Consider the following 55,658-nt stretch of genomic DNA (forward strand, 5'->3'; position numbering starts at 1 on the left):
GCCGCTTGCAGGGCTGTCAGATCGTTGCCATCCAGGTCAGTGAGGATGACGTGGAGCTGGGGGGCCAGGTTGCCTGCGGTGAGGAAACGTCGGAAGGCCGTTGCCGTGGTGGCAAAGCCACCGGGAACCCTCACCCCCTCCGCTGACAGTTCGCGGATCATCTCCCCAAGGGAGGCGTTCTTGCCACCCACCTCAGCGATGGCCTCGATTCCCACCTGCGCCAAGGGAACCACCAGCCGCTCAGCCGCGGTGATGGTCATCGCTGGGGGCCTGCTTGGCTGAGGCGTAAGGCGGCTGTGGGAGGTGCGGCTGGTCCCAGGTCGAGGCGACTACCCGCGCCCTGGGGCCGCACGCTGGCTCCCTGGCGGCGGAGTTGCAGGGCCTGGCAGAGAGGTTGGGGCTGGGCGGTGTTTCTGAACCAGGCCAGGTTCCAGCCCGGCTGGCCCTGGCTGCTCACCGAGGCCAGGGCCGTGATCACGCCGGTGTCGTAGCCGGCCGTTTCCACCACCCCCGGTGCGTAACCCCACCGTTGGGTAAAGGCGCGGGCAAAGGCCGCCCAACCCTCCCCGCGGCTGAGGGGATCGACGCCCATCTGCCGCTGGGCGAGGGCGTTGGGCACGGGAAATGGCCAGGCGAGCACCAGATCTGGCGGCCAGGGGGTGCCTTGGATGGCTCTGGCTAGGCGACTGCCGGGTTGGGTGAACACGGCCAGGCTCTTGGGGGCGTACCAATCCACATCGCGCACCAGCTGGTCCATGGCGGCCTTGTCGTTGCCATCCACCGGACTGGCTCCATCGCCGAACCCCACCAGCTGACCCTGCCCCGTGCCCAGGCTGGCGATGAAGCGATCGGCCATGGCCTTGGCTTCGGCACCGGCGTCGCGTACCACGAGCACCTTGCCCACGTTCTGGTCCACCAGACCCTTGGCTAGGCGATCACTGATCTGGTTGCGGGCAGGCCCCACTGGCCAGAGGCGATCGGCTCCCGGCTGCTGTGGCAGACCCTCGAGGGAGATGCCGCGCTGGAGGGGGAGCAACACGTTCAGGCGCTGCTGTTCTGCCAACCGGCCGTAGGCCTTCAGGGGCGCTGCCGGTGGTGCGATCACCAGCTGGGAGCGAGGGCCGTACCCCAGGCTCGCCTGTGGATTTCCGCCAGGAGGGAGCCAGCCGAGTTGCAGCGAGGGGGGGCGAATGCCGCAGGCACGGCTCTGATCCATGGCTAGGCCATAGCCGCGCCGTAGTCCATCGCCCAGGCCCGCCAAGACCCCCTCGCTGGGCAGCAGGAGGCGCACAGCACTGGGTTGGGGACTGCTCGCCGCCAGGGCCTGGCTGCCCAGCACCACGGCCGCCAGCCCCCCCATGGTCATCAGCCGTTGGCTCGAGTGCCGCCCGCTGAGCGATCTGTTGCCCAGCCCGGTGCTGGGGTCGCGTCGGGCTTGCACAGCGGCTGTGGCCTTCCCTTTCCCGGTGGTCATGATCAACACCGTCCAGCCGAAGAAAGCTAGGGCTAAATCCCTGACTAGGCTCCTGTTTTCACCCGTTGGTCGTATGCAGTCCCGATTTGACGCATGGCGCCGCCAAATGGGCTGCAGGTTGGGTCGGCGGGCGTTTTCGCTCTTGACGGGAGCAGGCCTGTGCGGGGCTGCTGTGCTGGGTTCAGCCCCTGCTTTCTCCATTCCTGAGGCCGCCGCGATCAAGAAACTCGAGGTGATTCCCGTCTTTGTGATCACCGATGAGAAAGGTGTTCCCTTGCCGATACCCAAGGACAAGACGCTGATCCTTCCCCTTTACCTAGAGAGTGCCACGGCCCAGAACGAGCTGGCGGGACTTCAGAAAAACAACCCCAAGATCAAGGCTGGGGTGGTGGGCATTCCTCTCAACGTGATGAATGAAAAGGTTGAGGAGCTCAATAAGCAGCTCAAGGACAAGACCATGACGCTGGTGGCTCCAGTGATGGTGAATCCTGTGGATCGCCAGGAAGCCACCAAGCTACTCAAGGCCCAGGGCCTCACGGATCAACAGATCAATGAAGGCATGAGTGTGCCAGTGTTCTTCACCAAGCCCTTTCTCACTGTTCAGACCCCCGAGGGCCCCCGAGGGGTGTTTTTCCTGAGCTACGCCGATCTGCAACGTGGGCTGGCCAAGGTGCCCAACCGTGAGCAGCTCAAACCCCAAGTGGCCGATCTCTCCGCAGTGATGCGGGAGATCATCAAAGCCAAGGACGACAACTATGTCATTTTCCCCACCCCCGACTATTTCCGACTGGTGCAGGAAGCGCAGTCCAAGGGGGGAGCCCCAGCCGCTAAGTAACGGCTAGCTAAGGGGTGGTTCGATCAGGATCGCCCTTGGCCGTTACCTGGGTCTGTCTGGTCCGGTGGCGGCTCTGGCAGGAATTGGGCGAGCAGCCCTCCGGCCATGAGCGAGAGCCCCAGGGTGAGGGCAAGGTTGCGGTTGGCCTCAGCCTCTCCCCAGGCGGATGCCGCCAGAAAGGCGGCACCCAGCAGCAGGCAAGGCACCAGCACAATCCCCTTGGCAGCGCGGTTGATGCCCATCAAGCCATCGGATCAGCCGGTGCAGTTTGGCAGGGATGTGGCCAACCCCGCGGCCACCAAGCCCGTGGACATGTCGGTGCGGATGCTGCCATCCCCACTGTCCAGCCGCTCCACCCTCGCGACCAGGGTGCCGTTGTTGGACCCACTGGGCCGCAGATTCACCCGTGCCCGTCGGGGCAGCTGCTGACGCAGCCAGGCCGTGGCCGCTGCATTGCCCTCGCCGGGAATGGCGATGCAGGCCAGCTCAACGGTGTAGGTGCGGTTGTGGTCACCGATCTGGAGCAGCCTGCCGCTGCGCACCTGCAGCACTTCGGCCGCTTCGGCTACCCCAGCCCAGGAGAGCACCAAGACCACCAGGCAGGTCAGCAGCAGCTTCAGAGCTTCGCTCCGCAGTTGGGGCAGTAGAGGCTCGAACTGGCGGTGGTGTGGCTGCAGGCGCTGCATTGGCGGGTGGCATCGATGGCGAGCTCGGGATGGCTGGGCAGGCCCACCATCTGGGCATTGCTGGCACCGGGCGGCACCATCGGATAGCAGTTTTCGTTGCGGCGCACCTTCACCTCCACGAACACTGGACCGGGATGGGCCAGGGCCTCACTGAGCTGCTGCCGGAGGTTGGCGCGCTCGCTGATTTGGATGCCCCGGACGCCAAAGGCCTCAGCCAAGGCAGGGAAATCAGGCATGCCGCCCATCATTTCCGAGGCAGAGTAGCGCTCGTCGTAGAAGCTCTCCTGCCACTGGCGCACCATGCCTTGCCAGCCGTTGTTCAGCACCACCACCTTCACGGGCAGGTTGTACTGGCTGAGGGTGCCCAGTTCCTGAATGTTCATCAGGATGCTGGCGTCGCCCGCCACGCAGATCACCTGCTCGTGGGGGAAGGCCGTCTGCACACCCATGGCCGCCGGCATGCCGAAACCCATGGTGCCCAGACCCGCTGAGCTCACCCAGCGACGCGGTCCGTTGTGCAGGAATTGGGCCGCCCACATCTGGTGCTGCCCCACATCTGTTGTGTAGAAGGCATTGGGTGCCAGGTCCTGCAGGGCCACCACCACCTCCTGCGGGGCGATTTCGCCTTCAGGGGCTGGCACAACCAGGGGGTAGTGCTGCTTCCAACTGTCAATCCGTTCCAGCCAGGCGTCGGTGCGCCCCATGCTGCTGTCCCCCTGGGAGGCGGCCAGCAGCATGGTGAGGGCGCGCTGCACATCGCCCACCACGGGCACGTCAGGCACACGGGTTTTGCCCACTTCCGCGGCGTCGATGTCGATGTGGATCACCTGGGCCCGCGGGGCGAAGCCATCCAGGCGTCCTGTCACGCGGTCGTCGAAACGGGCACCGGCGGCGATCAGAAGATCGCATTCCGTCACGGCAAAATTGGCGTAGGCGGTGCCGTGCATGCCCAGCATCCCCACAGAGAGGGGGTGCTTCTCATCGAAGGCCCCCTTACCCATCAGGGTGGTGGTGACTGGCAGCCGGAAGCGCTCGGCCAGTTCTTTCACAGCCTCGTGGGCCCCACAGCTGATGGCACCACCGCCCACATAGAGCAGCGGGCGCCGCGCCTGGCGAATCAGGTCCAGGGCGTCGGCGATGGCCGCATCGGTGGGCGCAGGGGGGAGTGTGTAGCCGGCGGGGATGGCGCTGCCGGGCTCCACCGGGGTGTAGTCGAACTGCTCGACGCCCACATCCTTGGGCACGTCGATCAGTACCGGACCGGGCCGACCGGTGGAGGCAATCAGGAAGGCCTCGGCCACGATCCGGCCGATGTCCCGGGGGTCACGTACCACCCAGGAGTGCTTCACGATCGGCAGGGTGATGCCGAAAATGTCGGTTTCCTGGAAGGCGTCGGTGCCGATGGAGGCCCGGGGCACTTGCCCGGTGATCACCACCATCGGCACCGAATCCATCTGGGCGGTGGCGATGCCAGTCACCAGGTTGGTGGCGCCGGGGCCAGAGGTGCCGAAACACACGCCCACCTTGCCGGTGGCACGGGCGTAGGCATCGGCGGCATGGGTGCCCCCCTGTTCGTGACGCACCAGGATGTGCTTGAGCCAGCCGCGGGCCTCCGCCTTGTGCAGCTCGTCGTAGATGGGCAGGATGGCCCCGCCGGGATAGCCAAAGATGTGCTCCACCCCATGGCGATGCAGGGCATCCATGAGGGCATAGCCGCCATTCACCCGGGCGGGATAGGAGGGAACGGCGGCGGTAGCCGCTGGAGAAACGGACGTAACGGTCACGATTTCAGCAGACACCGCTCGACAACATGAGCCAACCCTAAGGTCTGGTCTGGGCTTTGGGTTGAGGATTTCCACTTTCCAAACGCTGCCAGCCCAACGGAGGGAGTCCAACGCAGCCAGGCCAGCTCAGCGCCTGCTGCGGGCGTTGGCCATCGCCCGCAGGATCGTGCCCGGGTTGAGCCAGCGCCCCTGGTAGCGAATGCCCCAGTGCAGGTGGGGGCCCGTGGTGCGCCCACTCATGCCCACATGGCCAATCAACTGGCCGCCCCGCAGGGGTTGGCCAGGCCGGAGGGTCACAGCTCCACTGCGGTACACCCCACCCTGCACGGAGCCGGCCAGATGGCAATAGATGTGCTCGTAGGCGCCCGACTGAATCACCAGCCCCAGCCCGCAGGCCCCATCGCTGATCACCTCCCGCACGGCGCCATGCCACCAGTTGCGGATCGGCGACCCCAGCGGCGCAGCGATGTCGAGGCCGTGGTGGGGCTCCATGCTCCCGCTGGGGCCCCTGCGGCTGCCGAAGTGGCTCGTGTACCCCGCGAAGCTGGCCACGGGAAACACCCCCTGGCGCCAGCGAACTTCAGCCCGGGCCGCCATGACCGAGCCGGCAACGCTGATGCTCAAGGCAGTGCCCAGGCCAACCAGGCGTTGGGCTCTAGAGCAGACCGATGGCATGAAGCGGACCGCGACCGCTGATCAGCTCCAGCAGGAAAGCGGAGAAACCGAGCATCGCCAAGCGGCCGTTCCACACCTCGGAGCTGTTGTTCCAACCCCAGGCCCACTTGTCCTGGGGGTAGAGCTTCACCTTGGTGGGCAAGGCCGCCGCCTGATCCAGATTCACCTCCGGACCTTCCAGGGCGTGTTGCACCAGGTTCGCCAATCCGGCGATGAAGGCCGGGCTTGTATCCAGGGCTGGCACCCGGCGGAAATTGGTGATGCCGGCTTCCGTGGCGATCTCGCGGTATTCGATGTCGATTTCCTCGAGGGTTTCGATGTGCTCGCTCACAAAGCTGATCGGCACAACCACCAGGTCTTTCACGCCCTGCTCACCCAGCTCATGGAGGGCATCATCGGTGTAGGGCTTGAGCCACTCCACCGGCCCCACCCGGCTCTGGTACGCGAGGGTGAACGGGTTGCTGTGGCCAAGGTCGGCCTCCAGCTTCTGCATGATCAGCCGGGCACAGGCCTCGATCTCCTCCTGATAGGGATCGCCGGCCTCTTCCACGTAGCTCTTGGGCACCCCGTGGGCACTGAAGAACACGTGGGCGCTGCTGGGCTCGGGACAGGCCTGGATCTCCCTAGCAATCAGTTCGGCCATGGCGCCCACGTAGCCGGGGTCGTCGTAGTAACTGCGGATGCAGCGGATTGGCAGCTGGGAGAAGGCGGGATCCGCCTGGCGCAGGCGCTGCAGCTCGCGGAAGCTGGAGCCGCTGGTGCTGATCGAGAAGTGGGGGTAGAGCGGCAGCACGACCACCTGGTCGATGCCATCGGCCTTGATGTCGGCCACGGCCGACTCCGTGAAGGGGTGCCAGTAGCGCATGGCCACGTAGCTGGTGGCCTCGATGCCCCGCTGCCGCAGGCTGCTCTGCAGTTCACGGGCCTGCTGCTCGGTGATGCGCCGCAGGGGTGAGCCGCCACCGATCGACTTATAGGCCGCCTGCGACTTGCCCGCCCGCAGCGAACTGATCAGCCAGGCCAAGGGCTTCTGCAACGCTGGATTGGGGAGCCGGATGATCTCCGGATCGGCAAACAGGTTGTAGAGGAAGGGGCCGACGTCCTGAATGCGTTCCGGACCGCCGAGGTTGAGCAACAGCACGCCGACCTTGGCGCCGCCCGTGGACATGCCCTGAAACCAGGTAAGGAATGGGGCTGAGCGTAACGCTGACGCCAGGACCCTGGCTGTTCCCTGCTGTAGTCGATAAGGTCGGCGCCTGTTCACCGCTGTGGCGGCTGCAGCTCCGGCATGGCCACACCTGACCCTGCGGCTGGGGAGCATCCCCTAGACGGGGAGATTCGCCGGCACAATGCCGCCCTGGCCAGCAGCGGTGTGGCGCTCCGGCTTGAACGGCGTGGTGAGCGCCTGGGGTTGCGGGGACCGCTGCCCTGTCGCCGCGGTGGCAGCAGCCATCCCGTGCAGCGCCTCAGCCTCGGGCTCCCCGCCGATCCGGCGGGCCTGGATCAGGCCCGCCTGCAGCTCAAGCGGGTGTTGCAGCAGTTGCAGCAGCAGCGCTTCAGCTGGGGAGCGTGGGGCGCTGCTCCGGTCCGAGGGGCTGGTGCTGCAGTGTCTTCCCAGGGGCGGGCGGTTGCCCTGGCGGTGGAGGCCTTTGAGCAGGCCTTCGCTCGCGATCCGCGTCGCCGCCGCAACCCGTCCGGCAGCCGCACCACCTGGACCAGCGCCTACCGCCCCTACCTGCGGCGTCTGCAGGCGGTGGCGGAAAGCGAGGGCCAGGGCCTGGAGGTGGCGCTGTTGGAAGCCGTGCTGGAGAGCTATCCCCTGGCCTCCCGCGCCCGCCAGCAGTGCGGCACAGCCCTGGCGGCCCTGGCCAAGGGGGAGGGGCTGGTGCTCCCCGCCGACTGGGGTGAGCGGGCCGGTGGTTACGGGCTGCATGCGGCCCAGTTCCGCCAGCTCCCAAGCGACCTGCAGATCCTGCAGGTGCTCGAGCACATCCCCAATCCCGGCTGGCGCCTCGCCTACGGGCTGATGGCCACCTATGGCCTGCGCAATCACGAGGTGTTCTTCACCGACTTGTCAGCCCTGGCTCCCGGCGGGGACCGGGTGATTCGGGTGTTGCCCACCAGCAAGACCGGCGAGCACCAGGTGTGGCCCTTCCAGCCGGATTGGGTGGAGCGCTTTGGCTTGCCCCGACTGGGTGAGGCCCGGGAGCTCTTGCCCCCTGTATGCACAGACCTGCGCCACACCACCCTGCAGCAGGTGGGCCGCCGGGTGGCCGAGCAGTTCCGTCGTTACGGGCTGCCCCTCACCCCCTACGACCTGCGCCACGCCTGGGCAGTGCGCACGATTCACATCGGCCTGCCCGACACGGTGGCAGCGCGGATGATGGGCCACTCGGTGGCGATCCACACCCGCACCTATCACCACTGGATCACCCGTCGTGACCAGCAGCAGGCCGTGGATGCGGCGCTCTCGCGCCATCGCCAGCTGGCGGCCTGAGCGCGGCAGAGTGGCAGCACTGCTGGATCGCTTCGCCCGTGCCGGAGACTGAACTCGATCTGGTGGCTGCCGAGCTGGGGCCCGGCGGCGACCTTGCTCCAGAGGCCGATCAGGAGGGTTACCGCCGCCGCATGGCGCGCCGCAAGGAGGTGCAGCAACAGCGGGTGGGTGAGCGGAACCTGGAGAAGGGCCTGGTGATGGTGTTCACCGGCGATGGCAAGGGCAAGACCACCGCGGCTCTGGGCCTGGTGCTGCGCACCCTTGGCCATGGTGAGCAGGTGGCGGTGGTGCAGTTCATCAAGGGGGGTTGGCAGCCCGGAGAGGCCAAGGCTCTGGAACTGTTCGGGGAGGCCCTGCACTGGCACGCCCTGGGGGAGGGCTTCACCTGGGAAACCCAGGACCGCGATCGGGATCGCCTGCTGGTGCAGCAGGCCTGGGAGAGGTCGTTGCAGTATTTGGGAGATGGCACCCGCAAGCTCGTGGTGCTCGATGAGGTGAACGTGGCCCTCAAGCTGGGCTACCTGGCGGTGGAGCAGGTGTTGGAAGGCCTCGCGCTCCGCCCCGAACTCACCCACGTGGCCCTCACGGGCCGCGGCGCCCCTGCGGCTCTGCTGGAGCAGGCCGACCTGGTGACCGAGATGAAGCTGGTGCGCCACCCCTTCCGGGAGCAGGGCGTGAAGGCCCAGCGGGGCATTGAGTTCTAGACCCCTTAAATGCATCGCGATCACCGTTCCAGCCCTGCTGGTGATGGCGATTGTTCGCGTGTTCATCCAGCCATGACAACCTTCCTTGTAACCGGCGCCAACCGCGGCATTGGGCTGGAGTATTGCCGCCAGCTGCACAGCCGCGGCGACCAGGTGATCGCCGTGTGTCGCTCGGTGTCGCCCGAGCTGGAGGCGCTGGGCGTGCGCATCGAGGCCGGGATAGACCTCAGCCGTGACAACAGCCCTGCCCAGCTGGTGGAGCGGCTGGACGGGCTGCCGCTGGATGGCCTGATCCTCAACGCCGGCATCCTGGAAGCCACGAGCCTGGAGGATCTGGATCCGGAGAGCCTGCGCCGCCAGTTTGAGGTGAATGCCCTGGCGCCATTGCGGCTCACCCGGGCCCTGCTGGATCAGCTGCGGCCGGGCTCGAAGCTGGTGCTGATGACCAGCCGCATGGGCTCGATCGACGACAACAGCTCCGGCGGCTCCTACGGCTATCGGATGTCGAAGGTGGCGCTGAACATGGCGGGCCAATCCCTGGCGATCGACCTGCGGCCCCGCGGTATTGCCGTGGCGATCCTCCACCCCGGCCTGGTGCGCACCCGCATGATCAACTTCAACCCCCAGGGCATCAGCCCGGAGCAGGCGGTGCACGGCCTGCTGGAGCGGATCGATGCCCTCACGCTGGAGACCTCCGGCACGTTCTGGCATGCCAACGGTGAGGTGCTGCCCTGGTAGGGCTCGCGCCAAATCACAGCTAGAGCGGGGTTGGCCGGGAGGACGCGGGGCCATGGCGCACTGGCTTTGGGTGACTGATGCGGCCTGGCGGTCAGCGTGCAAGGCCGTTGCTACGCTCCGGCAAATCAAGGCCTGCCATGGGGTACAAGCGCGCGCTGCTCAAGCTCAGTGGTGAAGCCCTGATGGGCAACCAGGGCTACGGCATTGACCCAGCCATCGTGAATGCCATCGCCGCCGATGTGGCCCAGGTGGTGGCCGATGGCACCCAGCTGGCGATCGTGGTGGGCGGCGGAAACATCTTCCGCGGCCTTAAGGGCTCCGCCGCGGGCATGGATCGCGCTACCGCTGACTACGTGGGCATGCTGGCCACGGTGATGAATGCCATCACCCTCCAGGACGGTCTGGAACGCGCTGGCATCCCCACCCGAGTGCAAAGCGCCATCTCGATGCAGGAGGTGGCCGAGCCCTACATCCGCCGCAAGGCGATCCGCCACATGGAAAAGGGTCGGGTGGTGATCTTTGCTGCCGGTACCGGCAACCCCTTCTTCACCACGGACACCACTGCCGCCCTGCGGGCCGCCGAGATCGGCGCCGATGTGGTGTTCAAGGCCACCAAGGTGGATGGGGTGTACGACAAGGACCCCAACAAGCACCCCGATGCCGTGCGCTACGAGAGCCTCTCGTTCCTGGAGGTGCTCAGCGGCGAGCTCGAGGTGATGGACAGCACCGCCATCGCCCTTTGCAAGGACAACGCCATCCCGATCGTGGTGTTTGATCTCTTCGGTGCCGGCAACATCGGCCGGGCCGTGCGCGGTGAACCCATCGGCACCCGCATCATTCCCGCAGCCTGATCTCGCCTCCCCTCGCAATCTTTGTCATGGATCTCGACGCCAGCATGCGCAAATCGGTGGAATCCACCCAGCGCACCTTCAACACCATCCGTACCGGGCGGGCCAACGCCACCCTGCTCGACAAGATCAGCGTGGAGTACTACGGCGCTGAAACGCCACTCAAATCGCTGGCCACCATCTCCACCCCTGATTCCTCGACCATCCAGCTTCAGCCGTTCGATGGAGGCTCCCTGGGCCTGATCGAGAAGGCCATCTCGATGAGCGATCTGGGCCTCACCTGCAACAACGATGGCCGGCTGATCCGCATCAACATCCCGCCTCTCACCGAAGACCGCCGCAAGGATCTGTGCAAGTTAGCCGCCAAATATGCCGAGGAAGGCAAGGTGGCCCTGCGCAACATTCGCCGCGACGCCATCGACAAGGTGAAGAAGCAGGAGAAAGACGGCGAGCTCTCTGAAGATCAGAGCCGCGATGAGCAGGACAAGGTGCAGAAACTCACCGACAAGTTCATCGCCGAGATTGAGAAGAACCTGGCGGACAAAGAAGCCGACATCCTCAAGGTGTGAGCAGCACTGCGGGGTTGAGCGCCGATGTGATCGTGGTGGGCGCCGGCGCCGCCGGTGCTGCCGCTGCCTTCCATTTGGCCGCTCGGGGGCGGCGCGTGCTGCTGCTAGAGGCCCAGGCCATGCCCCGCCCCAAGCCCTGCGGCGGCGGCATGGCCGCCTCGGTGCAGCGCTGGTTCCCCTTTGATCTCATCCCGGCGGTGGATCAGGTGATCGAGCAGGTGCGCTTCACCTGGTGCCTGGAGGATGCCGTCACCGCGGTGTTGCCCGGCGATTCACCGTTCTGGATCGTGCGCCGATCGCGGCTGGATGCCTACCTGACCGACCAGGCGGTGGCGGCGGGCGCTGAACTGGAGGATGGCTCTGCCGTGGAGACGATTGAGCGCGACGGCCTCCACTGGCGGGTGGTGAGTGGTGGCACCGTCTACTCCTCCCGAGGCTTGGTGCTGGCCGATGGCTCCAACTCCCGCTTCTCGGTGCCCCTGGGGCTCGGACCTGCCAGGCCCCGCTTCGCCGCCGCGGTGTCCGTTGAAGTGGAGGCAGAGGTGCACGAGCCCAGCACGGCACGCTTCGAATTCGGCCTGGTGCGCCACGGCTTCTGCTGGGCCTTTCCCCGCCAGGGCGGCTACAGCATCGGCGTGGGCACCTTCATCGGCCGTGAGGCGGCGGATGCGGATGCCGTGCTCGCGCAGGTGCTACCCAGCCTCGGCCTCAGCCCCCAGGCCGGCGAACGTTGCCTTTCCCCCCTGCGGGTATGGGATCGCCACCATCCCCTGCACGTGCCAGGTGCGGTGGTGGTGGGTGATGCAGCATCCCTATGCGATCCCTTCCTGGCGGAGGGCCTGCGGCCTGCCCTCCTCAGTGGTGTACGGGCAGCCGAAGCCATGGACCATTTCCTCAGCGGAGAGGATGCGGCTCTTCAGGGCTACAGCGCCACGATGCGGGCCGAGTGGGGGGAGTCGATGGCCTGGGGACGACGGATTGCCCAGGTGTTCTATCGGTTGCCAAAGGTGGGCTATCAGCTGGGCATCAAACGCCCCACGGCACCCCAGCGCATTGCCCAGATTCTCTCCGGAGAGATGGGCTACGGGGACATCGCCCAGCGGGTGATCAAGCGGCTGATGTTCCAGCGAGGTTAGAGGTTCTTCGTGCAGTCCTTGAGCTGGCGCAGCCGCTGGTCGATAGAACCCAGCAGCTCAATGGCGAACATCGGCGATTCCTGCACGGCAAACAGAAACTTCTCGCGGTTCATCACCAGCACCCTGCAGGGGCTCACGGCCTTGGCGTTGCCGTAGCGGCGGTGTTCGGAGGTCACCAGGGCACCGGCACCAAACACGTCGCCCGCCTGGATCTGCTCGTGGGCGGCCTCACCGTTCCAGCTCAGTTCCACGGTGCCCTCGAGCACGCCGAACATGCACGCACCAGTTTCACCGGATCGGAAGATCAGGTCTCCCGCCGCGAAGTTCAGCACCTCCCCTTGGCTGGCAAGGGCGCGCATGGTGTCGAGGGCGTTCAACGGGACCACCGGCAGAGCAAGCACCAGTGTGGGGCAGCAGGGTTAAGGGAGGGTCAACAACCACTCAGTGCCAGGGCTGCCCCCAGGCCGCCGCGCACGTCCGCCGGCAGTAGCCGCCCATCGTGATCGGTGTCGAGGGCATCGAACACGGCATCACTGCCGAGCCACTCCTCCCGGGTGATACAGCCATCGCCATCGAGGTCGTTGAGCAGGAAGATCTCCTGGGCCGCATGCTGGAAGGCATTGGCACCCTCCAGCTCACCCAGGCGGTGAGCCAGCTGGGCCTCCAGGGTTTCGATCGCCTTGCTGAAGCCGCGGATGCCCTCATCAAGCTTTTCCGTAGCCATTGGATCGCTGGCCATCATGGCGGCGAACCCCGCCTGATCCAGGTGAATCTGCTCCTCCGTGGGGGCGGGGTCGAAGGGGTTCAGCTTGCGCTGCAGGTCTCCCTGGGTCTGGCGCAGTTGGTCCAGCAGAGCGGGGGAGATGGTGAGCAGATCACAGCCGGCCAGCTCAATGATTTCGTCGATGTTGCGGAAGCTCGCTCCCATCACCTCGGTCTTGTAGCCGTAGGTCTTGAAGTAGTTGAAGATCTGGCTCACCGACACAACGCCAGGGTCTTCAGGGCCGGGATAGCTGTCGCGACCGGTGCTCTTTTTGTACCAGTCGAGGATGCGCCCCACAAAGGGGGAGATCAGGGTGACACCGGCTTCGGCGGCGGCAACGGCCTGGGCAAAGCTGAACAGCAGGGTGAGGTTGCAGTGGATGCCCTCCTTCTCCAGCACTTCGGCCGCGCGCATCCCCTCCCAGGTGGCGGCGATCTTGATCAACACGCGCTCGCGGTTGATGCCGGCCTGTCGGTAGAGGCCGATCAGCTTGCGCGCCTTGGTGATGGTGGCTTCGGTATCAAAGCTGAGCCGAGCATCCACCTCGGTGGACACTCGACCAGGAACGATCTTGAGGATTTCCTTGCCGAAGGTGACGCAGATCTCATCGAGGGCCTCGCGCACCACCTCTTCGGCGGGAGCTGTGGCTCCACACACCTCGCGCGACTCCCGCAGGGAGATGTCGATCAGGTTCTGATAGGCCGGAATCTGGGCGGCCGCCAGGATCAGGGACGGGTTCGTCGTGGCGTCGCGAGGCGTGAACTGCTTGATGGCATCGATGTCGCCGGTATCCGCGACCACGACGGTCATGGCGGCGAGTTGATCGAGCAGATTGGCCACACAAAGCCCCGCAGATGGTTTCAAGCTAGCCAGCCTGTCTACTGCGAGAACCGGTTGTCATGAAGCGGTCACCGGCTTGCTCGGTGGGATTTTTTCGATCACCAGCAGGGCTTCGATGATCTGCTTGGCCACCGGCACGGCAACGGTGGAGCCGTAGGCATTTCCACCCTTGGGTTCGTCGACCACCACCAGCACCACATAGCGGGGGGCATCGATGGGCAGGTGTGCCACGAAGCTGGTGATCCGTGCCCCGGGGATGTAGACGCCGTTCTCAGCCTTTTGGGCCGTGCCGGTTTTCCCGCCGATGCGATAGCCGGGGATCTTGGTGCCTTTACCGCTGCCCTTGTCCACCACGGTCTCCATCCAGTTCAACACGGTCTGGGCGATCTCCGGCCGGATCAGCTGAACGCCCGATGCTGGCGGAGGTGCGGCGAGATCGTCGCCCGAGCGCAGGCCCCGGGTGATGTGCGGGCTCACCAGGCGCCCGCCATTGGCGAGCATGGCGTGCAGCTGAATCAGCTTGAGGGGCGTGAGGGAGAAGCCCTGACCAAAGGCCGCCGTGGCGGGTTCAATCGGCTGGGTCACGAAGGCGTCCTTGCTCTTGAGTTCGCCGGCCACCGCACCGGGCAGATCGGTATCGGGAATGTCGTCGATTCCGAAGGTGCGCAGCCATTGCCAGAACTTCGCTGGCTTCACCCGTTGCATGGCCTGCACCATGGCCACGTTGCTGGACACCTGCAGCACCGTGGGGAAGTCGATCAGGCCGTTGCCCTTGCGGTCGTGGTTGAAGATCGGCCAGCCGCCGATGGTGAGCTGGCCGGTGTCATTCACCTTGCCGGCTGGATCAATGGCGTTCTCCTGAAGGGCAATCGCCAGGTTGATTGGCTTGAAGGTGGACCCCGGCTCGTAGAGGTCCTGCACGGACCACTCCCGGAACAGCCCGGGTTTGAAGTTCCAGAACCGGTTGGGGTCGTAGGTGGGGGTGGAGGCCAGGGCCACCATCTCCCCGTTGCGCACGTCCATCACCAGGGCCACGCCACGCTTGGCCTTCCACTGCTTCACCTGCTTAGAGAGGGCCAGCTGGGCCACCTGCTGCAACCGGGCATCCAGCGTCAGCTGCAGGCGCAGATCGTCGCCGTAGAGCACGCCGGCCTTGAGGCCATCAGGCAGGGGCGTGCCATCGGCACCGCGGCGGAGGGAGCGGCTCGCTTCATGGCGCTTGAGATCACTGTCTCGGCTCTGTTCCAGCCCCGCCTGGGGTGCCCGCTCCAGGTTGAGGAAGCCCACCACATTGGCGAACAGTCCACCTTGCGGATACACCCGCTGGGGATAGGGCTCCAGATCCAGGCCGCTGATACCCAGATTGCGCACCCTCTGGGCCGTTTCCGGATCCAGATCGGTGGCCACCTTCACGCCTGATTTGCGGCCCTCCATGGTCTTCACCAGGTGGGCCATGGGCAGGGCCAGCACCGCAGAAAGCTTGCGGCTCACATCGAGGGGGCTGCGCAGTTTGCCGATGTCGTCACCTGGGAAGGCGAAGTAGCGGGGGTGGGCCCAGAGGGTGAAGCGCTCCTCGTCGAGGGCCACCAGACGACCCTGGCGATCCACGATCGTGCGGCGCTTGCCGATGGGGGTGGTGGTCTGGGTCTGGATGGCCCGGGCACGGCTCAGCAGCTCGTTGCCCTGCACCACCTGCACCCAGGCCAGCCGCACCGCCAATCCAGCCAGGCCTGCGGCCAGCAGGCCGAACACCATCCACAGCCGGCCCGAAGGCACCGGCGTGAGCTCCACAATCCGACGCTGACGCGGCATTCCAGATTTGGCGGGTCCCATCGGCCGCTGGCGCAGGGCCTCTGTGACCATCTCAGTATCCCGCCAAGATCTGGCGGGTGTTCACGCCGGCCAGCAGAGAGGTGATGGGGGCAGGGACCACGGGCTTGGGGGCTTCTAGGTACACCAGCTTCTCGCTACTGGTGGGCACCAGCAGCCCGGGCTTCTTGGCGATCCCCAGGTGATGTTGCTCAAGCACGGCCGCGGATTCCTGCAGGCGGTGCTCCAGCCGCTGGGCGGCCTCGAGTTTCTGGAAGTTCTGGGTCCACTGGCCCTGCCAGTGGAGCGTGAGGCCACAGAGGCCAAGCACGGCCACACCAAGGCCGGCCAGGGAACCATCGGCCACCCGGTGCAGGTTGCCCAGCACGGGCGATTGGCGCTCCACCCTGCGGGCCGAGAGGGAGCCCTGAATCAGCGCGAGGGGGCGTTGACGCGACCCGCGGTTGCCCTCGGTAGCACCGGAGGAGGGCTTCTGTGCGGGAACGGCAACCACGGCCAGGGACGCTGAACTGCGCAAGTGAACCATGGGGATAGGCCTCCAGCAAGGGAGCCGGATGCTCAGCTGCCCAATAGCACGAGATTGCTGAAGGTGAGCGCATTCCAGAGGGCGTGCATCAGCACCGAGGCCCCAAGGCGGCCACTGCTGAGGCGTAGCCAGCCCAGGCCGAGGCCCAGCACAAACAGGGGCGGCAGTTCTCCCAGGCTGAGATGGGCGATGGCGAACACCGCAGCACTGATCACCACGCCCCAGCCACTGCCCAGTTCCCGGGCGGCCACGGGCAATAGCACCCCACGGAAGATGGTTTCTTCAAAGAGGGGAGCTAACACCACGGCCGTGAAGGCGAAGCAGGCCAGGGCGGGCAGATTGCGGCTGTTTAACACCAACTCCAGCAGCGGATTGCTGCCGCCGGGATCCCCCCAGATCTGTCCCTGCAGCCAGCCCACCAGGCTCACCAGGGGCAGCACCATCAGGAAGGTTTTGAAGGCGCGGCGGAAGCTTGTGCCAAGGGGCTGGAGGCGGAACTGGAGCCAGCCCCCCTGCGGCGCTGGCACCTGGCCCCGCAGCATCAGCCACAGGATCATCAGGGGGCCGGCCATGAGGGCCAGGTAGAGTCCCACAACCGACAATCCCTGCCGCAGGGCTGGGGCCAGGGCCAGATTGCCCAGCCCAGCCTCCAGCAGGGGGGCCACGAGCAGCGGTGTGAGCAGCTCGCCCACCACCACAAACCCCCCGGCTACCAGCAGCACCACATCCAGGGCCGAGAGGTTAGGCCCCATCAAGAGCGCCATGGCGCCACTGCCGCGGCGCCAGCGCAACCACAGTTCTCGGCCCAACAGAGAAACCCCCACCAGGAGGGTCAGTACCGGCAGCACCGTCACCGCCACCAGCTGGATGGTGGCTCGGCTGGCAGCCTGTTGATCGCCGCAGCTGCTGCCGCTGCCCACCAAGCTCGCACAGCTCCACTGCTGCAGTAAGGGCCCCTGGTGAAGCTCCTCACTCAGTCGTCGGGCCTCGCTGGGTTGGAGGGGCTGTTCCTGGAGCAGAGCAGCGGCGATTGCCTGTTCGGGCCCCCCACCGCCAGCCACCTGCCGCAGCAGGCTGCGGGCCGCCCTTGGCTGTTGCCGTAAGTCCAACAGGGCTTGCTCCAGCAGCAGGTTGGCCGGGGGCGGGGTGCCCTGCTCTTCCAGGCTGGTGCGCTGCCGCTCCAGCTCCTGCTCCAGGGCGTTGAGCGGCTCAGCCCCCGCGAGCAGGGACCGGATGGACGGCGGCAGTTGCGGCGCCGCCAGCACCGCCAGTTCCAGTTGGCGACGGTTGAGGTCATGGCCCACGGAAGGGCGATCCAGGCTGGTGACGAGGCCGTTGAGCCACAGCAGCAGGCTGATGGCCAGGCTCACCAGAGCTACGGCCACCTTCCAGCCGGGTGGCCGATCGCTGCTCTCGGGTCGTCCGCCGCCTGCCGTCACCGCATCGATGCTGGGTTGGAGTGGATTCTCCTTGGCCGCTGAGCCGAGTGAGGGCCCAGGAGCGTTCCCATACGATCCTTCTATCTGTGTTGTGCGCCCGTGTCCCTCCGGATCCTGCTGGTTCGCCACGGCCTGAGCAGCTTCAATCTCGAGCACCGCATTCAGGGTCGCGACGACCTCTCCTCCCTCACCGATGAGGGCGTAAGGCAGGCCCTGGCCACCGGTGAAGCTCTGCGGGATCTCCCGATTACGGCGGCCTACAGCTCTCCGCTGCGCCGCGCCAAGGACACCGCTTCAGCCCTGTTGGCGGCCCAGGGCGGCGGGCTCACCGCCCAACTGGACGACGATCTGCTGGAGGTGGATCTGGCCCCCTGGAGTGGTCTGCTGGGCACCGAGGTGCGCGAGCGTTTTCCCCAGGAGCACCGCCTCTGGCGCCAGCATCCTGAGCAGCTGATCCTGCAGCGCTCCGATGGCGGTAGCTATGCCCCCATCCAGGAGCTGATGGAGCAGGCGGGCCGTTTCGTAAACAAGCTGCTGAAGAGCCACGACCCTGCCTCCAGCCAGCCGCAGACCGTTCTGGTGGTGGGGCATAACGCCATCCTGCGCTGCCTGCTGCTCACCCTGCTGGGTTTGCCAGCCAGCGGATTCCGGCGCCTGCGCGTGGAGAACGCCTCCCTCTCGGTGCTGAACCTCACCACGGGCGACGCCGGTGGCATGGCGGTGCAGATCGAATCGCTCAACGGCACCAGTCACCTCCACTCCGCGGTGTGCGCCAGCACCCTGCCCGCCAAGGCCCACGGCCCCCGGCTGCTGTTGGTGCGCCATGGCGAAACCGACTGGAACCGCCAGGGCCGCTTCCAGGGTCAGATCGACATCCCCCTCAACGAAAACGGGCGGGCCCAGGCCGCCGCTGCCGGTGCATTCCTCAAGGCGGTGCACGTCGACCGGGCCTACACCAGTTCCATGGCACGGCCCCGCCAGACGGCGGAGGGCATCCTGCAGCACCATCCCGGGGTGCCCCTCACCAGCGTGCCCCACCTGGTGGAGATTGGTCACGGGGAGTGGGAAGGACGGCTGGAGGAAGAGATCTCCGCCACCTGGCCAGAATTGCTGGCCGATTGGAAACGGGCACCGGAGACGGTGCAGATGCCTGCGGGCGAAACCATTCACGACGTGTGGGATCGCTCGCTCAAGGGCTGGCACACCATCGCCGCCAGCCTGCATCCCGATGAAACTGCCCTGGTGGTGGCCCACGATGCGGTGAACAAGACCATCCTCTGTGCCCTATTGGGGCTCAGTCCGGCGGACATCTGGGCGGTAAAGCAGGGGAATGGCGGTGTCACCGTGATTGATTACCCCCACGGCCCCGATGAGCCTCCCGTGGTGGTCTGCCTGAACCAGACGGCCCATCTTGGGGGCGTGCTCGACCGCACCGCCGCCGGCGCCCTCTGACCCCCTGCCCGCCATGCGCAGCCGTTTTCTCCAGGGTGTTCAGCTGCTGGCGGGCCCCGGCCAGGCCCCCCGCCGGGCCGATGTGTTGCTGGAGAACGGCACAATCGCGGCCCTTGATGCGGCGGCGACTGAGCGCGCCGGCGGCCTGGGGCTAACGCCGATTCAGGCCGGAAACTGGTTGCTGGCGCCTGCGCTGGTGGACCCCCATTCCGAGCTGGAGGATCCCCACAGCGGTGGTGCCGAAACCCTGGCCTCGCTGGAGCGTTCCGCCCTCGCGGCCGGGTATGGCACCGTGGCCCTGCTGCCGCGAGCCCGCACTTGGCGTGATCGCCCGGAATGTCTGCACCTTGCGGGGGCCTTGGGGCTGCGCTTGCTGCTCTGGGGCAGCTTCAGTCGCGCCGGACGTGGTGAGGAGCTGGCCCCCCATGCTGACCAGTTGGCCGCGGGAGCCGTGGGGCTGGCCGAGGGGCCGGAGCTTCCGCCCCTGACCCTCCTGGAGCGGGGGCTGCAGCTGGGTGAGATGGGCGCCGCTCCCGTGCTGATTGCAGCGCGCGACGCCAGCCTCAGCCAGCAGGGCTTTGTGCGGGCGGGGGTGGAGGCCCTGCGGGCGGGCTGGCCCATGGATCCGCCCCTCAGTGAAAGCCTGCCGCTGCAAAGCCTGCTCAGCCTGGCGCGGCTGTTCCCGCAGCGACGGCTGCAGTTGATGAATGTCTCCACAGCCCAGGGTCTGGCCGAACTTGGCCAGTGGGCAGGCCCCCAACGCCCCCAGGCCACGGTGTGTTGGTGGCATCTGCTGGTGGATAGCGGCAGCCTCGATCCCCTGGCAGAAGGCTGGCGGGTGGTGCCGCCGCTGGGCACCCCGGCCGACCGCGAGGCCCTGATCGCCGGCCTGGCCTCTGGACTGATCACGGCTGTGGCGGTGCACCATGTGGCGCTCGATCCGGAGGAGCAGTTGCTGCCCCTGGATCAACGCAAGCCTGGGGTGGCAGGCCACCGTTTTGTGTTGCCAAGCCTCTGGGCTGAACTGGTGCAGCGCCGGGGCTGGAGCGTGGAACAGCTGTGGCAGGCCCTCTGTTTCGGCCCGGCTGAGCTGCTGGGCCTCCATGCCCCCAGCCTCGCCTCCGGTAGTGGTGATTGGATCCTGTTTGACCCCCAGCAGGAGTGGCATCCCTCCCAGGACCCCCACGCTCCGCTGGCGGCTAATCAGCCCTTGGCAAGCCAGCCGCTCCGGGGCCAAGTGCTGGCCACAGGCCTCAGGGCTGGCCTGTGGCGCGGGGCGGACTGACGCTGGTCAGAGGGTCGGCGCTGCCCAACGGCCCAGCGGTGTTGAGGGGCCAGAAGCGCCAGAAGGCCCGGCCGATCACTTCGCTCTCTGGCAGGAAGGGGCCTCCGGGCCAGAAGCGGCCATCCCAGCTGTTGGCCCGGTTGTCCCCCAGGGTGAGCACGTGGCGGGGCGGCACCACGGCATTGAGGCTGCGGCAAGGCCCCATGCCCTGGTTGTCCACGGGGCAGTAGTTGGTGACATAGGGCTCGTTCAGCTTCTGCCCGTTCACGCTCACTTCGCCACGGGGGTTCACCACCACGCGATCACCGCCCACGGCCACCACCCGTTTGATATAGGCGTCGCAGGCCGGCTCCTGCAGGCCTGGCAGCCCATTGATCAGCGGCAGGTTCACCACGAGGCAGCGCAATGGCCCGGCCTGGTGGTTCACTTTCAGCACCGGATCGAAGTGATGGGGGGCGTGGAACACCACGATTTCACCCCGCTGGGGAGGGCGGCTGCGGTAGGTGAGCTTCTCCACCAGCAGGCGGTCCTGCAGCTGCAGCCCTGGCAGCATCGAGCCCGAGGGGATGAAGCGCGCCTCCAGCAGCAGTTGGCGGATGCCCAGGGCCACGGCGAGGGTGATCACCACCCCCCGCCAGAACACCCACGGACTTTCCGGCGGAGTTGATGACTGATCGTTCTCGCTCAAGGGTTGCCGGTCCGGCCTTGGGTTCAGTTGGGGCAGATTAGGGCTGCTTGTGGCGCCCTCCATGGTTCGACCCCGCTGGTTCGCCTCCCAGAGGGCCCAGGCGGGCAGTGGATGGCGCCATTGGGACCGGTTCGTGGCGGTGTGGGCCGGCGTGAACCTGGTGTGGGTGGCCTTTGACCTCACCTACCTGCCCCTGCGCACCTTCTGGCTGCAGCGCAATCTCACCCCGCTCCCCTCGGTGCCCCTGGTGATTCCCCTCACCCTGCTGCCCGATATCACGCCCCTCTACGACCCCGTGAAGGGGATTGAGCCCCACCGCGAGACCGAGGCCTACCTGGCCAGCTTCCGCCGCCTCGACCAGGCCCTCCAGGCCGGTGAATCTGTGGCCAGCGTGGCACCCCTGCGCCGCCGCCAAGTGCTGCTCACCGAGCAGCTGATCAACGAGAACCCCTTTCTGGGTTCCGGCAATGCCGGAACCCTCGAGAAGATCAAGAACCGCCTGCGGCAGCGGGCTGGGCTCGACTCCGCCAAGCAATCGGCGGCGGTTCTGCTGGGGGACCGATGGCTGACCAGTCACCCCTGGCAGCAAGAGCGTCGCTTCTGGCAGCAGCAGGTACTGCCCCTGGTGGCCACCAGCTACTGGCGCTCCATCGATGAAAACGGCCGCCCCTCCGATCATTTCTGGCGCTTTGATCTAGCCCTGTTTCAGAGCGTCTTCGCACTGGACATCCTGCTTCGGGTTCTGCGGCTGCGGCGCCGTTTCCCGGGATTGAGCTGGAGGGATGCCCTGCTGCGGCGCTGGATCGATCTGCCTCTGCTGCTGCCCGTCTGGCGCTGGTTGCGCCTGGCCCCTGTGGTGGAGCGCCTCAGTGGCGCGGGCCTGATCAACGTGGAGCCTTTGCGGGCCGCCGTTAGCCGGGCAGTGGTGTCGCTGTTGGCCCTGGAATTGTTTGAGGTGCTGGCCCTGCAGTTGGTGGACGGCACCCAGTCGCTGCTGCGCTCACCCCAGTGGCCCCGCTGGATCCGCAGCCTGCGCAGTCACCAGAGCGTCAGCCTCAATGACGAGCGAGAGCTGGTGGAGCTGTTGCGCCTGTGGGGTCCGATGGTGCTGGGCCAGGTGGCGCCACGGCTCTCACCGGAACTGCAGTCAGTGCTCGGCCATGCCCTGCAGCAGAGCATGCGTGATCTGCCCGGTGGCGCTGTGATGCCGGCCGCCTTGAGCCGCCAGTTGGCCAGTGGTGTGGTGGACAGCCTGATGGAACTCTCGCGCAGCACGGCCGATCGCCTGGCCCAGCACGACAGCCGCCAGGTGGAGCTGCTGCAACGCTTCGGTGATCGCTTCTGGGAGGAACTGGCCCTGGCTCTGGAGCGGGGCGGCACACTGGAGCGCAGCCAGCAACTGCTGTGCACGCTGCTGCAGGAACTCAAACTCACCTATCTGGCCCAGGTGAATCGGGCCGGCATCGACGCTCTGATGGACGAGCTCGACGATCTGACCTCGCCGGCGCCGGTTTCAGCCCAGCAGGAGCGCTGACCACTCCTCAGGCTTGAACCCCACCAGCACTTGGCCGGAGCCGGTGAGGGCAAAGGGACGCTTGATCAGCTTGCCATCGGCCGCCAAAGCCGCCAGGGCCTGCCCATCGTCCATGGCCGCCACGGTGGCCGATCCCAAAGCTCGGTAGCTCTGGCCGCTGGTGTTGAACAGGCGCTTGCGCCCCACCGCCGCCAGGGCCAGCTTCAGGTCTTCCAGGCTCGGAGGGGTGCTGGTGATATCCAACAGCTCGATACCACTAGAAAGACCCTGCTGGTCAAGCCATTGCAGGGCCTTACGGCAGGTGCCGCACTTCGGGTAGCTGTAGAGGCGCAGAGGCGCTGGACTCACTTGCCGATCAGAGCTTTGAGGGCACCCACCAGGCTGTTCGAACCCTTGCCAACGCCGCCTTGGGGGCGGGTGCGCACGGTCACGTCGCCATTCACGCTGGTGCGGCAGCTGAGGCGGTAGTTGGCGGGGCGATCGGCCAGATACACCTGCTCCACATCGCTGCGAGGTGAGAGGTTCTGCATCCCTTCCACCACTTCAACGACACAGGTGCCGCATTGGCCTACGCCGCCGCAGTTGTTGAGATTGTTCAGGCCCTTGTAGGGGTTGATCCCGGCATCGAGAGCAGCCTTGCGTAGGTTCGCCCCTTCAATGCAACCGACCTGCTGGCCTTCCTGTTCGAAACGGATGGTGGGCACGGTCGGAAGGGGATCACGGCGCCGACCAACTTACCTGCTTGGCGGCTTCTGCCGCCCACTTTTGGGGGCGGCTGCAACGGATTGCAGCCCTAGCTCGCTGCCTAGCATGGGCGTCTCTGCAGTGCCACAGGTGAATCCAGCGGGCTACGACCGGATCCAACGCCAGTTGATCCCCGGATACAGCAGCCTGGCGCGGCTTGGCGTAGCGCTGTTGGCGGCCTCGCCCCTGGCCAGTGCCCCAGGCTCCGAGGTGCTGGTGGCCGGCTGTGGCACCGGTGGCGAGTTACTGGAGGCGGTGGCCCAGCGGCCCGATTGGCACCTCACCGCCCTGGATCCCAGTGCCGACATGCTGGCGGAGGCCCAGCACCGACTGGAGGGCCAGGGGCATGTCAGCTGGCGACAGAGCACCGTGGAGGCCCTGGCCGAGGACCAGGCCAGCACAGCCCGTTTCGGCGGTGCCCTCTCCGTTCTGGTGTTGCAATCCCTTCCGGATGACGGCCGCAAGCTGGCGTTCCTCTCGGCCCTGGCCGCCAGCCTCCAACCCGGCGCTCAGTTGGTGCTGGTGGATCTGATGCAGGCCTCATTGCCCTCCCTGGAGCAGCAGGTGAGCACGGCCTGGCTTGGCTTCCAGCGGGCCAGCGGCCTGCAGGCCCCTGAGGCAGAGCTGGCACCCCTCACCCAGGGTCTGCATCCCATCGGCCTGGCCCGTCTCACCAGCCTGGTGAACGCTGCCGGTTTCGGCGACCCCGCCCGCATCTTTCAGGCCCTGGGCTTCGAGGGGTTCCTGCTGCAACGCCGCAACTGAGGCCTCAATCCCCGCCGCTGGCCTGGCCGGCCGCGGCGATGCAGTGCTCGAGCAGGGCAGGCACAGCATCCGCATCCAGCCAGCCGGTGATCTCGATCACACGCCCCTCCAGACTTTTGTAGGTGCGGAAGAACTCGGCCACCTCTTCAAGCTGGTTGGGAGCGATCTGGCGGATGCTGCGGATCGCGCGCTGGCGGGGATCCGCCGCGGGCACGCACAGCAGCTTGCCATCACGGGCTCCGCAGTCCACCATGTCGAGGATGCCGATGGGCCTGGCGGCAATCAGGCAACCCGCGAAGGTGGGCTCCTGCATGATCACCATGGCGTCCAGGGGGGCCCCGTCCTCGGCGAGCGTATTGGGAACGAAACCGTAGTCGAACGGGTAGCGCACGGAGGAGTGAAGCACCCGGTCGAGGGCCATGACCCCCGCCTTGGCGTTGTACTCGTATTTATTGGAGCTGCCGGCGGGAATCTCCACCACCAGGTTCACCACTCCTGGCGCCGGCGATGCCTGCAGGCTGCGCAAATCCATCGAGGGAGCTCGTGGTGGATGTCCTGGCCGGAGGGCTGATGCGATCAGTGAGCACGCTGGCGATGGGAAGCACCAAGGTGATCAGCGCGATCAGGGCTCCGAAAACTGGGGCGCCGGTGTGCAACAGCGTTCCCGGACTGTAGGGCTCCTCGCTGGCTTCGCCGTTGATCTCGTCACTCGGAGAGGAGCTGGTGCTGGCGAGAGCTGTGGCGTTGGATCGCGGAGGGGGGTCGGAGTCCATGGACGGGGTCAAGGGAACAACCCACCAACGATCCGTTCTGGATCTGGACCCCGCGGTTCACAACGGCAGGGGGTGGGGGATGGCCTCGTGAGCGCCGCCAGGTCTTGAAGACCGTTCAGATTCTCAGCGAAGGGCTACACCCGCCCCAATTCTGACACCCATGGCCAGCTTTAGGCAGCGGGCCTGGCCTGTTCGTGCTGCCCGCGCTTGCTACTGAGGTTGGTGGGCAGGGTGCCCTGGCTGCCGAGCAGCTCGCGGATCGCCCTCAGCTCGTCGAGGATGGATCCGAGCAGCTGCTGCGTGGCCGTGGAAGGGGAGTTCAGCACCTCCACGGTGACCTCCTTGATCCGCAGCACATCCCGGGCGAACCGCGCCACCTCATTGGGATGGAACATCAGCGGCTCTTTCTGATCGCTGCGATATTCCGGGTTGAGCTTGCGGGGGTTGAAGGGGGGATTGAGGTTGCGGGGATCGGTGTTGGTGTAGCGATACACCGATGCCCGCGAACGATTGAGCGATCGCTGCACCTCGTCAATCCCGATCAGATTCTCGGCGCTCTCGGCCGAGTTGGCGGCCCCTTCAGCGGCGGCCACACCGCCCAGAGCAGCCTCTAGGGCCATCGCGCTCGAGCCGATCCCGGAGGCGCCCAGTCCTGCAGTCATCGAATGGGCGGGCATGAGACAGGCTTGCGACAGTTGGGAATGCGAGGGAAGCTAGCAGACTTTTCGTTGCATGACCGGAATTTCTTCCCAAGTTCGGCGCTGCGTGTGTCGCTTCTCCAATCGGTTCCACGGCCGAGGCCTGGCGGCTCGGTGATAGCTTCCGGCCTCAACTCCACCGGTGAATCCCATGCGCGTCTCCCGCCTGATGCTGGTGACGCTCCGGGATGACCCGGCGGAGGCAGAGATTCCCTCCCACAAGCTGCTGCTGCGGGCCGGTTACATCCGCCGCGTCAGCAGTGGCATTTACGCCTATCTGCCCCTGCTCTGGCGGGTACTGCAGAAGATCTCCGCCATCGTGCGCGAGGAACTCAACGCCACCGGGGCCCTGGAAACCCTCCTGCCCCAGCTGCAACCGGCTGATCTCTGGCAGCGGAGCGGCCGCTGGGCGGGCTACACGGCCGGAGAGGGAATCATGTTCCACCTCCAGGATCGCCAGGGCCGCGAGCTGGGCCTCGGACCCACCCATGAGGAGGTGATCACCTCCTTGGCGGCCGATCTGCTGCGCTCCTACCGGCAGCTGCCGGTGAATCTCTATCAGATTCAGACCAAATTCCGGGATGAAATTCGCCCCCGCTTCGGCCTGATGCGGGGCAGGGAATTCATCATGAAGGATGCCTATTCCTTCCATGCCAATGAGGCCTCCCTCAAGGAGACCTACGCGGCCATGGATCGGGCCTATCGCCGCATCTTCAGCCGCTGTGGCCTCCGGGCGGTGGCCGTGGAGGCCGACAGTGGCGCCATCGGCGGTTCCGCCAGCCAGGAGTTCATGGTCACGGCGGATGCCGGTGAAGATCTCATCCTCACCAGTGCCGATGGCTCCTACGCCGCCAACCAGGAACGGGCCGTGTCCCTGGCCCCGGCGGCCGTGGCTCTGCCGGGTGGTGCCCTCGCTGCCGGCCACGGGGAGAGCCTGGCCACCCCCAGCCAGAGCAGCATCGAGGCCCTCTGCACGGCCCATGGTTTTGACCCCACCCAAACGCTCAAGGTGTTGCTGCTGCTGGCCCGCTTCGAGGACGGCAGCCAGCAGCCTGTTTTGGTGAGCCTGCGGGGAGACCAACAGCTCAACGAGGTGAAGCTCACCAATGCCGTGACCGCCCGCTGTTCAGCGCAACACGGTGCCCTGCTGGAGCTGGCTCCCCTCAGCGCCGATGCGGCAGCGAAGGAGGGCCTAGATCCCCTGCCCTTCGGCTTCATGGGCCCCCACCTAGAGGATGACCTGATGGCGGGTGCCCGCAGCTGGCCACCTCGGTTCCTGCGCTTCGCCGACACCACCGCCGCGGAGTTAGGGGCCTTTGTGTGTGGTGCCAACCGCGTGGATACCCACCTGGTGGGGGCCACCTGGGGCTCGCTGTGTGCCTGCCCCGAGACCCTGGATCTGCGGGCAGCCCAGCCCGGCGACCGTTGCCAGCACGACCCCGATCAGGTGCTTTTGGCCAGCCGCGGCATTGAGGTCGGCCACATCTTCCAGCTGGGCCGCAAGTACTCCGAGGCGCTGCAGGCCACCTTCACCAATGAGGGCGGCGTGGAGGAGGCCCTGTGGATGGGCTGCTACGGCATCGGTGTTTCCCGCCTGGCCCAGTCGGCGGTGGAGCAGCACCACGATACCCATGGCATCTGTTGGCCCACCGCCATTGCCCCCTATGAGGCGATCGTGGTGATGGCGAACGTGGCCGATGCCAACCAGAAAGCCCTGGGGGAGCGGCTCTATGCCGACCTGCAGGCTGCCGGCATCGAGGTGTTGCTCGATGACCGCGACGAACGAGCGGGCGTGAAGTTCAAGGATGCCGATCTGCTCGGCATCCCCTGGCGGGTGGTGGTGGGTCGCGGTGCCGCCGATGGCCAGGTGGAGCTGGTGCAGCGGGCCGGAGGTGTAAAGCAGGATCTGCCTAGCGATGCGCTCAAGGCGGTTCTGGTGGGCGCGATCGAGGCGGAGCGCGTCGGTCTGCCGGCGGTTTAGGCAACGCCAGCCGGGGTTCAATGCAACTCCTAGGATCCCCTCAGACTTTGCATAACCCGTGATGGCTGCTGGATGGCGTCGTCTGATGGCAGCCGTTTTCGCTGTCTGCCTGTGTCTGTCCATGGCTCTCACGGCCTGTTCCGGCAGCAGTGGCCCGCTCACAGGCAACTACGTGGAGGACACCGTGACGGTGGCCGACACCCTGCTGGCCACCATCGCCCTGGATGCCGATGATCCCGAGCGTCCTGAAGCCGAAACCCAGGCGCGCGCCCTGATCAACTCCTACGTGTCCCGCTACAGGGCCCAGCCCAAGGTGAATGGGCTGGCCTCCTTCACCACCATGCAGACCGCCCTTAACTCCCTGGCGGGTCACTACGCGAACTATGCCAACCGCCCTGTGCCGGAGGCCCTGCGGGATCGCCTCAGCAAGGAACTCAAGAAGGCGGAAACCGGTGTGGTTCGAGGTGCCTGATCGCCTGCTACCACTGGATAAGGCGGCCCTTTGGGCCGCTTTTTTATTGGATTCTTTGACGGGAGGACGCTTGATCTGAGATCCTCTTTGTTTGTGCTCAGAAGCGGCCACGGGCCGCTGTGTCCTTGGCCAACGTTGTCGTCATCGGTGCTCAATGGGGTGACGAGGGGAAGGGCAAGATCACCGATCTGCTGAGCCGCTCCGCCGACGTGGTGGTGCGCTATCAGGGCGGGGTCAATGCCGGTCACACCATCGTGGTGGACGACAAGGTGCTCAAGCTGCACCTGATCCCCTCCGGCATCCTCTATCCCGACACCGTCTGCCTGATCGGTTCCGGCACAGTGGTGGACCCGAAGGTGATGCTCGGCGAGCTGGACATGCTGGCCGAGAACGGCATCGGTGTGGCGGGCTTGCAGCTGGCCTCCACGGCCCACGTGACCATGCCCTACCACCGCTTGCTCGACCAGGCGATGGAGCAGCGCCGCGGCGACCGGCGCATCGGCACCACCGGCCGGGGCATCGGCCCCACGTACGCCGATAAATCCGAGCGCAATGGCATTCGCATCATCGACATTCTCGATGAAGCTCGCCTGCGGGATCGCCTGGCCGGGGTGCTGGCCGAAAAGAACGAGATTCTCACCAAGCTGTATGGCCTCGAGCCGCTCGATTTCGAGGCGGTGGTGGCCGAATACGTGGGTTACGGCCAGCGGCTCGCGCCCCACGTGGTGGACTGCACCCGGGCCATTCACCAGGCCGCCAGGGCCCGCAAGAACATCCTGTTCGAGGGTGCCCAGGGCACCCTGCTCGACCTCGACCATGGCACCTATCCCTACGTGACCTCCTCCAATCCCGTCAGCGGTGGGGCCTGCATCGGTGCCGGCGTGGGACCCACCCTGATCGACCGGGTGATTGGGGTGGCCAAGGCTTACACCACCCGGGTAGGCGAGGGCCCCTTTCCCACCGAACTCGAAGGCAGCCTCAACGACCACCTCTGCGACCGGGGCGGTGAGTACGGCACCACCACCGGCCGCCGCCGCCGCTGCGGCTGGTTCGATGGCGTCATCGGCCGTTACGCCGTGGAGGTGAATGGCCTCGACTGCCTGGCGATCACCAAGCTCGATGTGCTTGATGAGCTCGATGAGATCCAGGTGTGCGTGGCCTATGAACTGGATGGCCACCGCATCGAGTATTTCCCCAGCAGCGCTGAGGACTTCGCCCGCTGTCAGCCCATCTTCGAGACCCTGCCTGGCTGGCAGTGTTCAACGGCCGATTGCCGCACCCTTGAGGAGCTGCCTGCCACCGCCATGAGCTACCTGCGTTTCCTGGCCGATCTGATGGAAGTGCCCATTGCGATCGTGTCGCTCGGGGCCAACCGCGACCAGACCATCGTGGTGGAAGATCCGATTCACGGTCCTAAGCGGGCGCTCCTCAGCGTCTGAACCCTGAGCCGGGTCTCCCCGTTCCACTCCCATGACCTCCAAGAGCCTCGACGTTGTCGGTATCGGCAACGCCATTGTTGACGTGCTGGTGCAGGCGGATGACGACCTGCTCGATACCTTCGAGCTCACCAAGGGCACCATGGCCCTGGTGGATGCCGCCCAGGCCGAAACCCTCTACGCCAGCGTGGGCCCTGGCCTGGAAACCTCGGGGGGGTCTGCTGCGAACACCCTGGCGGGCATCGCCCAGCTGGGCGGGCGGGCCGGCTTCATCGGCCGGGTTCGCGACGACCAACTGGGCGGCATCTTTGCCCACGACATCCGCTCGGTGGGGGCCCGCTTCGAGACACCCGCTGCCACCACCGGCCCGTCTACGGCCCGCTGCCTGATCCTGGTGACCCCGGATGCCCAGCGCACCATGTGCACGTATCTGGGGGCCTCGGTAGGGCTGGATCCGGCCGATCTCGATCTGGAGATGGTGGCCCAAGCCAAGGTGCTCTACCTCGAGGGCTACCTGTGGGATAGCGACGAGGCCAAGGCGGCCTTCATCGCCGCGGCTGAGGTGGCCCGGGCCCATGGCGGCGAGGTAGCCCTGAGCCTCTCCGATGCCTTCTGCGTGGAGCGCCATCGCGACAGCTTCCTGGAGCTGGTGGATGGCCACGTGGACATTCTGTTTGCCAACGAGATGGAGATCACAGCGCTCTACAAGGCCAACAGCTTTGATGAGGCCGCCGAGCAGGTGCGCGGCCGCTGCAAGCTGGCAGCCCTCACCCGCAGTGAGCTGGGTTCATTGATCCTGAACGGCGTGGGCAGCCATGCCATTGAGCCCTTCAAGCTCGGCCCCTTGGTGGATACCACCGGTGCCGGCGATCTCTACGCCGCAGGTTTTCTGCATGCCTACACCCAGGGCCAGGACATCGCCGCCTGCGGCCGCCTTGGCTCGCTTTGCGCCGGCCAAGTGGTGACCCAGCTTGGCCCCCGTTCCCACGGCTCCCTCAAGGACCTGGTGGCCGCTCACCTCGGCTGAACTCCCTCCCCGGGATAGCCGAGCTGCTCGAGCAACTCGGCCATGGGCAGGCCCGGGGCTTCGCTGTCCGGTCGCCTCAGCAACAGCAGCCGCAGCCCCAGCTCCTGGCTCACCTGGCGCCAGAGCTGCTCCGTGCGGCCTCCAGATTCACGGCACAACACCGTAGTGATCCGCCAATGGCGGCACAGGGCCTGCTCCAGCCGGCCATCACCGGGCCGCAGGCAGGCCAGGTGCCCGTCCGGTAAACCGGCGGACAGGGCCAGTTGCAAGCTGGTGGGGTTGTCGAGGATGCGGGCGTAGTGGGCGGCGGCATTGCTCCTGGCCATGGCCCCTGCCAAGTGCCGCGAACCAATGGCCAAAAGCAGGCGGTCACCCCCTAAGTCCAGCTGAGTCAACGACTCCAGCCCGTCCAGTAGCACGGGGCTGGCAGGAAGGGATCGCGGGCTGGAGTCCAGGCGGGGTCGCTCGAGCCGCAGCAGGCGTTGACCGGACGCCTGGCAGGCCTGGCGCAGCTGCACGCTGATCAGGCAGGCAAAGGGATGGGTGGCATCCACGACCCAGCGAAACCCAGGTGGAGCCTCCAGGATCCCGGTGATCGCCTCTGGGCCGGCGAGGGCTCCTGGGCAGAGCTCCAGGCCCGGTTGCGGTCTGTAGGCCCGGGCCGCACTGGCCTCCACCACGCTCACCCGCAGCTGCCAGCCGCGACGCAGCAGCTCCCCCGCCAGGGACGGACCCTCGCCGGTGCCGCTGATCAGCCAGATACGCCCCGGCTGGGCAGCGCTGGCCCCCTGGCCTAAATGCGGGCGGTGCATCAGGATGTGGCCCCTTGCCGTTGCCTGGTCCTGTGAACCATTGCTTGCTGGAGGTGGAGGTGCTGGAGGCGCCCCAGGTGCGCTACACCCAGGACAACCAGACTCCAGTGGCGGAGATGGCCGTGCAGATGGATGGCCTCCGCCCCGATGATCCCCCGGGCCAGCTCAAGGTGGTGGGCTGGGGCAACCTCGCCCAGGACCTGCAGAACCGCGTTCAAGTGGGTCAGCGCCTGGTGGTGGAGGGGCGGTTGCGCATGAACACCGTGACCCGCCAAGACGGGGTCAAGGAGAAGCGGGCTGAGTTCACCCTGGCCCGCCTGCCTCCCCTGGGAGCTGTCACCCCCAGAGGCCTCCCAACGCCTGGAGCAGCGAGCCAGCCCAGGCCCGCTGCTCCGGCACCGGTTCGCGCTGCTGCTTCAGCCCCTGCACCTGCTGCACGGGCTGTTACGGCCCCGGAGCCACCCACCTGGAACACCTCGCCTCTGGTCCCCGACCTCCCGGACGGGGACGACGAGATTCCCTTCTGATCCCACGCCAGTGATCAGGTCAGCGTCTGGCTGGCCTGATCCAGCAGTTGTCCCAGTTCCCGCTCCAGGGCGGCTAGATCCAGCCGCAGCTCGGGCCACTGGCCGGCATCGATCTGTTGCAGCAGCCAGAGGCGATCGGCACTGAGTTGGTCGAGCAGCTCGCAGGTTTCCAGGCTGGCCGGATCACGATCCTGCGCCCCGTTCACCGAAGATGGCGCCATGCTTTCCATCGCTTCCCCCGGCAGCCTAGTCACCCTGGCTGGCGCGGCTCTCTCCGTTATCGGCTGGATCGGCTACGCCACCGAGAACCCAAACCTCAGCCTGCCCACGATCTTCTACGGGATTCCGATCCTGCTGGGGGGCCTTGCCCTCAAGTCGTCTGAGTTGCCGCCGGCGGAGTTGCTGCCCCCCGCCCCCGGGGCCGTAGCCCTGCGCAACGCCCCCGCCAGCCAGACCCTCCGCAAGCTGGTGAAGGACGTGACCCGCTGGCGCTACGGCCAGAAGGCACACCTCGAGAGTTCCCTGGAGGCCCTCAAGCTCTGGGACGAGGACGCCCCACCCCAGCTGATCAGCGTGCGGGAGTTGGACGAAAACGGCTACGGGGTGGCCCTGCTGTTCCGCTGTGAGCGGGTGCCAGCTTCCCGCTGGCACGACAAGCGGGACCGGCTGGGCCGCTTCTTCGACAAGGGCCTGCAAGCCCGGCTCAGTGAGCCGGGCCGGGGCGAGTTGCTGCTGGAGCTGTTGCCCCAGGCGCCGCTCGCCGCCAGCCTGGATTCGGCCTCCTAGTTCGGCCCCTGCCCTCCTTACACCCAGCCCTGGCCTTCCCGCCCTTTCAGCCTTGAGTCACGATCCAGCCATCTCCACCTCTGGTACCACCAGCGCTTCCGACACCCTGCGGGTTTCAGTGCTGAGCGAGGCGCTGCCCTACATCCAGCGCTTTGCTGGCCGCCGAGTCGTGGTGAAATATGGCGGGGCGGCCATGGTGCGCGAAGACCTTCGCGATGCCGTGTATCGCGATCTGGTTCTGCTGGCCTCGGTGGGGGTGCAGCCGGTGGTGGTGCACGGCGGTGGTCCCGAGATCAACGACTGGCTCGGCCGGCTCAACATTGAGCCCGAGTTCCGCAACGGCCTGCGGATCACCACGCCCGACACCATGGACGTGGTGGAAATGGTGCTGGTTGGGCGCGTAAACAAGCAGATCGTGAATGGCCTAAATCGTCTCGGGGCGCGGGCCGTGGGCCTGTGTGGCAGCGATGGCGCGCTGGTGCAGGCCCGCACCTACGGCGATGGCTCCAACGGGCTGGTAGGTGATGTGGCAGCCGTGGATCCGGCGGTGCTGTTTCCCCTACTGGATGCCGGCTATATCCCGGTGATCTCCAGCGTGGCCGCCAATGCCGATGGCCAGGCTCACAACATCAACGCCGACACCGTGGCAGGGGAACTGGCCGCTGCCCTACAGGCTGAAAAACTGATCCTGCTCACCGATACCCCGGGCATCCTGCGGGACCGCGAGGATCCCAGTTCGCTGATTCGGCAGGTGAGCCTCTCAGCAGCCCGGGAGCTGATCGAATCCGGGGTGGTGGCCGGCGGCATGACCCCCAAGACCGAGTGCTGCATCCGGGCCCTGGCCCAGGGGGTGGCCGCAGCCCACATCGTGGATGGTCGCACCCCCCACGCCCTCCTGCTGGAGGTGTTCACCGATGCAGGCATCGGCACCATGGTGGTGGGCAGCTCGCGGTTTGCCGGCGTCTGAACCCGTGAGCGATCCGTCGGTCGACACCCTGTTAGAAGGCCCCCGCAGGGCCCTCGAATGCGGTGAGTACGGCCGCTGCCTCCAGCTGCTGGAGCCCCTAGCTCAGGCCCACGGACCCTCCACGCGCCTGGGGGGCACCCTGCGCCTGCTGATGGCCACGGCCCAGATGGGCCAGGGCGACAGCGCCGCTGCCGCCGCCACGTGCCGCAGCTTGCGGGCCTGCCGTGACGCCACCCTCCGGGCCCAGGCCAAGGAGTTGCAGGATGTGCTCGAAGCACCGGCCCTGGAGCGCCCCCGGGAATGGTCCATGACCCTGCCCAGCCTCGGGGAGATGCAATCCCTCGAGGGCGACTTCAAGGCCATGGCCCGCCGCAGGCGACGGGACAAGCCGGCGCCGCCGCCGCCACCCCCCACCGGTCCCACCCAGGCCCCCTGGGGCTTTGCCCTGGTGGCCGTGGTTCTGCTGGCCCTCACCGCCCTGCTCGGGGGCTGTGTCCAGCTTGAAACCAGTCTGCGCTTTCCCGCCCCTGGGCGCCTCCAGCTCTCCCAGAGCAGCCTCTCGGCCACCTCCCGCCCGCTGCCCTGGCAGCAGCAATTGGGGAGGAGCCTCCGGGACAGCCCCTTCCACATTCAGCAGCGCGAGGGCTTGCAGACCCTGCAGGCGCCGGTGCTCCCGGCCCCTCAGGCCCTTGCTTTGCTGAAGCGCAGTGTGAACACCGCCGCCAACCTGGCAGGCCTGGAGTTGCCCGATCCCGTGCTGCAACTGCAGGAGCGCAACTGGCTGCTGGGGGTGCGTCAGACCCTGCAGCTCGCCATTGATCTGCGGCCTGTGCAGGCCCTACCGGGCCTGGAGTTGGCCATCAACCTAGAGCCGATGGGAGCCGCTGCCGTGCGTCAGGCTGAGCCCCTGGCCGTGGCCCCCAAGGGCCCCACCGGGCAGCGGCGGCTGCGCTGGGTGTTGCAGCCCGGTGCCCTGAATCGGCTGGAGGCCAGCAGCTGGCGCTGGAGTCGTCTGGGGGTGGGGGCCGTAGGCATTGCCTTGCTGCTGGCTCTAGCCCTGATGCTCCAGCAACTGCGCATCAGGCTGGGATTTGGCCTGCCCCAGCTGCCGGCCTAGAGCTCCAGCGGATCGGGGTCGATCGCCAGGCTCACCTCCCTGGGCAGGCCGGCCCTCAACTCCGCCTCCTGGGGGAGGGGCAGGTTGCCGCTGGTAGGGCCGTGCAGCAGCAGCTGCCAGCGGCTGCGCCCCGCCACCCGGGCTACCGGTGCCGGCGCCGGACCGATCAGCAACCAGTTGGCGGCCTGCACCGCCGGTCGCAGGCGTTCCGCCAGGGCGGCCGCCGCTGTGGCGGTTCCACCGGGAGATGGTCCCGCCAGCCGCCGCAGGCAGGCACGGCTGAAGGGCACCAGGGCCGCGGAGCGCCGCAGCTGCAGTTCCTCCTCCAGGAAGGCTTCGTAGCGGCCGTCCACCAAATGGCGGATCACGGGGTGATCCGGGCAGTAGGTCTGCACCAGCACCTCCCCCGGACGATCCCCCCGGCCTGCCCGTCCGGCCAGCTGTAGCAGCAGCTGCAGGCTCTGCTCGCCGGCCCGCAGGTCAGGGCGATGCAACAGGCCGTCTGCCGCCAGCACCGCCGCCAAGGTCACGTCGGGGAGATCCATTCCCTTGGCCAGCATCTGGGTTCCCACCAACACATCGGCTTCGCCAGAGGCAAATTGCTCCAGCAGTCGCCTGTGGCCGTCGCGGCCACGGGTGGTGTCGCGGTCGAATCGCAGCAGGCGCAGGCCCTCCAACTCGCTCTCGAGCTGCTCCATCACCCGCTGGGTGCCGGCGCCGAAGGGCTTGAAAGCCGTGGAGCCGCAGTGGCCGCAACGCTCAGCGATTTGCTCACGGTGGTCGCACCAGTGGCAGCGCAGCCACTCCCGGCCGCCTTTCTGGCGATGCACCGTGAGGGCCACATCGCAGTGGGGGCACTGCACCACCTCGCCGCAGCTGCGGCAGCTCAGAAAGCTGCTGTAACCCCGCCGCGGCACCAGCACCACCGCTTGCTCCCCCCGGTCCTTGAGGGTTTCGAGCCGCTCCATCAGTGGCCGGCTAATCAAGCGTCGATGGCCTTCCGCCAGTTCCTGGCGCATGTCCACCAGCCTCACCGGAGGCAGGGGCCGACTGCCGATGCGCTGGGGCAGCCGCAGCAGCCAACAGGCGGGCTCGGGCCCCTTGCAGGCCAGCCATGTTTCCAATGAGGGCGTGGCGCTGCCCAGCAGCAACTTGGCCCCGCAGCGCTGGGCCCTCAACCTGGCTACGTCCCGAGCGTGATAGCAGGGCATGGGGCTGTCCTGCTTGTAGGAGCTGTCGTGTTCCTCATCCAGCACGATCAGGCCCAGCTCGGCCATGGGCAGGAACACCGCTGAACGGGTGCCCACCACCACCAGCGGGCGGCCTGCACCAGCGCTGAGGCAGCGGCGCCAGGTGGCGATGCGCTGCCCCTCGCTGCAACCCGAGTGATACTCGAGCACCTGGTCGCCAAAGCGGCTGCGGCTGCGGTCAAGCAGTTGGGGGATCAGGCCGATTTCCGGGGTGAGCAGCAGCACGCTGCGGCCCGCCTGGAGCTCCTGGGCGGCGGCCTGCAGGTACACCTCGGTTTTGCCGGCGCCGGTGACGCCCCAGAGCAGCAGGGTCTGACCCGCTGGGGCCTGCGCAATGGCCGCTAGGGCCCGGGCCTGATCGGCGGTAAGGCTGCGGGCGTTGTCCAGGGGCAGCACAGTCGGCAGGCGGCTTCCAGGGCTGCTCTGGACCTCCGCATCGGTGAGGGTGCGCCGTCGTACCCGGCCGCGCCGCTCCAGGCCCTCCACCACGGCCCGGCTGATGCCGGGATGCTGTGTCAGCTCGCTCAGCCAGGCGGTTCCTCCCTGCTCCAGCAGGATCACCAGGGCCTGGGCCTGGCGATCGGTGAGGCTGGCTGGCTCAAGCTGACTGTGGTCCCAGTCGGGTATGGCTTCCACGCGGATGCGCCGCCGGGGCTGCTGAGAGGCCCGTGCCGCGCGCTGGCCCAGCCAACCTGGCGGCAGAGCAGCCTTGAGGGTGCGGAAGCGGCTGGTATGGCACTGCTCAGCCACGGCCGTGATCAGCGCCTGCCAGCCTGGATCCACCGCGGCGCTCTGGTGCAGCCCCTCGATGGCCACCAGTTCCTTGCCCTCAAGGGCAGCCGGCAGCAGAGGCAGAGTGTCCACCACCAGGCCGATGTGGCGCCGTCCCCGCAGCCGCAGGCGCACCAGATCGCCGCTGCCCACAGCCAGCCGCTGTGGGTTGGCATAGGTGAACACCTGGCCCTCGCGGCCGGCCTCCAGCCACACTTGAAGCCAGGCTGCAGCCTCTTCGGAAGTTGGCGGGTTGGACGGTTCCGCTGGCTGCAACCTTGCAAAGCTCACAGGGGTTTCTTAAGATGAGCTTGTTGAGCAGTCCATAGGGCTGTAGTCGGAACCAGGCAAAGTTCCGTCCAGCGGGAAGATCAGAGGTTGGCCAGGCCTGTCCTGCGCACCCGATCTGCGACCACCCCTGACAGCGATGCCTGGGCCCTTGCCCACACTCGGTCTACTCGTTTCGGTTCAGCCCCCGGTTTCGCCACGACGGGTTCACTCCACACCTGAGAGGTCGGCCCTACGGGCCCGCGTTTTCACCACGCTTGTTCCAGGTTGGGTTTATCCCCTACGGCTTGCCTTCAACTTGCACTCCCCCAGTCCGTGCCCTCCGCTTGGACAGGTCACATCGGGTCCTGGCCCTGTCCGGCCACGCCCTGCGGCCATCGCACGTTGCTCTCGCTGAATCGTTGACCATCGCCTCCGCGTCTGCTGCTCCCCATCCACTGCTGTTTCAACGTCACGGTTGTCCGCTGCTGCCTCCGCACCAGTTCTTCGCCGCGCCCCCTGAGATTTCCGGCATACGCCCCCCTAGCCCTAACGCCGCCATCCCCGAGCTTCCTATGAGCACTGCTGCTGCTTCCAAAGCCAAGAAAGCCGCACCTGAAATCCTGATGGTGGCCAACGCCGCCGGGGAAACCATCAAGGTGGCGAAGCCGAAGGCCACGCGGGCCAAGGCCAAGGATGCGGAGGCTGCAGCAACCGGTGAGGCCGCCAACAAGGTGACCCCCACCAAGGCCAAGGCCAAGACCACCAAGGCGGCCTCCACGAAGACTGCTGCTGCCAAGACCAGCGGCACCAAGGCTGCCGCCAAGACCACTGCCAAGAAGGCCAGCCCCAAGACCAAGGTCGCCGCACCGGCGGATCTTGATGCTGCCGCTGATCAGCTGTTGGCCACGGCGGGCGACGACATGGGTGCAGACGCCAAGGCTGCCGACAAGAAGGACGACAAGGCGGCCAAGGCCCTAGCCAGTATCAAGGTGGGGCCCAAGGGGGTGTACACCGAAGACTCGATTCGGGTGTATCTCCAGGAGATCGGCCGCATCCGCCTGCTGCGACCGGATGAAGAGATCGAGCTGGCGCGCAAAATCGCTGATCTCCTGCAACTCGAGGAGCTGGCCGCCCAGTTTGAGACTGATCACGGCCATTACCCCGACACCAAGGAATGGGCGGTGTTGGTGGACATGCCGGTCATCAAGTTCCGGCGCCGCCTGATGCTCGGTCGCCGCGCCAAGGAAAAGATGGTGCAGTCGAACCTGCGCCTGGTGGTGTCGATCGCCAAGAAATACATGAACCGGGGCCTGTCCTTCCAGGACCTGATTCAGGAGGGCAGCCTCGGCCTGATTCGCGCAGCCGAGAAATTCGACCACGAGAAGGGCTACAAGTTCTCCACCTATGCCACCTGGTGGATTCGTCAGGCGATCACCCGCGCCATCGCGGACCAATCGCGCACCATCCGCCTGCCGGTGCACCTCTACGAGACCATCTCCCGCATCAAGAAAACCACAAAGGTGCTCAGCCAAGAGTTTGGCCGCAAGCCCACCGAAGAGGAGATTGCTGAGTCGATGGAAATGACCATCGAGAAGTTGCGCTTCATCGCCAAATCGGCCCAGTTACCGATCTCCCTGGAAACGCCCATCGGCAAGGAAGAGGATTCCCGCCTCGGCGACTTCATCGAAGCCGACATCGAGAACCCCGAACAGGATGTGGCCAAGAACCTGCTGCGCGAGGATCTCGAAGGCGTGTTGGCAACCCTCAGCCCCCGCGAGCGCGATGTGCTGCGCCTGCGCTACGGCCTGGATGACGGCCGCATGAAGACCCTCGAGGAAATCGGGCAGATCTTCGATGTCACCCGGGAGCGCATTCGTCAGATCGAGGCCAAGGCCCTGCGTAAGCTGCGTCACCCCAACCGCAACGGCGTGCTCAAGGAGTACATCAAGTAAAAGCCCGGTCGGCCCGGGGCTCCCCGGGCCGACCGGGCGATGCATGAAATGATCGTGCAGATGCCTCTGGGGTGAACCGGCCGTTGACCTCCTCGCCACCGCCTGCGGACTCCTTGCTCCCCAGGGTGTCTATTGTGTTACCCGCTTACAACGAGCGGGGCAACATTGAGCCGCTGCTCAGCCAGTTGTTGGTGCTGCAGCAGCGTTTTGCGCTTGAAATCCTCGTCGTGGACGATGATTCCCCCGACGGCACCGCAGACCTAGTACGTCAGCTGGCGCATCGCCAGCCGGCGATCCGGCTGATCCGTCGGGTGGGTCGCGCCGGGTTGGCCAGTGCCATTAAGGAGGGCCTGTTGGACGCCACCGGTGATCTGGCGGTGGTGATGGACAGTGACGGTCAGCACCCCCCGTCAGCGGTGATACAGGCCCTGGAGGCCTTGATCGCCGCCGACGCCGACCTGGTGATCGGTAGTCGGTTCCACCAGGAGGCGGAGATCAACGGGCTCAGTGGTCGCCGGGAGGCCGGATCCACCTGGGCCAACGCAGCGGCCCGCTTCAGCCTGCACCGGGCCTATGCCGCCCTCACCGACACCATGAGCGGCTTCTTTGCGTTGCGGCTGGATCGTTGTCTGCCGCTGGTGAGGGCGGTGGATGTGAACGGCTTCAAGTTTCTCTACGAGCTTCTCGCGGTGAGCAAGGGTCGCCTGCGGACCCAGGAGGTGCCCCTCAGCTTCCAGCCCCGCAGCTACGGGGCCTCCAAGCTCGACCTGGCGATCTTCTGGGATTTTCTGATCTCGATCCTGCACAGCCTCAGCTTTCGAGTGCTGCCTCGGCGGGCCATCAGCTTCGGTCTGGTGGGGGCCAGCGGCGTTGCGGTGCAACTGCTGGTGACCCAGGTGCTGATGGTGGGCATTCGCCTCGGCTTCGAGCAGGCCCTGCCGGTGGCGGTGGTGGTGGCTGCCAGCTCCAACTATCTGATCAACAACGCCCTCACCTTCCGCTTCCAGCGGCTGGCGGGTGCGGCATTGCTGCGGGGACTGCTGAAGTTTCTGCTGGTGGCTTCGCTGCCGGTGCTCGCCAACGTGGGCCTAGCCTCGGCCTACTACAGCTTTGTGGACCGGGACACCTTCTGGGCACAACTGGCCGGGATCCTGGTGGTGTTCGTTTGGAACTATGCCGCCAGCAGCCGATTCGTTTGGAACACCCCCTAACTTTGCCCACCATGAAACGTTTGCAGACGTGGCTGGGCGTTGATCAACGCCGGCCTTTGTTCCTGGCTGTACTCGCCCTGATCGGGCTGTGTGCTGTGGCCTTGTTCAACCATCTAGGCAGCCTCGGTCTGATGGACAAGACCGAAGGGCTGTTTGTGGAGGTGCCGCGCCAGATGCTGGAGAGCGGCGACTGGGTGACCCCCCGCTGGAACGGGGAAACCTTCTTCGACTACCCCGTATGGGGCTACTGGATGGTGGGGCTGAGCTTCCGCCTGTTTGGTATCACGGAGTGGGCCGCCCGCTTGCCAGCGGCCTTAGCGGCCACCGTCACGGTGCTGGGGGCGTTTGGTCTGGTGCTCCAGCTGGCGCCGCCCACCGAGGCGCTCCAGCAGCGGCTGGGCCGCGCCACCCTGGCCGGCTCGGTGCTGACCCTCTCGCCGGCTTGGGTTGGCTGGGGCCGCTCGTCGGTCACCGACATGTTTTTAGCCAGTGCCATTGCCCTGGCGCTGTTCAGTTTCGTTCTGGCCTATCAGGCTGTTGAAAGTCCACTACTACGGCGCTTGGGCCATGCCGGCATGGCCCTATTCGCAGGGATTGCCGTGCTGGCCAAAGGCCCCGTGGGTGTGCTGCTCCCTGGCCTGGTGATTGGCGTGTTCCTGCTGCTGAAGGGCCAGCTCTGGAACGAGCTGCGCCGGACACCCCTGCTACCGATGACAGCCCTGTTCCTGGGGGTGGCAACCCCTTGGTACGCCCTGGCCACCCAGGCCAACGGGACGGAGTTCCTGGGCAGGTTTCTGGGCTTCAGCAACCTGGAGCGCTTCACCTCGGTGCTCTACTCCCACCCAGGTCCCCCGTGGTTTTATCTCCCCTGGGTGCTGATCCTGCTCTTGCCGTGGTCGTTGTTTCTGCCGATAGCGTTAGCACGGCTGGGCTTCTGGCGACTGGACCGCTGGCGCCAGAAGCCAGCCCCTGGCGACCTCGCGTTGTTCGCCTTGGTGTGGCTGGTGGTGGTGGTGGGCTTCTTCTCGGCGGCCGCCACCAAATTGCCGGGATACATCCTGCCAGCGGTTCCTGCCGGTGCCCTGCTGGTGGCCTTGATGTTCCAGCCACTGCCCAACTCCGCTGAAGCCAAGCCCCAGGGCCTTGGGCTGCGGGTTACGGGCTGGCTGAATACCGGCTTGCTGGGCCTGATGGCCCTGGCTTCGGCTTTGCTGCCGCGGCTTCTGGATGCCGATCCCGCCTATCCGGGCTTTGCCGATGCCGTGAGCCGCTCTGGCCTGCCCGGGCTGTTGGCCGCCATTCTGCTGCTGGCCGCGACTGGTCTAGTGGTGCTGTTGCTGCAGCCGGGGTGGCTGTCGCGGCTCTGGCTTCCCAATCTGTTGGGGTTTGCCGCCATTCTGGCCCTGGTTGTGCCAGGCCTGGCCCCGTTGCTGGATCGGGAGCGGTTATTACCGATCCGCACCCTGGCGCGCACGGCGGGCCAACAAGCCTTGCCAAACGAACCCTTGCTGGTGGTGGGTTACAAGCGCTACAGCGTTGTTCACTACAGCGGTCGACCGGTACTGTTTGTTGACAATATTGGAGAAGTTGGTGAACACCTGGCTCACGTTCCCGCTGGTGGCAGCGTGTTGCTTTTTTGCAGTGACAGCGAACTTCTTGATTTAGGAGTTGGTCCTGGCGATGGCCTGCTACTGGGACGCGTTGATGCCCATCAACTGATTCGACTGCCGATTAAGCGTCTGCGTGGATTAATCAAACGCCCATGAAGTTCATCCAAGTTGTTGTTGCATTGTTGCTGGATTGGCTCCGGGCGTTGGGCCCATGGCGTGCCCTTGTCACAGGCCTAACCGCATGGTCCCTGGCCTGGTTCGGCACCCATCTAGGGCAGGCCAATCACTCTTCCCTCGACTCGGCCTGGCTGGATGCGATCCACAGCGCCATTCCTGCCTCCTTGGGCACGGTGTTGTTACGGGTTTACCAGCTCAGTGGGAAACACGTCACGGGGTTGCTGGTGCTTGCCGTGGTGATTGTGATGGTGTGGAAACGCTTTTGGCCAGAACTGCTGTGCTTCTTGGTGGGCACGGGCGGGATTGTGCTCATTGTCGATCGCTGGTTGAAGCCGTTGTTTAACCGGCCCAGGCCCAGTGGCGTTCTTCTGGAAGATATTTCAGGTCGCAGTTTTCCCAGTGGTCACGCTGCCGGTTCAGTGGTGTTTTATTTCCTCGCCTGCTGCCTCCTCTCGGCCCATTATCCGCACCTGCGCCGGCCCCTGTTCCTCGTGTCCAGCATCTGGGTGGCCCTGGTGTGGTTGAGCACCCTCTACTGCCGGGCCCACTGGCTCAGCGACATTGCTGCCGGTGCAGCGGTCGGTTATGTGTGGCTCAGCTTTTGCCTAGCCGGTTTCACGGTCTGGGAACAGCGCCGGCGGCTACGGCTCTAGCGCTGCCTCGCCGGGCTGCTTCGCCCTGTTTTGGTTGGCCGTGTTCCTGTTCGCTCCCCTCCTGATGGCGCCTTCCCATGACTGACTCCGCTGCCTCTTCGCTGGCTTCCCTCCAGTCCCTGTGCGGCCTGCGCACGGCCCCTGCCCTCACCGCCGATCAGCGCCGCAGCTTGCGCAATGAGCTGGACCCGTTGCTGGCGGCCTGTGAGTGGTTCACCATGGGGGTGATGGCTGCGTCTGCTGACGCTGCGGTGGCGGCTCTGCGGGCTGTCGAGGCCAGCCTGGCTTGCCCTGCCCTGGAGCTGGATCCCGCAGGTGAAGCCCTCGAGACCATCGATGGCCCGGTCTTTCTCAAGGCCAACCAGAACACCGGCCGTTTCTTGGTGCGCCGCGAAGCAGGCCTGGGGGAAGGCCTGCTGATCACGGGCCACAGCCCCACTGATCCCACTGCCGAAGCCACCTGGGGACCGTTCCCCCTGGATTTCTTCTGAACGACCGCCCTGCCAACAGCAGCTGATCACGACGGCTGATCACGACCTGCGCCACTCAGGCCTGAGGGGGCACGCCACTCCTTAGGCTTGGCGGCTGTGATTCGGCGGCTGACGCTGCCCCCCGAAGGTTACCGATGGCCGCCTCCCAACTGCGCATTGCTTCCCGCCGCAGCCAGCTGGCCATGGTGCAGACCCACTGGGTGCGCGATGAGCTGGCCAAGGCCCACGAGGGCCTGGAGATCAGCATCGAGGCCATGGCCACCCAGGGCGACAAGATCCTGGATGTGGCCCTGGCCAAGATCGGCGACAAGGGCCTGTTCACCAAGGAACTGGAGGCCCAGATGCTGGTGGACCAGGCCGATATCGCCGTCCACAGCCTCAAGGATCTGCCCACCAACCTCCCCGATGGGCTGATGTTGGGCTGCATCACCGAGCGGGAGGATCCCGCTGATGCCCTGGTGGTGCACGCGAAGCACAAGGACAAGTCCCTCGCAACCTTGCCCGCCGGTGCGGTGGTGGGCACCAGTTCCCTACGCCGGCTCGCCCAGCTGCGCCACCACTACCCCCACCTCACCTTCAAGGATGTGCGGGGCAATGTGATCACCCGCCTGGAGAAGCTCGATTCCGGCGAGTTTGACTGTCTGATTCTGGCGGCGGCCGGCCTGGGCCGGCTGGGGTTGGGCGATCGCATTCACGAGCTGATCGATCCTTCCATTTCCCTGCATGCAGTGGGCCAGGGGGCCCTCGGCATTGAGTGCCGCGAGGGCGATACCGGCGTGCTGGAGCAGATCAAGGTGCTGGAGCACCTGCCCACGGCCCGCCGTTGCCTGGCTGAGCGGGCCTTCCTGCGGGAGCTGGAGGGCGGATGCCAGGTGCCGATCGGCGTGAACACCCGCTTCGAGGGCGACACCCTTGTGTTGACAGGCATGGTGGCCAGCCTGGATGGTCTGCGCCTGATCCGCGATGAGGCCCGTGGCCCCCAGGAGGATCCCGAAGCCATTGGCATCGCCCTGGCGCACACCCTGAAGCAGCAGGGTGCCGGGGAGATTCTGGAGGAGATCTTTGCAAGCGTCCGGCCTGAGGCCTGAGCCCGAAGGGCCCACTCCGGACACCGACACCGGAGCCGTGGGCGAGCAGGAGTCCGGCGAAGCCCGGCCCCTTGCCTTCCAGTGGAGTTTGCTGGCCTGGGCCGCCTTGGTGGGTGTGCTCACGGGCCTGGCGGTGGTGGGCTTCCACTACCTCCTGGGCTTCATCAACAATCTGCTGTTCGGCCCGGTGGTCGAGTGGTTGCTGAACCTGTTTGGCCAAATTCAGCCGGAGCCCCCACCCCTGGAGGTTCCTCTGCCCCCCGACACGGGCACTCCCCTCAAGGCCCTGCTGCAGCTCGGGCTTGGGGGGCTTGGGTTTCTACCACCTCCCCCAGCGCCACCGGAGCCCATTCCCCTGCCGGGCGAACCGCTTCCGGCCTGGCTGGCCTCCTGGCCCGTGGTACTGATCCCCATGCTGGGGGGCCTGGCCGTGGGCCTGCTGCGGGTGCTGGCCAAGGATCTGGGTCCGAGTCTGCCCAGCCTGATGGCCATGGCCGATGGGGCCGTGCAGGCTGCTCCCAAATTGCCGCTGGCGCGGCTGGTGGCGGCATCCCTCAGCCTCGGCAGCGGCGCCTCCCTAGGCCCTGAGGGCCCTAGCGTGGAGAGCGGTGGCAATATCGGCCTGTGGGTGGGAACCCGCGGCGGCCTCTCGCCCCAATCCCAGAAGGCCCTGGTGGCGGCGGGAGTGGCGGCCGGCTTGGCGGCGGGGTTCAAAGCACCGATTGCCGGGGTGTTTTTTGCCTTTGAAGGCAGCTACAGCACCATTCCAGGTCGCCCAAGTGTGCGCGCGGTGCTGGTGGCCGCGGTGGCCTCGGAGCTAGTGACCCAGTTGTTCCTTGGGGACGAACCGATTTTTCGGCTGCCGGCCTATGAGGTGCGATCACCGCTGGAGCTGCCCCTGTATCTCGGCCTGGGCTTGGTGGCCAGCCTGATGAGTTGGGCGCTGGTGAGCTTGCTCGCCGCGGGGCGCAGCGGCCCCGTGCAGCGAGCTCTGGCGCAGTTACCCGCCTGGTTGCTCACGGCCCTTGGCGGCCTGGCGGTGGGCTTGATGGCCCTAGGTTTTCCCCAGGTGTTGGGTGTGGGCTACGACACGATCGAAGCCTTGCTGGGCAGCGATGGCGGCATTGCCCTGGCCACCTTGCTGGGGCTGCTTGGGGTGAAGTTGTTGGCCACGGGTCTCAGCAGTGCCACCGGCTTTGTGGGCGGCGGCTTCGCCCCTTCGCTGTTTCTCGGTGCCGTTCTCGGCAATGTGTATGGGCAGATCCTGGGGGACAGCGGTTTTCACCTGCCGGTGGCGGAGCCGCCGGCTTACGCCATGGTGGGCATGGCCGCGGTGTTGGCGGGCAGTGCCCGGGCACCCCTCACCGCCCTGCTGCTGTTGTTTGAGCTCACCCGCGACATTCGCATCGTGCTGCCGTTGATGGCAGCCGCCGGCCTCAGCGCGGCCCTTGTGGAGCGCTGGCAGGGCCTGGCGGATCCTGGGTTGCTGGGTCCGGATCCAGTGGAAGAAGAGCGGCGCAATCAGCTGGCGTCCCTATCCGTGGCCGAGGCCTTTGAGCCCGAGGCCCCGCTGGTGCTCGATAGTGCCACGCCCGCCGGTGAAGCCCTGAGCCAGCTGCTCGCCGTGCACGGCCACTGCCTGATCGTGCAGGAGGACAACTGGGTGTCGGGCCTGGTGACCCTGGGGGATCTGCAGCGGGGGCTCACGGCCGGCACTGCCGATCTGCGGCTGGCCGATTGCCGCCGCTCCGACATGCTCTGGCTCACGGCGGATGCCAGCCTGGCCCAGTTGGAGGATCAGCTCAGCCCCAATGGCCTGCGCCAGCTGCCGGTGTTCCAGCTGGAGGATCCAGGCCTGCCCAAGTTGCCCGTTGGTCTTCCCAGCACCGGTTTGCCGGTGGCAGGGTTGCAGGGCCTGGCCAGCCGCGATGGCATGGCCCGCGCCCTGGCGCGCCTGGCTATGGCTTGATGATCAGAGGGGTGCCGATCTCCACGGCCGAAAACAGCTTGTCCACATGCTCGTTGCGCATGCGCACGCAGCCATGGCTCACTGCAGCACGGGCATCCACCCACCAGGGCCAGGGTGTGCCGTGAATCCCGAAGTCGTTGGGGCCTTGTTTGTGGAAGCCGATCCAGCGATAACCAAGGGCTCCAACGCCTTTCACCTTGCCGGTGGAGGTGCTGGCGTACACAGGGTTCACCACCTTGTTGACGACCTGGAAGGCGCCCGTGGGTGTGGGGGTTTCTGGGGCACCGATCACCACGGGCCAGCGGCTCACAAGCTTGCCGTCACGGACCAGGCTGATCTCCCGTTTGCTCAGGGAGAGCTGGATGGCCACAGGGCTGGCCACCGTGGTGGCAGCCGGTGCTGAGGCCATGACCCCACGCACCAGCTGTGGCGTGCTCTGCATTTCGGCGGCAACGGCCGCAAGGCCAAGCGCCAGACCGCTCAGCAGCAGGGATAGCAAGGTCAGGCGACGCATCACGGACAGCAGGGGCTGCGGCCTCCAAACGCGGCAGCCAGCATTCTCAAGACTAGTCGCGCGAATCCCACGTCAACGCCAAAAAAAGCGCAGGTTCGTGAAGAACCTGCGCCCAACAAGCCGCAGCTGAGCGCTTGGTGGTTCAGTTCACCAACTTGGCGTCGATGGTGTCCAGGTAGCGCTGTTCGCATTCCTTGATGATGCGCACGGCCTCGGCCGGTTCGAAGAAGCCGTTCACCTTGCAGGTGCCGGGCTTCTTGAGATCCTTGTAGTGCTCCCAGTAGTACTGGGTTTCCTTCACCCACTGCGCACCGAGCTGGGTGTAGCTGGTGATGTGGTCCATTCGCTTGTCGTCCGCCAGCACGGCGATCACCTTGTCGTCCACCTCACCACCATCATCGAAGGTCATGATGCCGATGATGCGGGCCTCCACCAGGGAGCCGGGCACCAGGGGTTCGGTCACGCCCACGATCTCGATGTCGAGGGGATCACCGTCCTCGTCCCAGGTGCGGGGGATGCAGCCGTAGGCAAAGGGGTAGGCCAGGGAGGAATAGCCCACGCGGTCGAGCTTGAGGTGGCCAGTCTCGGTGATCAGCTCGTACTTGTTGATCGTCATGGAGTTGAGCTCCACGATGGCGTTCAGACGCAACTCGGCTTCATCGGCGAAGGCCGGCAGCACGTGCAGCAGGTTGAGCATCGTGCGGCTCGGGGCGTGGTCGATGTTCGCCATACAGCGGGGTCCAAACGGCAGGGGGGCATCTTACGGAGCGCCATTCCGGCCCCCTTCACGGCACGGCCTAGGGGGCCACACCCGTACCATCGCCTCGGCCAGCTGGGCGCTGATTCAGATACCCGAGGACATAGGAGGGGCAGTAGCCAAACAGGCCCTCCAGTCAGTTCAATCGGGCATGCAGACAGTCTGACCAGCCGCACCGCCTGGGTTCTAAGGCCTGAGACGGGGAAGACAGGGCGCATGGGCAGACTTGGTTCAGCTCCTACTGGAAAGCTCGGCCACCTTCGTACGGAGGTACGCCAGGAAGGGCTGGGCGCTGAGGGGGGAGCCAGAGACTTTCTCGACGAGCTCTTCGGCGTTGACCGAGCGGCCGAGCGGCCAAACGGTCTTACCGAGCCAGTCTTGGAGCTGGAGCTCGTCTCCGGCGCTGATCAGGGCCTGGATAGAACCATTTTCCTGCTCAAAGGTCTCGGAAATCTGGGCGCCAATGAGGTGCCCAAGTGCATAAGAAGGGAAATAACCCATAAGTCCTTCTGCCCAATGAATATCTTGAAGACACCCCTCCGTGTCTGTTGGAGGCTGGATTCCCAGCAGATCCTGCATCCGTTGGTTCCACTGCTTGGGTAAGTCTTCAACGGGCATGTCTTGCTCGAGCAGGGCTAGCTCCATTTCAAAGCGCAGCACGATGTGGAGGCAGTAGCTGAGCTCATCGGCTTCCACCCGGATCAGACCCGGCTGGAGTGGATTGAGGGCGCGCCAGAAACCGAACGCACCGCCCCAGGGATCGCGGTCCAGGCCAGAGCAAAAACGGGGATGCCAGCGCTCGGCAAAGGCGCGGCTACGGGCTACACGGCACTCCCAGAACAGGGACTGTGATTCGTGCACCCCCATCGACGTGGCATCGCCGAGGGGCCAGGGGAAGTAGTAGTCATCAGTGCGGGGCAGGCCCTGCTCATAGAGCGAATGGCCCCACTCGTGGGCCGTGGCCAGAAAGGCCGAAAGCGGCTGACCCGGCACCACTCTTGTGGTGATGCGGTAGTCGTGGGGCCCCACGGTGCAGGAGAAGGGGTGCGCCGAGCGCGAACGCTGGCAGCGCGCCGGGTCGTAGCCCCAGCTGTCGAGGAGTTCGCTGCAGAGCTGCTCCTGCAGGGTCTCGGGCAGATCGATGGCCGCTGGTTGGGGGGTGCTGGTGGCCATCACCTGCTCCAATAGCGCCGGCAACTCGGCCTTAAGGGGAGTGAAGAGCTCCTCCAGTCGGGCTTTGCTGATGTCCGGCTCAAAGGGTTGGGCCAGGATTTCCCAGGGGCTGCGCTGCACCGGTTCGGCAGCGGCGAGCTGGCTGGCCTGCTGACGGCGCAGGGCGATCAGCTCCTTGAGGACAGGAGCAAAGGCCGAAAAGTCATTGCGAGCGCGGGCGTCCTGCCAGACGGCATTGCCGCGCGACTGGGCCTTAGCCAGGGCACTCACCAGGGCCGGATCGAGGCAGCGCTGGCGTTTCAGCTCAAAGCCCAGTAACAGCAAGTTGCGGCGCTGCTCGAGCGAGGACTCGGCGTTGAGCTCAGCATCAGCTGCAGCCACCAGATCCGCATACTCCGCACTGCTCTGTCGTTCGTGCAGCTGGCGGGCCAATAGCGCCAGCTGTTCACCTCGCCAGGCCGCACCGGCACCCGGCATCACCGTGTTCTGGTCGTAGTAGAGGGCGCTACTGATCGAGCCAAGCAGGCGGGTGTGGTGCAGGTGCTTGTGCAGTTGAGCAAAGGCTGAACCCTCTGCAGGCATGGGTTGGGGAAACCGGTGGCGCCAGCATGGCGCCACGGCGATAGGCACAGCTGACGCTGGTGACACGAAGCCAGATGGGGACTCTGCAGGCCCAGAGGCAGCATTCCCCGCCAACCGCTACGGCTGACGCCAACCGAGCTGAGGTGGGTGGCGCAGGGAAGGCATCAGCTTGAGGGGGAGAAGCCCTGATCTTGGAGTGCGCGACTGCGCGGCGGTTTGATCCAGAAGCCTCAAGACCGCGGCAAGAATTTTTTCTCACCCCGCTAAAGGCCGCCGTCCTGCTGGCCGAGGAGGGCAACAAGCAGGCTCTTGCCGACAAAACCGATGCCACTTGCTGGGACGCCGCTCGCCAACATGGGGACAGCCGCGATCCCACCGTCTTTCTGAACCCCTTCTGTCCGTTCACCACGGCCAAGGTGCTGGCCCTCAAGGTCACCGTGCTACTGCTGCTCACCCTGCTGATCAAGGCCAAGATCCGCATCACCGCCTTCTCAGCGCTGGCCATCGTGGCCGGTGGGGCAACGCTCTACGCCACCCAGCAACGCCAACCGGCGGCAGCCTGAGCCGGCACCATGGCCGTTGAAGTTGCCCTGGCCATGCTGCAGCGGGAGGGCCGCTGGTTGATGCAGCTTCGCGGTGAGGGGCTCCAGATACACCTGGGGCTGAACGCGGGCGCATCTTCAGCTCAAAACACATCGCTCGCATCCAGGCTGCCCGCGGCGATGGCCGTCAGCAACTGGCGATGATCGTGTTCGGCCTGATCGGCATGGGTGATCGCCTGCTCGAGAACCATGGCGGCAAATGCCTTGCCCTTCTCCAGATGGGCGGCAAGGGCCCGGCAGTTGCCCGACCGGGCATGGGCTTTGGCCAGGGTCCAGGCGCAGAGCTTGCCGTAGTCCTTCAGGGCAGTGGCATCCAGGCAGCTCACATCCACCGAGCCCTTCCAGTCACGCAGCTGGCGCCAATAGAAGTGATCGCCGCTGGGATTCGTTGTCCAACCCAGGAAAGCGTCGCTGGCGGTTTGCATCAGGCGCTGTCCCTGCACCACCCGCTCCCCCTGGTGGGTAGGGGCAGCGCCGTTGAGATGGGGGGCAAGCACCGAGGGTTCCGCCTGTTTGCTCTGTAGCAGCAGCACCTCATCGGGGTCGTCACCGACAAACAGGCCGATGGCGCAGCGGGTGCCCACCGATCCCACGCCCACGGCCTTGAGCGCCGCATCCACGAGCCGGAAACGGGCAAGCAGGTGGCGCATCTCCGGGCGAATGCTGTGCCGATAGGAGCTGTAGGCATGGTCCGCCCAGCTCCGCCAGCCCATCTGGCCAAGCCATTGCTGGTCCAGCTGGGACAAGCGCCAGATCAGTGGAGGGTCGTGGCGGAAGAGCAGGCCCCCGGCCCCATCGGATTCGCACAATTTGCGAACGCCCTGGCGGCTATTGCGGCGACGGGCCGCCGCGGTGACGTCCCGGAGATGATTCTTGAGGCACCCGTCATGGCGCTCATCCAGCAGGCGTTCGAGGTCCAGCCGCGCCACCCACATCTGCAACAGGGGCATGGCGGCGAACTCGGCCATGGCTTTGGCATAGGCCCGCAGACTGCGGCGGCAGATCTTCTCCTGCTGAGAACTGCTGAGTCCGAGGCTGCGGGCGGCCAGCACCAGGCTGGCCGCCAACCGCTGCAAATCCCACTCGAACGGGCCGGGGTAGGTCTCGTCGAAGTCGGTGATATCGAACAGCAGGCTGCGCTCAGGCGAGGCGTAGAAGCCGAAATTGAGCAGGTGGGCATCACCGCAGAGCTGCACCATCAGCCCTGAATGGGGCTGGCGGGCCAGATCGGCGGCCATCACAGCTGCAGCGCCGCGAAAGAAGGCAAAGGGGCTTTGGGCCATGCGGCTGTGGCGCACCGGCACTAGCCAGGGCAGGCGTTGCGCTTCCTGCTGCTGCAGCAGTGGCATCACATCGCGTGAATCTGCGAGGCTCACAGCTGGCACAAAGGCCCTCGGACGGCGTCCCCCAGACTGGCCAGAGTTGGGCGCAGGCACAACAGGGGGGGCAGAGCAGTGAGCCACACCCCTGGCCACCTAGGCCTCGAGCTCCGCCTGAACATCGGGACGAATCAGGCAGGGAGTTAGGGGAAGACTGACGCACAACAGGGCATAACCCTGGGCGATTTGCGCATCATCCAGAAACGTCTGATCGTCCTGATTGACCTGGCCGGCGAGAAGCCTCCCCACGCAGGTGGAGCAAGATCCGGAGCGGCAGGAAAACGGCAGGGCCACGCCTGCACGCTCAGCAGCATCGAGGATGAATTCCTCGGAATGACAGGGAAAGGAGCGCCCATCCTCCAAAGTGATGAGATGGGTCATGGAGAGGCGGACACGTTGACTTCCGAGCCACTTCAATCTGACCACTGAAGGCCCACACCTTCATGCCGCATCACCGCTCTGCCGCAGGCCTGCAGCGCGATCGCAGCAGGGCCCAGATGGAGCGAGGGGTGAGGGGCAAGACTCGCACGACTTGGCTTGACAGAACCTGATCAACGCCTGGATGGTGGGCGATTCGCGTGGAGCCCGTGCTCGCCAACGCCATCCCCACCATCGGGAGCGTCATCGTTCCCTTCCTGTTCAAGCTTGTGGGGGCCATCGCCCTCTGGATCGTGGGGGGCTGGCTGATCCAGCTCTCCATGCGGATCCTGCGCCGCAGCCTGGTGCACAGCAGCCTGGACACCACAGTGATCAGCTATCTGCTGAATGTGCTTGGTGCCGTGCTGCGGGTGATCCTGGTGGTAGCGATCCTGGGCTTCTTCGGCATCCAAACCGCCAGCTTCGCCGCCCTACTGGCCGGGGCTGGCGTGGCCATTGGCGCCGCCTGGAGCGGCATGCTCGGCAATTTCGCTGCCGGTGTCTTTCTGCAGATTTTCCGCCCATTCAGCGTCGGTGACTTAATCACAGCTGGTGGGGTCACCGGCACAGTAGAAGAAATCGGCATGTTTGTCTCCTCGATCAAATCTGGTGACAACGTGCGCAACATTGTTCCCAACGGAAAACTCTTCGGCGACACCATCCAGAACTTCTCAGTCCACCCATTCCGCCGGGTGGACCTGGTCGCCCAGCTGGACAACACAGCCGACCTGCAGCAGGCCATCACACTGCTCAAAGCTGGCCTGACCCAAGTGCCCAACCAGTACCCGGCCATGGCCGCCGATGTGGAGATCCTTGAGTTCACCGAGCGCGGCCCCAAACTTGCCGTTCGCCCGTACAGCCACACCGCCAACTACTGGCAGGTTTATTTCGACACCAACCGCATGATTGCTGATGTGCTGGGCAGCAATGGCTTCCCGGTTCCCAGCATCCCCGTGGCCGTGACCCCGTCCGGCGACTCCGCGATCCCAAAGATGTTGCTCGATCGCGCCGTCTGATCGCCTCAGAACTGCCGAACGACCCACCAACCGTTCGGCCACCAACCCATGCTCGGGATGCCCACAGCCCTGCCCTTCGGGACGGACCTGTCGGCGCCCGTCTGCCCAACTTCGGCTGGACAACGGGTAGGGGGGTGGTGCGCTGCCCCCCTCACTCCGAACGCCATTGCCACCCATGCGCCGCAGATGAGCTGCTCGCCCGGGTTACAGCAGACGTAGGTGATGGGATGAGTCTTTCATCGTGATGCCTCTGGAATGAATGCGATTCCGGTTACGACCACCTGCTACGCCGATCGCATCGCGGTTCTCCAGCAGATGCTGAACAGCTACCTCAAGCAGTCGAGCAGCGGCGAATGCACACCTGAATTTCTCGACCTCCTGGAAGGCCAGATCCAACCGATCTACGCCGCCATCTGGGCAATGCATGCTGAAACCGAACACGACTGATCTGGGCCCCATCGTGAGCCACCTGTAGCCAATCAGCCCAGATGCAGCTAGAGATGGAATACCGCCGAGGTCAGGTGACGGCCATCAGCACCTGACTGATCCAAGCCGGCGGCAATGGGCACCTGCATGGGTTGCACCATTCCTCACACCCCCCGCCCCGGCTAGCCGGGGCTTTTGTGCAGAGGGCCACCAATAGCCACTCAGCGATCGGTCTTGCTGACGATGTCGAACTCGTAGGCGCCACGCTGCTTGAGGTAGCTCTCAATCGCATCGACAACAACACGGCCAAACGGCTTGTCTTCCATCAGGCTCAGCATTTTCAGGGCCCGATGGGTCTCGTCCTTGACCTGAACAGTCAGTCTCCTCATTGCGACCACCAATATGAAACTTATCATACAAATTGGGGTGCCATTTCACCGGCCACTGCTGCGGCAGAAAAGCAGAACAGCAGCAAGACGTTTTGCCACGTCGATAGGCCATCAAAAAGAATGAAATGCAGACCAGATCCGCCACCCTGTCAACGGCTTAGACATGACCAATCAACGCGACGTTGACTGTTAAAACCCAACCGAAGCGGCCAGCGCAAACGGCGCGGGCGACTACCGCGGTGATGCCGCAGCCTCGCCTCAAGCGGGGACTGGCGGGGGGTTCGTGGCACAGGCTGATGGCACCACGCGAGGGAGCCCCATGGAGAACACCAACTGGGAGATCGGCATCAACGCCGACACCCTGGACGACCTGCTGGCCGGCCAGACAGCACCCATGACCCTCTGGTTCTTGGCGGGCTACCTCAAGGGCCTCAGCGATGGAGGTGATCTCCAGGCCGGCGACCAGCGGATGACCATCGAGCCCGATGGCGACGGGAGCTGGCGGCTGCGCTCCACAGCCTTAGGGCAGCAGGAGGAGTTGCGATGAGAAGCTGAAGGCACGTCACGGTCGGTCTGCCCATGGCCCTGTCCAGCGAATCGCTGCTCCACGCACTCCGGTGGCGCTACGCCACCAAGCTGTTCGACCCGGCCAGGCCAATCCCCTCAGACACCTGGGCCAGCCTGGAGGAGTGCATGCGCTTAACCGCCTCCTCCTACGGCCTGCAACCCTGGAAGTTCCTGGTGATCACTGATCCCGTCATCCGAGCGGAGCTGCGGCCCCACTCCTGGAACCAGTCGCAGATCACCGAATGCTCCCATCTGGTGGTGATGCTGAACAAGCGCAGCATCACGCCCAGCGATGCCGATCGGCTGATCCAGTCCATGGCCACGGCAAGAGGATTGGAGAGCAGTGCCCTCGACGGCTACCGGAACATGATCCAGGTGGATCTGATCGATGGCCCCCGTAGCCAAGCGATTGCTAAGTGGGCTTCCAATCAGGTGTACATCGCCCTGGGCAACCTGATGACCGCCGCCGCCCTGCTGGAGGTGGACACCTGCGCCATTGAGGGCTTTACCCCGGCCGAATACGACAGAATCCTTAAGCTGGAGACCAGCGCTTACCAGAGTTGTGTGGTGTGTGCCTGCGGCTATCGCAGCAGCGATGACAAGTACGCCAGCCTCGCCAAAGTGCGCTATGCCAGTTCTGATCTGATTGAGCACCGCTGATGACGCGCCCGGCGCTGACCGTGAAGCTGCAGATCGCCGCGGCCTTCTTCGTGCCACTGCTGGCTCTTGGCCTCTGGCTGAACGCGAAGGGCTTCTGGTAACAGCGATGCAGGCCCTTCGATCAGCGCGGCACCTGGCCTTGGGATTGGGGCTCCTGGGCTGGTTGTTGAGCGGCTGCAGCACCAGCAGCCGCGATGCCCTCCGGGGCAGGATCTTTGTGGCGATCGGAGCCTCCTACAGCGATCGACTCAGCCCCACGGTGATCCAGGAGCGCATCAGCCAGACCAAACAACTGATCAAGAGTTTCCAGGCCCTGCACCCGGAGGTGGAGGCGGAGATCAATGTGTTCAGCGAAGGTGACCTGCAGCAAGCCATCGCCAGGCGCAACGCCACGGGGCTAGGACCCGATCTGATCTTTCTCGATGGGATGACCGCCCACATCCTGGCTCGGGCTGGCGTAGTGCGGCCCATGCGGTTTCCCCAGAGCACCACCGATCAGATTGAGCCTGCCAGCTTTGGTCGGCTGCGCTTGAACAACGGCTCCGTCGCCGGTTTACCGCTGCTGCTGGAGCCGCAGATTGCCTGCTTCAACCAGGCACGCCTGGCCCAGAGTCCGAGCACCCTGCAGAGCCTGCTGGAACTGGCGGAAACCGGCATCGAGATTGGCTTCTCCCTGGATTACGGCGGTCTCTACTGGACGGCTGGCCCCCTCGGGGCCGCGCCGGCCTTGAAGGCCGTGGCCTTGGGCCAACCCGTCACCCCAGCGCAACACCGGCAGATTCGCTACTGGCTGAAGTGGATCCAAACTGCCAATCTGCTGCAGCACATCAACTACTACGGACTAGAAGAAGACCTGGTGCAGGGCCTGATGCAGGGCCGGCTCGATTGGATTCCCTGCCACAGCAACACGCTGGTGCGGCTGCGCCAGAAGTTGGGACAACGGCTGGCCGTGGCTCCACTACCGGGAGACTTTGCCGGACCCGCCACGCCGATCACCCGGGAGCGGGTGTGGGCCTTTGGCGTGAACTCCAGTGCTAATCAGCGCCGCATTGCTGAGGCCTTCGCCACGTTCACTGTGAACCCGCTGATTCAACGAAGCCTCACCATCTCCATCCAGAACCAGCTGCCGGTGAATCGCCACGTGCCACCGCCCGTGGCCAGCTCCGCCGTGCTGGAGGCCATGGTGACCTCAGAGCAGCAGGGGCAAGTCAGCGAAGAGATCGTGAAGCTGATTCCACCTCACGATCAACGGCGACGGCAAATCACGCAGTTGATGATGCGACTGGTGTTCGGGGAGATCAGCCCAGATCAAGCCACCGATGCACT

The 55,658-nt window shown here is 65.8% G+C and carries 58 protein-coding genes (2 of these 58 running past the window's edge); 32 read left to right on the forward strand and 26 right to left on the reverse strand.

Features of this window, described 5'->3' with window-relative positions; genetic code table 11:
* On the reverse strand, positions 1-260 hold the start of the coding sequence (gene ppsA / locus KBZ14_RS02765) for a phosphoenolpyruvate synthase (RefSeq protein ID WP_255116772.1). It extends 2,158 nt beyond the left edge of the window; 260 of the gene's 2,418 nt are visible here — the first part of the coding sequence; it begins with the start codon at positions 258-260; its stop codon lies off the left edge, out of view.
* On the reverse strand, positions 257-1,474 hold the full coding sequence (locus KBZ14_RS02770; RefSeq protein WP_255116773.1) for an ABC transporter substrate-binding protein: 1,218 nt from the start codon (positions 1,472-1,474) through the stop codon (positions 257-259). Before KBZ14_RS02770 ends, ppsA begins: the two co-directional genes overlap by 4 nt.
* Before the next feature lie 142 nt (positions 1,475-1,616).
* On the opposite strand from KBZ14_RS02770, the gene KBZ14_RS02775 reads away from it, so the two are divergent.
* Positions 1,617-2,309 (forward strand): Tic22 family protein, encoded by a 693-nt coding sequence (locus tag KBZ14_RS02775; RefSeq protein WP_255116774.1) that lies wholly within the window; start codon positions 1,617-1,619, stop codon positions 2,307-2,309.
* 23 nt (positions 2,310-2,332) lie between these two features.
* Here KBZ14_RS02775 and KBZ14_RS02780 read toward each other — a convergent pair whose 3' ends face one another.
* The 5 genes from KBZ14_RS02780 to hemH form a co-directional block, all read right to left on the reverse strand.
* Positions 2,333-2,551 carry a GIVxVP protein gene (locus KBZ14_RS02780; RefSeq protein ID WP_255116775.1) on the reverse strand — a complete coding sequence of 73 codons (219 nt, stop codon included), beginning with the start codon at positions 2,549-2,551 and terminating at the stop codon, positions 2,333-2,335.
* 12 nt (positions 2,552-2,563) lie between these two features.
* Positions 2,564-2,908: a nuclease gene (locus KBZ14_RS02785; protein ID WP_399210415.1), complete on the reverse strand. Its 345-nt coding sequence runs from the start codon at positions 2,906-2,908 to the stop codon at positions 2,564-2,566.
* 17 nt (positions 2,909-2,925) lie between these two features.
* Positions 2,926-4,779, reverse strand: a complete 1,854-nt coding sequence (gene ilvB, locus KBZ14_RS02790; protein ID WP_399210401.1) for a biosynthetic-type acetolactate synthase large subunit — start codon at positions 4,777-4,779, stop codon at positions 2,926-2,928.
* 126 nt (positions 4,780-4,905) lie between these two features.
* Positions 4,906-5,403, reverse strand: coding sequence for a M23 family metallopeptidase (locus KBZ14_RS02795; RefSeq protein WP_255116777.1), 498 nt, complete (start codon positions 5,401-5,403; stop codon positions 4,906-4,908).
* A gap of 31 nt (positions 5,404-5,434) precedes the next feature.
* A complete protein-coding gene (gene hemH, locus KBZ14_RS02800; RefSeq protein ID WP_255116778.1) occupies positions 5,435-6,622 on the reverse strand; it encodes a ferrochelatase in 1,188 nt (395 codons plus the stop codon).
* A gap of 120 nt (positions 6,623-6,742) precedes the next feature.
* Between hemH and KBZ14_RS02805 the strand changes: the two genes are divergently transcribed.
* The 6 genes from KBZ14_RS02805 to KBZ14_RS02830 all read left to right on the forward strand — a co-directional run bounded on the left by KBZ14_RS02805 (position 6,743) and on the right by KBZ14_RS02830 (position 11,946).
* On the forward strand, positions 6,743-7,951 hold the full coding sequence (locus KBZ14_RS02805) for a site-specific integrase (RefSeq protein WP_255116779.1): 1,209 nt from the start codon (positions 6,743-6,745) through the stop codon (positions 7,949-7,951).
* 38 nt (positions 7,952-7,989) lie between these two features.
* Positions 7,990-8,655: a cob(I)yrinic acid a,c-diamide adenosyltransferase gene (cobO, locus tag KBZ14_RS02810; protein ID WP_255116780.1), complete on the forward strand. Its 666-nt coding sequence runs from the start codon at positions 7,990-7,992 to the stop codon at positions 8,653-8,655.
* Positions 8,656-8,727: 72 nt separating this feature from the next.
* Positions 8,728-9,393 carry an SDR family oxidoreductase gene (locus KBZ14_RS02815; protein WP_255116781.1) on the forward strand — a complete coding sequence of 222 codons (666 nt, stop codon included), beginning with the start codon at positions 8,728-8,730 and terminating at the stop codon, positions 9,391-9,393.
* Positions 9,394-9,530: 137 nt separating this feature from the next.
* Positions 9,531-10,244: a UMP kinase gene (gene pyrH / locus KBZ14_RS02820; RefSeq protein WP_255116782.1), complete on the forward strand. Its 714-nt coding sequence runs from the start codon at positions 9,531-9,533 to the stop codon at positions 10,242-10,244.
* 26 nt (positions 10,245-10,270) lie between these two features.
* A complete protein-coding gene (frr, locus tag KBZ14_RS02825) occupies positions 10,271-10,810 on the forward strand; it encodes a ribosome recycling factor (RefSeq protein WP_255116783.1) in 540 nt (179 codons plus the stop codon).
* Entirely contained in the window at positions 10,807-11,946 is a 1,140-nt protein-coding gene (locus KBZ14_RS02830) for an NAD(P)/FAD-dependent oxidoreductase (protein WP_255116784.1), read from the forward strand. The genes frr and KBZ14_RS02830 overlap by 4 nt, the downstream gene beginning before the upstream one ends.
* Here the strand turns inward: KBZ14_RS02830 and KBZ14_RS02835 are convergent.
* The 5 genes from KBZ14_RS02835 to KBZ14_RS02855 are packed head-to-tail and all read right to left on the reverse strand — an operon-like array spanning position 11,943 to position 17,344.
* Positions 11,943-12,323 carry a Crp/Fnr family transcriptional regulator gene (locus tag KBZ14_RS02835; RefSeq protein ID WP_255116858.1) on the reverse strand — a complete coding sequence of 127 codons (381 nt, stop codon included), beginning with the start codon at positions 12,321-12,323 and terminating at the stop codon, positions 11,943-11,945. The genes KBZ14_RS02830 and KBZ14_RS02835 overlap by 4 nt on opposite strands.
* A 53-nt stretch (positions 12,324-12,376) precedes the next feature.
* Positions 12,377-13,549 (reverse strand): transaldolase, encoded by a 1,173-nt coding sequence (locus KBZ14_RS02840; protein WP_255116785.1) that lies wholly within the window; start codon positions 13,547-13,549, stop codon positions 12,377-12,379.
* Positions 13,550-13,606: 57 nt separating this feature from the next.
* The gene (locus KBZ14_RS02845; protein WP_255116786.1) at positions 13,607-15,361 is read right to left on the reverse strand and encodes a peptidoglycan D,D-transpeptidase FtsI family protein; all 1,755 of its coding nucleotides are present in this window, start codon (positions 15,359-15,361) and stop codon (positions 13,607-13,609) included.
* Between the two features lie 52 nt (positions 15,362-15,413).
* Entirely contained in the window at positions 15,414-15,905 is a 492-nt protein-coding gene (locus KBZ14_RS02850) for a hypothetical protein (protein WP_255116787.1), read from the reverse strand.
* A 32-nt stretch (positions 15,906-15,937) separates the two neighbouring features.
* Positions 15,938-17,344: a CPBP family intramembrane glutamic endopeptidase gene (locus KBZ14_RS02855; RefSeq protein WP_255116788.1), complete on the reverse strand. Its 1,407-nt coding sequence runs from the start codon at positions 17,342-17,344 to the stop codon at positions 15,938-15,940.
* Between the two features lie 99 nt (positions 17,345-17,443).
* Between KBZ14_RS02855 and KBZ14_RS02860 the strand changes: the two genes are divergently transcribed.
* Complete coding sequence (locus KBZ14_RS02860) at positions 17,444-18,796, forward strand: histidine phosphatase family protein (protein ID WP_255116789.1); 1,353 nt, start codon at positions 17,444-17,446, stop codon at positions 18,794-18,796.
* Positions 18,797-18,809: 13 nt separating this feature from the next.
* The gene (locus KBZ14_RS02865) at positions 18,810-20,081 is read left to right on the forward strand and encodes an amidohydrolase family protein (protein WP_255116790.1); all 1,272 of its coding nucleotides are present in this window, start codon (positions 18,810-18,812) and stop codon (positions 20,079-20,081) included.
* On the opposite strand, the gene lepB is transcribed toward KBZ14_RS02865, so the two are convergent.
* The gene (lepB, locus tag KBZ14_RS02870) at positions 20,050-20,769 is read right to left on the reverse strand and encodes a signal peptidase I (protein ID WP_255116791.1); all 720 of its coding nucleotides are present in this window, start codon (positions 20,767-20,769) and stop codon (positions 20,050-20,052) included. The two genes, KBZ14_RS02865 and lepB, sit on opposite strands and share 32 nt — an antisense overlap.
* Positions 20,770-20,830: 61 nt before the next feature.
* Between lepB and KBZ14_RS02875 the strand changes: the two genes are divergently transcribed.
* On the forward strand, positions 20,831-22,303 hold the full coding sequence (locus KBZ14_RS02875) for a hypothetical protein (RefSeq protein WP_255116792.1): 1,473 nt from the start codon (positions 20,831-20,833) through the stop codon (positions 22,301-22,303).
* On the opposite strand, the gene KBZ14_RS02880 is transcribed toward KBZ14_RS02875, so the two are convergent.
* Together KBZ14_RS02880 and KBZ14_RS02885 are read right to left on the reverse strand one after the other, a co-directional pair.
* On the reverse strand, positions 22,283-22,651 hold the full coding sequence (locus KBZ14_RS02880; RefSeq protein ID WP_255116793.1) for a Spx/MgsR family RNA polymerase-binding regulatory protein: 369 nt from the start codon (positions 22,649-22,651) through the stop codon (positions 22,283-22,285). The two genes, KBZ14_RS02875 and KBZ14_RS02880, sit on opposite strands and share 21 nt — an antisense overlap.
* The gene (locus KBZ14_RS02885; protein ID WP_255116794.1) at positions 22,648-23,007 is read right to left on the reverse strand and encodes a 2Fe-2S iron-sulfur cluster-binding protein; all 360 of its coding nucleotides are present in this window, start codon (positions 23,005-23,007) and stop codon (positions 22,648-22,650) included. Before KBZ14_RS02885 ends, KBZ14_RS02880 begins: the two co-directional genes overlap by 4 nt.
* A 106-nt stretch (positions 23,008-23,113) precedes the next feature.
* Between KBZ14_RS02885 and KBZ14_RS02890 the strand changes: the two genes are divergently transcribed.
* Positions 23,114-23,812, forward strand: coding sequence for a class I SAM-dependent methyltransferase (locus KBZ14_RS02890; RefSeq protein WP_255116795.1), 699 nt, complete (start codon positions 23,114-23,116; stop codon positions 23,810-23,812).
* A 4-nt stretch (positions 23,813-23,816) separates the two neighbouring features.
* On the opposite strand, the gene KBZ14_RS02895 is transcribed toward KBZ14_RS02890, so the two are convergent.
* Both KBZ14_RS02895 and KBZ14_RS02900 read right to left on the reverse strand, forming a co-directional pair.
* Positions 23,817-24,344 (reverse strand): inorganic diphosphatase, encoded by a 528-nt coding sequence (locus KBZ14_RS02895; protein ID WP_255116796.1) that lies wholly within the window; start codon positions 24,342-24,344, stop codon positions 23,817-23,819.
* A gap of 411 nt (positions 24,345-24,755) precedes the next feature.
* Entirely contained in the window at positions 24,756-25,247 is a 492-nt protein-coding gene (locus tag KBZ14_RS02900; protein ID WP_399210392.1) for a hypothetical protein, read from the reverse strand.
* 187 nt (positions 25,248-25,434) lie between these two features.
* Between KBZ14_RS02900 and KBZ14_RS02905 the strand changes: the two genes are divergently transcribed.
* From KBZ14_RS02905 to KBZ14_RS02920, 4 genes are all read left to right on the forward strand, one after another.
* Positions 25,435-27,264: a proline--tRNA ligase gene (locus KBZ14_RS02905; RefSeq protein WP_255116797.1), complete on the forward strand. Its 1,830-nt coding sequence runs from the start codon at positions 25,435-25,437 to the stop codon at positions 27,262-27,264.
* Positions 27,265-27,325: 61 nt separating this feature from the next.
* Positions 27,326-27,736: a photosystem II protein Psb27 gene (gene psb27 / locus KBZ14_RS02910; RefSeq protein ID WP_255116798.1), complete on the forward strand. Its 411-nt coding sequence runs from the start codon at positions 27,326-27,328 to the stop codon at positions 27,734-27,736.
* A 119-nt stretch (positions 27,737-27,855) separates the two neighbouring features.
* Positions 27,856-29,175, forward strand: coding sequence for an adenylosuccinate synthase (locus tag KBZ14_RS02915; protein ID WP_255116799.1), 1,320 nt, complete (start codon positions 27,856-27,858; stop codon positions 29,173-29,175).
* A 31-nt stretch (positions 29,176-29,206) separates the two neighbouring features.
* Positions 29,207-30,199, forward strand: coding sequence for an adenosine kinase (locus KBZ14_RS02920; RefSeq protein ID WP_255116800.1), 993 nt, complete (start codon positions 29,207-29,209; stop codon positions 30,197-30,199).
* On the opposite strand, the gene KBZ14_RS02925 is transcribed toward KBZ14_RS02920, so the two are convergent.
* Positions 30,187-31,011: a precorrin-6A/cobalt-precorrin-6A reductase gene (locus tag KBZ14_RS02925; RefSeq protein WP_255116801.1), complete on the reverse strand. Its 825-nt coding sequence runs from the start codon at positions 31,009-31,011 to the stop codon at positions 30,187-30,189. The two genes, KBZ14_RS02920 and KBZ14_RS02925, sit on opposite strands and share 13 nt — an antisense overlap.
* A gap of 32 nt (positions 31,012-31,043) precedes the next feature.
* Here KBZ14_RS02925 and KBZ14_RS02930 point away from each other — a divergent pair, with 32 nt between their 5' ends.
* Positions 31,044-31,538 (forward strand): single-stranded DNA-binding protein, encoded by a 495-nt coding sequence (locus KBZ14_RS02930; RefSeq protein ID WP_255116802.1) that lies wholly within the window; start codon positions 31,044-31,046, stop codon positions 31,536-31,538.
* A gap of 14 nt (positions 31,539-31,552) precedes the next feature.
* Here KBZ14_RS02930 and KBZ14_RS02935 read toward each other — a convergent pair whose 3' ends face one another.
* Positions 31,553-31,759, reverse strand: coding sequence for a hypothetical protein (locus tag KBZ14_RS02935; RefSeq protein WP_255116803.1), 207 nt, complete (start codon positions 31,757-31,759; stop codon positions 31,553-31,555).
* Here KBZ14_RS02935 and KBZ14_RS02940 point away from each other — a divergent pair.
* From KBZ14_RS02940 to KBZ14_RS02950, 3 genes are read left to right on the forward strand one after another with little or no spacing between them, the layout of a single operon-like run.
* Positions 31,758-32,324 carry a DUF2854 domain-containing protein gene (locus KBZ14_RS02940; RefSeq protein WP_255116804.1) on the forward strand — a complete coding sequence of 189 codons (567 nt, stop codon included), beginning with the start codon at positions 31,758-31,760 and terminating at the stop codon, positions 32,322-32,324. The genes KBZ14_RS02935 and KBZ14_RS02940 overlap by 2 nt on opposite strands.
* Before the next feature lie 52 nt (positions 32,325-32,376).
* Positions 32,377-33,291, forward strand: coding sequence for an acetylglutamate kinase (gene argB, locus KBZ14_RS02945; RefSeq protein WP_255116805.1), 915 nt, complete (start codon positions 32,377-32,379; stop codon positions 33,289-33,291).
* Positions 33,292-33,295: 4 nt separating this feature from the next.
* Positions 33,296-34,408 (forward strand): DUF3153 domain-containing protein, encoded by a 1,113-nt coding sequence (locus tag KBZ14_RS02950; protein ID WP_255116806.1) that lies wholly within the window; start codon positions 33,296-33,298, stop codon positions 34,406-34,408.
* On the opposite strand, the gene priA is transcribed toward KBZ14_RS02950, so the two are convergent.
* On the reverse strand, positions 34,405-36,645 hold the full coding sequence (gene priA / locus KBZ14_RS02955; protein ID WP_255116807.1) for a replication restart helicase PriA: 2,241 nt from the start codon (positions 36,643-36,645) through the stop codon (positions 34,405-34,407). The genes KBZ14_RS02950 and priA overlap by 4 nt on opposite strands.
* Before the next feature lie 626 nt (positions 36,646-37,271).
* Here priA and rpoD point away from each other — a divergent pair.
* The 7 genes from rpoD to KBZ14_RS02990 all read left to right on the forward strand — a co-directional run bounded on the left by rpoD (position 37,272) and on the right by KBZ14_RS02990 (position 45,850).
* Positions 37,272-38,651, forward strand: a complete 1,380-nt coding sequence (gene rpoD / locus KBZ14_RS02960) for an RNA polymerase sigma factor RpoD (RefSeq protein WP_255116860.1) — start codon at positions 37,272-37,274, stop codon at positions 38,649-38,651.
* 125 nt (positions 38,652-38,776) lie between these two features.
* Entirely contained in the window at positions 38,777-39,862 is a 1,086-nt protein-coding gene (locus KBZ14_RS02965) for a glycosyltransferase family 2 protein (protein WP_399210386.1), read from the forward strand.
* A gap of 11 nt (positions 39,863-39,873) precedes the next feature.
* Positions 39,874-41,628 carry an ArnT family glycosyltransferase gene (locus KBZ14_RS02970; protein WP_255116808.1) on the forward strand — a complete coding sequence of 585 codons (1,755 nt, stop codon included), beginning with the start codon at positions 39,874-39,876 and terminating at the stop codon, positions 41,626-41,628.
* Positions 41,625-42,302 carry a phosphatase PAP2 family protein gene (locus KBZ14_RS02975; protein WP_255116809.1) on the forward strand — a complete coding sequence of 226 codons (678 nt, stop codon included), beginning with the start codon at positions 41,625-41,627 and terminating at the stop codon, positions 42,300-42,302. The genes KBZ14_RS02970 and KBZ14_RS02975 overlap by 4 nt, the downstream gene beginning before the upstream one ends.
* A gap of 77 nt (positions 42,303-42,379) precedes the next feature.
* Entirely contained in the window at positions 42,380-42,793 is a 414-nt protein-coding gene (locus tag KBZ14_RS02980; protein ID WP_255116810.1) for a DUF1824 family protein, read from the forward strand.
* A gap of 134 nt (positions 42,794-42,927) precedes the next feature.
* The gene (gene hemC, locus KBZ14_RS02985; RefSeq protein WP_255116811.1) at positions 42,928-43,881 is read left to right on the forward strand and encodes a hydroxymethylbilane synthase; all 954 of its coding nucleotides are present in this window, start codon (positions 42,928-42,930) and stop codon (positions 43,879-43,881) included.
* Positions 43,856-45,850 (forward strand): chloride channel protein, encoded by a 1,995-nt coding sequence (locus KBZ14_RS02990; RefSeq protein WP_255116812.1) that lies wholly within the window; start codon positions 43,856-43,858, stop codon positions 45,848-45,850. The genes hemC and KBZ14_RS02990 overlap by 26 nt, the downstream gene beginning before the upstream one ends.
* Here the strand turns inward: KBZ14_RS02990 and KBZ14_RS02995 are convergent.
* The 3 genes from KBZ14_RS02995 to KBZ14_RS03005 form a co-directional block, all read right to left on the reverse strand.
* Complete coding sequence (locus tag KBZ14_RS02995) at positions 45,840-46,364, reverse strand: L,D-transpeptidase (protein WP_255116813.1); 525 nt, start codon at positions 46,362-46,364, stop codon at positions 45,840-45,842. The genes KBZ14_RS02990 and KBZ14_RS02995 overlap by 11 nt on opposite strands.
* A gap of 142 nt (positions 46,365-46,506) precedes the next feature.
* Positions 46,507-47,094, reverse strand: a complete 588-nt coding sequence (locus KBZ14_RS03000) for an inorganic diphosphatase (RefSeq protein WP_255116814.1) — start codon at positions 47,092-47,094, stop codon at positions 46,507-46,509.
* 258 nt (positions 47,095-47,352) lie between these two features.
* Complete coding sequence (locus KBZ14_RS03005) at positions 47,353-48,876, reverse strand: carboxypeptidase M32 (protein ID WP_255116815.1); 1,524 nt, start codon at positions 48,874-48,876, stop codon at positions 47,353-47,355.
* 191 nt (positions 48,877-49,067) lie between these two features.
* On the opposite strand from KBZ14_RS03005, the gene KBZ14_RS03010 reads away from it, so the two are divergent.
* Positions 49,068-49,439 carry a hypothetical protein gene (locus KBZ14_RS03010; protein ID WP_255116816.1) on the forward strand — a complete coding sequence of 124 codons (372 nt, stop codon included), beginning with the start codon at positions 49,068-49,070 and terminating at the stop codon, positions 49,437-49,439.
* A 122-nt stretch (positions 49,440-49,561) separates the two neighbouring features.
* Here KBZ14_RS03010 and KBZ14_RS03015 read toward each other — a convergent pair whose 3' ends face one another.
* Positions 49,562-50,854 (reverse strand): DUF2252 domain-containing protein, encoded by a 1,293-nt coding sequence (locus KBZ14_RS03015; RefSeq protein ID WP_255116817.1) that lies wholly within the window; start codon positions 50,852-50,854, stop codon positions 49,562-49,564.
* Positions 50,855-50,953: 99 nt separating this feature from the next.
* Complete coding sequence (locus tag KBZ14_RS03020; RefSeq protein ID WP_255116818.1) at positions 50,954-51,238, reverse strand: 2Fe-2S iron-sulfur cluster-binding protein; 285 nt, start codon at positions 51,236-51,238, stop codon at positions 50,954-50,956.
* Between the two features lie 197 nt (positions 51,239-51,435).
* Between KBZ14_RS03020 and KBZ14_RS03025 the strand changes: the two genes are divergently transcribed.
* Entirely contained in the window at positions 51,436-52,290 is an 855-nt protein-coding gene (locus tag KBZ14_RS03025; protein ID WP_255116819.1) for a mechanosensitive ion channel family protein, read from the forward strand.
* A 255-nt stretch (positions 52,291-52,545) separates the two neighbouring features.
* Positions 52,546-52,737, forward strand: a complete 192-nt coding sequence (locus tag KBZ14_RS03030) for a hypothetical protein (protein ID WP_255116820.1) — start codon at positions 52,546-52,548, stop codon at positions 52,735-52,737.
* A 200-nt stretch (positions 52,738-52,937) separates the two neighbouring features.
* Here KBZ14_RS03030 and KBZ14_RS03035 read toward each other — a convergent pair whose 3' ends face one another.
* On the reverse strand, positions 52,938-53,105 hold the full coding sequence (locus KBZ14_RS03035; protein ID WP_255116821.1) for a hypothetical protein: 168 nt from the start codon (positions 53,103-53,105) through the stop codon (positions 52,938-52,940).
* A gap of 319 nt (positions 53,106-53,424) precedes the next feature.
* On the opposite strand from KBZ14_RS03035, the gene KBZ14_RS03040 reads away from it, so the two are divergent.
* The 3 genes from KBZ14_RS03040 to KBZ14_RS03050 all read left to right on the forward strand — a co-directional run.
* The gene (locus tag KBZ14_RS03040) at positions 53,425-53,652 is read left to right on the forward strand and encodes a hypothetical protein (RefSeq protein WP_255116822.1); all 228 of its coding nucleotides are present in this window, start codon (positions 53,425-53,427) and stop codon (positions 53,650-53,652) included.
* Between the two features lie 32 nt (positions 53,653-53,684).
* Positions 53,685-54,332 (forward strand): NAD(P)H-dependent oxidoreductase, encoded by a 648-nt coding sequence (locus KBZ14_RS03045; RefSeq protein WP_255116823.1) that lies wholly within the window; start codon positions 53,685-53,687, stop codon positions 54,330-54,332.
* A 106-nt stretch (positions 54,333-54,438) separates the two neighbouring features.
* Positions 54,439-55,658: the 5' portion of an ABC transporter substrate-binding protein gene (locus KBZ14_RS03050; protein ID WP_255116824.1), read on the forward strand. Its footprint extends 34 nt past the window's final position; 1,220 of the gene's 1,254 nt are visible here — the first part of the coding sequence; it begins with the start codon at positions 54,439-54,441; its stop codon lies off the right edge, out of view.

The sequence above is a fragment of the Synechococcus sp. HJ21-Hayes genome (assembly GCF_024345835.1).
Taxonomy (GTDB): domain Bacteria; phylum Cyanobacteriota; class Cyanobacteriia; order PCC-6307; family Cyanobiaceae; genus Vulcanococcus.

Coding starts and splice junctions, on each gene's coding strand:
- KBZ14_RS02770 (WP_255116773.1), bottom strand. CDS start 1,474: ATGACCACCGGGAAAGGGAAGGCCACAGCCGCTGTGCAAGCCCGACGC.
- KBZ14_RS02780 (WP_255116775.1), bottom strand. CDS start 2,551: ATGGGCATCAACCGCGCTGCCAAGGGGATTGTGCTGGTGCCTTGCCTG.
- hemH (WP_255116778.1), bottom strand. CDS start 6,622: ATGTCCACGGGCGGCGCCAAGGTCGGCGTGCTGTTGCTCAACCTCGGC.
- KBZ14_RS02805 (WP_255116779.1), top strand. CDS start 6,743: ATGGCCACACCTGACCCTGCGGCTGGGGAGCATCCCCTAGACGGGGAG.
- KBZ14_RS02815 (WP_255116781.1), top strand. CDS start 8,728: ATGACAACCTTCCTTGTAACCGGCGCCAACCGCGGCATTGGGCTGGAG.
- pyrH (WP_255116782.1), top strand. CDS start 9,531: ATGGGGTACAAGCGCGCGCTGCTCAAGCTCAGTGGTGAAGCCCTGATG.
- frr (WP_255116783.1), top strand. CDS start 10,271: ATGGATCTCGACGCCAGCATGCGCAAATCGGTGGAATCCACCCAGCGC.
- KBZ14_RS02845 (WP_255116786.1), bottom strand. CDS start 15,361: ATGCCGCGTCAGCGTCGGATTGTGGAGCTCACGCCGGTGCCTTCGGGC.
- KBZ14_RS02850 (WP_255116787.1), bottom strand. CDS start 15,905: ATGGTTCACTTGCGCAGTTCAGCGTCCCTGGCCGTGGTTGCCGTTCCC.
- KBZ14_RS02865 (WP_255116790.1), top strand. CDS start 18,810: ATGCGCAGCCGTTTTCTCCAGGGTGTTCAGCTGCTGGCGGGCCCCGGC.
- KBZ14_RS02875 (WP_255116792.1), top strand. CDS start 20,831: ATGGTTCGACCCCGCTGGTTCGCCTCCCAGAGGGCCCAGGCGGGCAGT.
- KBZ14_RS02890 (WP_255116795.1), top strand. CDS start 23,114: ATGGGCGTCTCTGCAGTGCCACAGGTGAATCCAGCGGGCTACGACCGG.
- KBZ14_RS02895 (WP_255116796.1), bottom strand. CDS start 24,344: ATGGATTTGCGCAGCCTGCAGGCATCGCCGGCGCCAGGAGTGGTGAAC.
- KBZ14_RS02900 (WP_399210392.1), bottom strand. CDS start 25,247: ATGACTGCAGGACTGGGCGCCTCCGGGATCGGCTCGAGCGCGATGGCC.
- KBZ14_RS02905 (WP_255116797.1), top strand. CDS start 25,435: ATGCGCGTCTCCCGCCTGATGCTGGTGACGCTCCGGGATGACCCGGCG.
- psb27 (WP_255116798.1), top strand. CDS start 27,326: ATGGCTGCTGGATGGCGTCGTCTGATGGCAGCCGTTTTCGCTGTCTGC.
- KBZ14_RS02920 (WP_255116800.1), top strand. CDS start 29,207: ATGACCTCCAAGAGCCTCGACGTTGTCGGTATCGGCAACGCCATTGTT.
- KBZ14_RS02925 (WP_255116801.1), bottom strand. CDS start 31,011: ATGCACCGCCCGCATTTAGGCCAGGGGGCCAGCGCTGCCCAGCCGGGG.
- KBZ14_RS02940 (WP_255116804.1), top strand. CDS start 31,758: ATGCTTTCCATCGCTTCCCCCGGCAGCCTAGTCACCCTGGCTGGCGCG.
- KBZ14_RS02935 (WP_255116803.1), bottom strand. CDS start 31,759: ATGGCGCCATCTTCGGTGAACGGGGCGCAGGATCGTGATCCGGCCAGC.
- rpoD (WP_255116860.1), top strand. CDS start 37,272: ATGAGCACTGCTGCTGCTTCCAAAGCCAAGAAAGCCGCACCTGAAATC.
- KBZ14_RS02970 (WP_255116808.1), top strand. CDS start 39,874: ATGAAACGTTTGCAGACGTGGCTGGGCGTTGATCAACGCCGGCCTTTG.
- KBZ14_RS02975 (WP_255116809.1), top strand. CDS start 41,625: ATGAAGTTCATCCAAGTTGTTGTTGCATTGTTGCTGGATTGGCTCCGG.
- KBZ14_RS02980 (WP_255116810.1), top strand. CDS start 42,380: ATGACTGACTCCGCTGCCTCTTCGCTGGCTTCCCTCCAGTCCCTGTGC.
- hemC (WP_255116811.1), top strand. CDS start 42,928: ATGGCCGCCTCCCAACTGCGCATTGCTTCCCGCCGCAGCCAGCTGGCC.
- KBZ14_RS02995 (WP_255116813.1), bottom strand. CDS start 46,364: ATGCGTCGCCTGACCTTGCTATCCCTGCTGCTGAGCGGTCTGGCGCTT.
- KBZ14_RS03000 (WP_255116814.1), bottom strand. CDS start 47,094: ATGGCGAACATCGACCACGCCCCGAGCCGCACGATGCTCAACCTGCTG.
- KBZ14_RS03005 (WP_255116815.1), bottom strand. CDS start 48,876: ATGCCTGCAGAGGGTTCAGCCTTTGCTCAACTGCACAAGCACCTGCAC.
- KBZ14_RS03020 (WP_255116818.1), bottom strand. CDS start 51,238: ATGACCCATCTCATCACTTTGGAGGATGGGCGCTCCTTTCCCTGTCAT.
- KBZ14_RS03030 (WP_255116820.1), top strand. CDS start 52,546: ATGAATGCGATTCCGGTTACGACCACCTGCTACGCCGATCGCATCGCG.
- KBZ14_RS03035 (WP_255116821.1), bottom strand. CDS start 53,105: ATGAGGAGACTGACTGTTCAGGTCAAGGACGAGACCCATCGGGCCCTG.
- KBZ14_RS03040 (WP_255116822.1), top strand. CDS start 53,425: ATGGAGAACACCAACTGGGAGATCGGCATCAACGCCGACACCCTGGAC.
- KBZ14_RS03045 (WP_255116823.1), top strand. CDS start 53,685: ATGGCCCTGTCCAGCGAATCGCTGCTCCACGCACTCCGGTGGCGCTAC.